Source organism: Paenibacillus sp. J31R34, from assembly GCF_059383715.1.
Genome location: NZ_JBXENU010000003.1, coordinates 461,374 through 518,340 on the forward strand (window position 1 = coordinate 461,374; position 56,967 = coordinate 518,340).

Here is a 56,967-nt window from a genome sequence, read left to right on the forward strand (position 1 = left end):
AGGACGGAGCATGAGCGCCATCCGTTGCAGACAGAAGCCATTACAAAGAAACGGCTGCACAACGGGATTGAAATTTATCAAAACAACGAAGGCGAGACCGAGTTTCTCTACAACGAGATTTTCCACAAGGAGATGTATTTCAAGCACGGTATTACGCTCCCGGATAATGGCACGGTCATGGACGTCGGGGCTAATATCGGCATGTTCAGCCTATATGTCAGCAGCAAGAGCGACTGCAGGGTATATGCCTTTGAGCCACTGCCTCCGACGTTTAAGCTCTTGAAGATGAATACGAGCTCGCTGCCTCGCGTAACGACGGTTAACATCGGGCTTTCCAATGAGATCAAGGAAGCGGAGTTTGCCTATTTTCCTACGATGTCCACGGACTCTGTCCAGATCAAATACCGGGAGAACCACGATCAAGATCTCCGATACGGGTTAATCAACCATTACGAAGATAATTTCGCTGACCCGCGAATGCTAAACCGCTTTGTCGATCATCTTATGTCGCCGAAGCTTCTGAATGAACAAATTTATCGTTGCAAGCTAACTACGATCTCCGAAATGATCCGCTATTACGATCTGAACCAAATTGATCTGCTCAAAATCGACGTGGAGAAAAGTGAGTTCGAGGTGCTGGAAGGCATCCATCCGGAAGATTGGGGCAAAATCAAGCAAATTGTAATGGAGGTACACGGACTGGACGGAGAGCAGATCAGCAGGCTCGAGAACATCTTCCGAACCAACGGCTTCCATGCCGTGATCGATTACTACGAAGATTTGAATATCCCAAATTACTACAATGTGTACGCGTTGAATCAAATGCATACGTCGGCTGGGTGATAGTCATGTTACAGCATCTGCATGCAAGGTTGGTATGCTCCAGCTGCAAGGGCGAGCTGGCCCAGTCGGATGCATTGCTGCAATGCCGCAACTGCGATGCGGCATATACGATCGATAATCGTTATGTATCGATGCTCGACCGGTGTGAGCAGTTTGTCCACCCTTCCGATTGGAATCGTAAAGAGGGCGAAATTCGAGATTATAGCGAGATTTCGAACTCCCTTGCGCTTTCCGGTATAGGCCGATTCGCAACCTTTTTAAACTATGGTTACGTCTCGTACGGGAATGAGCAACATGCGGTGATCGAGCCCGACGATGTATGGAATAAAAATTCAGTCAAGCTGCTGCTCGAGGCAGTGGGCAGGACGGCGATTCGGGAGCAGCAGGTTATCGACATCGGATGCGGCAGGGGAGGGAACATAGCAGCTTTGCATAAATATTTCAAGCCTCTGTCTATTGTCGGTCTCGACATCTGCCCGGCGAATATTGCGTATTGCAGTGCCAAATCCCGATTCGTTGAATCTTTCTATATCGTCGGCGATGCGGAGAATATACCGTTTGCAGACGAGAGTTTCGATGTTGTATTGAATATGGAATCCGCGCATGCCTATCCGAATCGATCACGCTTCTATGAAGAGGTGTACCGGATAATGAGATATGGCGGCGTATTTCTGTATACGGAGCTGATGCTGGAAGATCAGGTAGCGCAGAACGTGAGGCTGTTAGAGGAAGCAGGCCTGTCTGTAATCCGCAATCAGGATGTGACTTCGAATGTCCTTCTATCGTGTGATGAGAACGCAAAGCAACGTACTGGCACACAAGGGATTGCGAACAACGCCAACGCGAGCACGAATATTGGAGATATCAATGATTTCATCGCATTGCCCGGCTCGAAGAAATATGAAGAGATGAAGGCTGGAACGCGGCAATACCGTATGATGAATCTTGTTAAGAGGTAACATAGATTTAATACCGACAATAATTTTAGTATAGGAGAAATATTTTATGGAAGAAATTGTTTCTCTAGATACCTTTCAACCATTCGACGGAATGATAAAAATGTTTCCTCATCATAATTTTCCTTATTTTAATTGCGACTACAATTTGCTATTAACGCTTGCAAATTATTTTAAAAAAGATGAGCTGCCGATTTTGAATAATGTCATTAGTATTTATAGATTTGATAAACAAAAAATAAAAACAAGAGGATATTTCAAGTTAGAAGTGTTGGATCTCGAGGATGGAGATAAGATACTTGAGGAAATGGGTATCTCTATTCGGAGAAAATCTCCTGCATTAGATACTTTACAAGATGAGATAATAAACTCTATTTCTAGTGGTAATCCGATTTCCATTTTTATTGATTTATTTTATCAACATGGGAGAGACTTTTACTATAACAAAAAACATGGACTGCATCCTGTTTTTGTCTATGGCTTTAATCTTACTACCGAGGAAATATATACGGTTGATGATATTACAGAATACAGACAATATTCTTTACCATTTTCAGAATTTAAATTGTCGTGCATGAGTTCGGAACACGTAAAAATGCCAAACTACTTTTGGGAATATGCACTAGTGTCCCCCGCTGATCATGATATCTTGAACAATAAGAAGCTAGCACAAAAAAACATCAATAAATTTGTAGAAAATATGTGCAGGTATCAAAATGAAATAACGGAAAGTTTGAATAATATATTGATGTTGGCAGAAAATTTCGAGCTCATTATAACAAATGAAACGATTATAGAAACACTAAGCAGTACTATTTATAGAAAATGTTCTGAGAAATACAGGTTAAATACTCTCTATAAGTACAACATTGATCATATCAATGCAAAACATACGATTGACTCGTTATTGGACCAAATTATTAATGACTGGAAGACAGTAAGGATCTATTCGAATAAAGCCATCATGTCCAAAAAGTTCACTGGGGAAATAATAGACAAGTGCATTGGTTTATTGACAAAAATATATACGAATGAAGTGCATTTTAATAATCACTTTTATTTAATGTTAAAGGCTGCGAGATTGTAAAGCTGAACCAACAATATGAGTCAGGTAAAATCACATTTAATAGTGCTAGAAATGAGCCAGACATTGATCCGAGGGCACCTAACAACTATAACTAGAGACCACAATTAATAGGGGAGTCCTTGAAATTCAACAGCGATTTAAGAACTATATGAGCAGTTTTCCAAGGTATACATTGTGTATCATGATCCTACAATACCACGAAGTAAAGTTACAGGATTAATTTTAAGACATACATGAAGAAATAGGATTAAGGAAGCCGGCAAATGCCGGTTTTCTTGTTTTGGGATTAATGACTTAATAATTACCCGAATATTACAAATTAGATTTGCTATACTTTTAGTATATGATTTCGATTGAATGGTGAGAAAGGTGAATCGAATAAACGATCTAAGTAAATTTATAAAATTAACTGGCGACAGAGCCAAATTGGACGCCAAAGCAAACGGCACTTACATTGTATATAAAACACGAGAAGGTGATTTTTTAAAAGAATACAGTAGTGGTGAAAAGACGTCATCAGACATCATTGGAAAATTTAATTGAGCACTTGGAGCTTATTGATCACTTAATTGTTATAGATAATAGCAGCGCCGAAGGCGAGATTGTCCTGGAGGCTGATCGAACCACAATAAAATATTATGAAATATTACTGCCTGAGTGGATACGAAGTATCGAACTCCACTTAGAAAGAAGAGTAGCTCCAGATTAAATAAACCGATTACTGTCTCTGACAGTGAATGGTTTATTTTTTTGAACTTACATCGGATCGTGTTCAAAATGTCAAAAAATTCGACAATACCGGGGAGGATTTAGAGGATCTAATCTCCATCGGAACGATTGGATTGATTAAAGCCATCGAGAGCATCCAGACTGGAAAAGGTACGAAGCTCGCGACGTTCGTGGCTCGTTGTATTGAGAACGAAATGATATTGTGGATAAGATGCAGCTGAAGATTGAGAAGAGCAAGATTTATAAAAATCTTGATATATTGGATGACCGCGAGAAGGAAGTTGTTATTGGTCGGTTTGGTTTTTTTGTCTGTACACACACTTAACACATGTGGAGTTCCTAATATTGATGGTTCTTAATCAATTAGTGAATAAGCTGTTTATGACCTTGCAAATATCCTCCATTCCAAGCTACATCAACAAAACTTGGGTGGGAGGGTTTTACTTATAGTTACTAGGCTTCGGAAAGGGAGAAGGGGCTAACGTTTTGCAGGGTGGTTATAATAATGAAGCTTGTCCAATAAGTCAGAAGATGCGATGATAAATAAATCACATGCTTACATAAGGAGTTAGAACAAAATGAAACAGGCATCATTGCTGCAAGACAAAAAACAACGCAAATTGCTGTTCAGCGCCGGGCTCAGCTGGATGTTCGATGCGATGGATGTCGGCATGCTGTCCTTTATCGTGGCTGCCCTGAGCGTAGAATGGGGGCTTGGCACCGAGCAGATCGGACAGCTGACTGCAATTAATTCCATCGGCATGGCGGTGGGAGCGGCAGCGGCGGGGGCGCTGGCGGACCGCTACGGACGCCGGACGATTTTGCTGTGGACGCTGCTCATTTTCTCGGCGGCGAGCGGCCTGTCCGCGTTGGCGGGCACCTTTACCGTGCTGTGCCTCTTGCGTTTCGTAGGCGGCTTTGGACTCGGCGGCGAGTTGCCCGTCGCTTCGACGCTTGTGTCCGAGTCGGTTCCCGTGAAGGACAGAGGGAGAGCGATTGTGCTTTTGGAAAGCTTCTGGGCAGGCGGATGGATTGTCGCTGCGCTCGTCTCGTATTTTATTATTCCGGCCTATGGCTGGCGAGCGGCGTTTATTATTGGAGCGGTTCCAGCACTGTACGCGTTGTATCTGCGCAGAGCAATAGAGGATTCACCGCGATATGTGGCGCAAAAGGGGAAAGTTTTGCCGCTGCGCGAGCGGCTGGCGGCGATTTGGTCGCCGAAGCATCGCCGCTCCACGATCATGCTGTGGCTGCTGTGGCTAACGGTCGTTTTCTCGTATTACGGCATGTTTCTGTGGCTGCCGACCGTGATGGTGCTGAAAGGTTTCGGGCTGGTCAAAAGCTTTCAATATGTGCTGCTCATTACACTGGCACAGCTTCCGGGCTATTTTACAGCGGCCTATTTCATCGAGAAGCTGGGGCGCAAATTTGTGCTGGTCACCTATTTGCTGCTGACGGCGGTAAGTGCCATCTGGTTCGGCAGCGCGACGACAGAAGGTATGCTGCTTGCTGCCGGAGCTTGCCTGTCTTTCTTCAACCTTGGCGCTTGGGGAGCGATGTATGCTTACACGCCGGAGCAATATCCGACGGCGGTTCGCGCAACGGGAGCAGGCTTTGCCGCTTCCTTTGGCCGGATCGGGGGCATCATTGGCCCTTACATGGTGGGGATGCTCGTGGCAGGCGGCACATCGATTCAAACGGTGTTCATTATTTTCTTTGTGGCGATCGTATGCGGTGCGCTGGCGGTTGCTTTTCTAGGTAAAGAAACAAAAGGGATTGATCCTGATCTTTAAGCGAGCAAGAGCCAAGAAAAGCACCGTTCTCTAAACGAAAAAAAGCCCCTCTCCTGAGTTATAGCAGTTTCGGCAAGCCGAACGCTGCTTGATCAGGGAGAGGGGTTCTTCTTTTGGAAAATATACAGCACGCAGCAGAATTTAGCGCACGCAGCTGTTATCTAAGCGGCGCGAAATGCTTCACTTGCTCCAAAATGCCTTCAATTTCTTGGACAACATCTGCCGAAAGCACCAGCTCGACAGCTTTGACGTTTTCGACGATTTGCTGTGGACGGCTCGCGCCAATTAGCGCGGAGCTGATGCCCGGCAAGCGCAGCACCCATGCCAGCGCAAGCTGGGAAATGGAGACGCCAAGCTGGCTAGCCAGCCCGTCCAGCTGTTCTACGCAGTCAAGGACATCGTCCCGTAAATAGCTTTTCAGCACATGGTTGATCGAGTCATTGGCAGCGCGGCTATCTGTAGGCAATTGCTGGCCTTTTCTGTATTTTCCGGTCAGAATGCCTTGCGCCAGCGGCGAAAAGACGATCTGACCAAGGCCTTCCCGCTCGCTGACAGGGATGACTTCCTGCTCGATATATCGCTCAAACATATTGTAGATCGGCTGGTTGGAAATGAGCGGACGCAGGTTCAGCCGCTTTGCAATGCCGGTCGCATCAGCGATTTGAGCGGCGCTCCATTCGCTGACAGCGGAATACAAAATTTTGCCCTGTGCGGTCAAATCGTCCAGCGCCCGCAGCGTCTCTTCCAGCGGAGCATTCTGATCATAGCGATGGCAAAAATAAATATCAATATAGTCGGTGCCGAGACGTTTCAAGCTGGCGTCGCACTGCTCCATAATATGCTTGCGCGATAAGCCGCCGTCATTGGGGCCGTCACCCATATTGAAGAAGACCTTCGTCGAAAGCACGTAGCTTGCGCGCTCGAATGGACGCAGGGCGCTGCCGAGCGCCCGCTCGCCTTCGCCGCGGTTATAGGCATTGGAAGTGTCGAAGAAATTGATGCCGCTTTCAAAGGCTTGCTGAATGCAAGCATCAGCCGCTTTCTGCTCGGTAGCTGTACCGTAGGTGAGCCAGCTTCCAAGACCGATTTCGCTTACTTTAATGCCGCTTGAACCAACGCGTCTGTATTTCATACCCTGATTCCTCCGTTTTCATTGAAAAAATAAATGCTCGTCTCTGGCAGCCGCCGTTATTGCTCCAGTGATTTTTGCGTAAAGATAGCCATGTACGTCACTTCGTCTGATACGGGGCAGAGGAGATGCTCCTCCAGCGAATTGAAATAAAGCGTATCCCCCGGATGCAGCGAATATTCAGTCGAACCAACCTTATACGTCATCTCGCCGCTGATCATATAAATAAATTCCTCGCCCTCATGGGAGAAGCCGTGCGGCTTGACCTCGCCTTTGCGGGCCGTAATCAAATAAGGCTGGACCAGCTTGTCTCTGCGCTCGCTGGCAAACGCGTAGAAGGAATACCCTCTGTCTGTCCGGAGCCAGCTGTCTTTATCGCTGTACTGCAGGCTAGAATTGAATACGGTCGCATTGGCGCTCTGCTCTTCAATCAGGTCGGACACCCGAACACCTAAAGCTCCGGCAATTTTCATCAGTGTCGCCACCGGAGGAGCGGATAGATCGTTTTCAATTTTGGACAGGAGACTCTTCGTAAAGCCGCACTGTTTTGCGATTTCTTCCTGCGTCCGCTTCTGTTCCATGCGGATCAGCCGGATTCTTTTGCCGAGGCTCATCAGTCACACACCTTTATTTGTCATACTTGCCCTCTATCGTATCATAAAAGGACTGAGTTGAAAACGGTTCAATAAAGTTGTTGATAATTCAACTTGGTTGAATTAAAATAAACCTGCAATCACCTTGAGCTAAATGCTTGGAACATTGAAGCGTTGAAGTTTAGAAGACTAGAAGTTTTGAAATCTTGAAAAATTGAGAAGTTGAAGCATTGAAGGCTATATGAAACTAGGAGGGACAGTATGGTTAAAGCGGCGGATTTAAATGAGGAGCAGCACGTGCTGGATATGGGCTGGGGCAAAATAGCATGGTTATATGGACAAGAAATCGATCCTGAGGGCCAAATGACATTTGGGCAGGTTTACATTAATGCAGGCCAGGAAAATGGACGCCATCGGCATCCGAACTGTGAGGAAATTATTTTTGTGCTGTCAGGCGAATGCGATCATTCGCTAGGGGATGAAATGTATCATTTGAAGCCAGGCATGGCACTGCGTATTCCTCAAAATGTGCTGCATCATGCCAAGGTAACGAGCTGGGAGCCGTGCCGAATGATCATTGCGTATTCCGCAGTCGATCGGGAAACGGTGGGCGAGTAGAGCGGCCTTTCGAGCGTTGGGCGACCTAGTATGAGCAGAGCATAGGCATGTTCAAGCAGGTGGCACGACGTAGAACGTAGAAAGCAGAAAGCAGGGAGGATGACAAGTGGGAATCCGGTATGCTTTTTCCCGGCCAACAGCGGGGACAGCGGAAGAGGAAGCGTTAATTCATGGCTATCAGGCGGCGGGCTACGAAGGCTTGCAGCTCAAATGGAATCAATATATGCCCCACATGGAGGAGCCGGAGCGGTTTATAGAACGCTGGGGACAGCGGCCGGGCCTTGCTTCCGCGCTTATTACGGGAGGTACGCTGCTTAGCGATGACAGCAAGGAGGAGCTGCGCCGTATTTTCCGCTTTGGGAAGCAGGTGGGCACGGAGCTGATCGTCTACTGTCACAGCGTCCCAAGGACGGGACTAGACAAGGAAGCTATCTCTGGCTTTGCGAGGCTGTTCGCGGAGCTGGGCAAGGAAGCGAAAAGCAGCGGACTCAAGCTGTCGCTGCATCATCATTATGATCAGCCGGTCATGCATCGGGCGGACTTTGATACCTTTTTCAGCGAGCTGCGGCCGGAGGACGGGGTGGGACTGACGGTCGATACGGCGCATCTGGTGAAGTCTGGCATTTCCGATGTGGCGGAGGTCATTCGTAGCTTTGCGCCCTTTATCAATAATTTTCATATGAAGGATTTTGCGGCTGGCGAATATCGGATTTTAGGAGAGGGCTCGATTGATTTTCAGCCGATTATGGCGGAAGTGCAGCGCATAGGATACGCGGGTTGGATGTCGGCGGATGAGGAAAGCGGCGGTGAGATAGTGATGGGCATGCAGCAATGCTTGCCATTTATGAAATCAGGTATGGGGAGAGTGGCGGAATGAAAAAATATAAAATTGGATTTGTTGGTGCAGGGGCTGTCACGCGGCTGCATTTGAGAGGCTACGCCAATCATCAGGATCGCGTAGAGGTCGTTGCGATTTGCGACCCAAGCGAAGCGGCCGTTCAGGAGCGGGCGGATGAGTTCGGCATTGCGGGAAGATACACTGATCTTGCGGAAATGTTGGCGCATAGCGGGCTAGATGCCGCAGTGGTCTGTACGCCTTCGACGATACGTGGAAGCATCATGCGGCCGCTGTTGGAAGCGGGCATTCCGGTATTTCTGGAAAAGCCTTTCGCCGATACGTTTGCCGAGGCGCAGCAAATAGCAGAGCTTGCCAAGCAGCTGAACGTTCCAGTGTGCATTAATCAAAATTTCCGCAAGCATCATTCATTTGATTTTATTCGCGATTTGGTCAAGTCAGGCGCAATCGGCAAGCTGGAGTCGATTCAATTTGATTCCTTGTTCTATCGGCAGGATGCAGGCTGGCGAGTACATACACAGCGTCACGCCTTATCCGTCATGGCCATTCATTGGTTTGATGGTATGCGCCGAATTGCGGATGCCAAGGCGGCTTCCATTTATTGTAGCGCCTACTCCTCGGAGGCGGTCGATTGTTTAGGGGAGACGGATGCAACCGTGCTGATGACGTTTGACAACGGCGTGCGCGCCCATTTTACCCAAAGCTTCTCCAGTCCGTTTCATAAAAATGATCTCGTCGTGCTTGGCAGCGAAGGCGTGCTCAGCACTTCGTCCAATACGATCGGGCTGTATCGCCGCGACCCGAGCGGAGAGCCGAACTGGAATCCGCAGCCGGTGCAGACATGGGAGCACGCGCTGCCGATTGAGGAGGCGATATTTGACGGCCTCAATCAGCTGCTCGTCTGGCTGGAGACTGGCGTGGAAGCCGAAAATAGTGCGTTTGACAATTTGCATACGGTTTCATTGCTGGCTGGGGCGTACGAGTCGGCAAAGAATAATCAGGTCGTTGCCTTTCAGGAAGGACTGCTAGGGTAGAGCAGGTAGAGCAGGTAGAGCAGGTAGAGCATACAACTGCAAAAGTCATATGAACTGAAACCGCTGCAAAAGCAGAAAAGGCTGCAAAAAGACATCTAGAGGAACTTGGTTATAATGGTAGTCAGTTAGGATTGTGGCCAGTTGAGGGGAAATAAATAAGGCGCGGGGTTTTCGCAGCAGCGAAAACCTCGTGCCTTATTTTGCCCGATAAGCCCTTCGAGTGTTGATTTGAAGAACAACCCATTTTGGCGGACACCCAATCCGCTATTTCCTCTAGCAAACGATTGAGGGGATGCCTCGCGGACACAGAAGCCCCTAATGCTCCCCAAATCGCTGTTTTGCCGAGATATTGAGACCGATAAGGCATTTCCTGTCCGCCTACATACGTAAATCACAAAAAAAGCTAAAATAGCGGAACCCCAGTCCTCCAAAAAGGAGAGGTTCTACAAGGGGGCCAATCCGTGCTGACAAAATACGGAGGCTAAACGCATTTTCGCGGGCGAACCGTTACTGCTGAAAATGCTGCTGGCGGTAATGGAGCGGGCTCATGCCGGTCCAGCGTTTGAATTGCCTGCTGAAATGCGACAGCTGGGAATAGCCCAGCCGCAAACCAATTTCCTTCAGCGACAGCTCAGGCTGGCGAATGAGCACCTTAGCCTCCTGAAGCTTGAGCTCAGATAAAAACTGTCGTGGCGACAGGCCGTACACTTTGCGAAACACTTCAAGCCCATAGCCGGGGCTGATGCCCAGCGAGCCCATAATCTCTTCAATGCGAAAAGCGCTCTCCGCCACCGGCTCGCCAGGAAGCTTATGCGGGTCAAAGTTCCCCTTGATCGCCTCGGCAATCGCTTTGGCATATTGAACGGATGCTGGTGGCATAGCTGCCAGCTCCTCCTCCGGCAAACAGATCGTACTGACTAATAGTCCGAACAGCTCAAACAAATCCGCTTGCAGCCGAAAGCGATCCGCCGTCGTATAGCCGCCTCCCCGCCTAAGCATCGCAATCCATTGATTCAAAATAGGCAGCAGACGCTCAGAATCAGCGCTTCCCGCGGGAAACAGCAGGCGGCCATTACGAATCATTTCTTGGCGAAAAGCCGGATCGTCCACATTAAAGTGGGCGCAAAAATAAGCCATGCCCTCCTCCGAAACGCAGCGGCTCTTATGCTTAAAGCCGGGGGGAATAAGCAGAAAGTCGCCGGCGCCCAGCTGATATTTGCTTTCGCCAATGATCGTTTCCTGCGCACCCTCCTGAATAAAAATCATTTCAAAGCCAATATGGGATTCCAGCGGCATCTGCCAATGCTTGTCTACACGCTGTTCATGTGCGCCGAAAAACTTAATGTTCCAGTCGATGGCAGGCAGAAAGCGCACATTTTGAATCCACGGCGAGAGTGTCACTTCATCATCCATTAGGCAGACCACCTTTGATTTGGGTAAATTTCACGTTGTTTGGACAATCGGCGATTTATTCTATTTAATTTATACTAAGAGGGTAAGCTAAAGCAAGAAGCAAAAGTGATGAAACGATAGGGGTTGTCGATATGGGACAAACGGCAAAATGGTTTTCAAGCACACAAACAGCGAGCTGGACGGAGAAAAGCACGGAATCACGCGCCTTTTCACCTGCTCTATCTAACTTGGCGATAACTGAAAGCGTATACCAAACGGTGGAGGGCTTTGGCGGCTGCTTCAATGAGCTGGGCTTCACTGCACTGAGCCACTTAACGGAGGAAGAACGTGCTGCGGTCATGCACGAGCTGTTCCATCCAGAAGGCGAGCAGCGCTTCAGCATTTGCCGCATGCCTATTGGAGCCAGCGACTACGCGCTGGAGTGGTACAGCTTGAACGAAACGGACGGGGACGTGGCGATGGAGCATTTTTCTATTGAACGCGACCGCAAGTATTTGATTCCTTATATAAAAGAAGCGCTGGCGCTCAATCCGGAGCTGAAGCTGTTCGCTTCGCCATGGAGTCCGCCGACGTGGATGAAGACGCCGAAGGCTTATAATTACGGAACGCTGCGCTGGGAGAAGGAAATTCTCGAAGCCTATGCGCTGTATTTCGTCAAGTTCGTTCAGGCTTACCAAGAGGAAGGCATTACGATCCATCAGGTTCATGTGCAAAATGAAGTCGTTGCCGATCAGAAGTTTCCTTCCTGCGTATGGACGGGCGAGCAGCTTAGGGAGTTCATCCGCGATTATTTAGGACCTGCCTTCAAGCAGCATGGGCTGGATACGGAAATTTGGCTCGGAACGATTAATGCCCCCGACCCATGGCTGGAGCTGATGAAAGGGACAACGAACGATTATGACGCTTATGCAGGTCTCGTACTGAGCGACCCTGAAGCTTATAAATATATTAAAGGCGTCGGCTATCAATGGGCTGGCAAATATGCAATTGCCCGGACCTCGCAGAGCTACCCGGAGCTGCGTTATATGCAGACAGAAAATGAATGCGGAGATGGCAAAAACACATGGGCGTATGCCAAATATGTGTTCCATCTATACCAGCATTATTTCAGCAACGGCGTGAACAGCTACATTTACTGGAATATGGCGCTGGAGCCGAAAGGACGCAGCACATGGGGCTGGGAGCAAAATGCCATGATCACAGTAGAACCGGATACGAAGCGGGCGATAAACAATCCGGAATATTACGTGATGAAGCATTTCAGCCATTTTGTGGCACCAGGCTCGCAGCGTATTGGGCTGCAAGGTCCGTGGAGCGGCCATGCCATAGCCTTCAAACGTGAAGACGGCTCGAGGGTCATCGTGATCACGAATCCTTACACGGATACAAGAGAGCTAAGGCTGTCCGATGGCGAAGCAGAGCATGCTTTTGAGCTGGAGCCGGAATCCTTTCACACGATTGTACTTGCTTAAAATATAATTTCAATGAACAAACGCCTTTGCGCTCAAGCATGGCGTTTGTTTTGTCGTTATAAAAGTAAAGAGCAGGGAGGGAAAGGGAATGAGGCTGCTGTCTAAAATATATCGTGCCATTTTACACCCGTTTCGGCGCAGCATACGCAATAAGCTGATTTTAATTATGGTTGTTGTGTCGGCGCTGCCAATTGTAGCCGTAACTGCGCTTGCTGTGGATAATAACCGAAAGTCGATGGAGGCCGAGCTTATTGGGACGAATGTGTCCAATATGAAATGGACGAGCATTTATCTCGGGGAACAATTTTCACAAATGAACAGTCTGTTATATTCTGTTCTCATTAACCCGAACCTGAGTGATTATATTGCCAGCGAGGAGGATTCTGGGTTGTCGAGCCAGTTTTCAGCGCAGCGCAACATTGAGGATGCAATGGCCTCGCTGTTTTATTCGGGCAATCATTATATTTCGGGCATTGAGCTCTATTTGAAAAGAAGCGGCAAGCTGTTTACGATGAATGCGTCCCAGAACCAAATTAAAACGCTGGAAAGCATACCTGATCCTTACAATGAGCTGTTTAACCAGCAAAAGGATTTTATGATTAAAAACAGCCCGGAAGGCGATCGTTTTCAGCTGATACGCAGCATCAATCGGTTCGAAAACCGCGAAATTCTCGGCGGCATTACGCTGGAGGTGCGCTGGGCGATTCTCGACCAGACGCTCTCACTGCTTAATCCGGCCAAAGACCAGACCGTGCTTATTGCTGGCCCAGACGGAGAAATTTTGTACCGAATGGGCAGCGAAGCCCTTTCGCCCGAGCAGGTTGCGGAAATCGTGAAGGGCGGTACAGAGCCCGGCTATGAGCGCAAGGCGGATGAATATGTATTTTACAATACGATTGATCCGATGAAGCTGAAGCTAATCAAAATTATTCCAATGAGCGCTATTAACCAAAGCGCGCAAGCAACGATGCATTATGGAATATTGGTTGGAGCGATAACGGTTGCGGCGGCTATTATCATTGCCGTGCTGCTTGCTTGGCGCACAGCAAGGCCGATTGTGCTGCTTGCTCGCTCTATGCAAGGGCTGAGCCTTATTAAACAGGGAGATAAGCCGTTGAGTGGACGCATGGATGAAATTGGCTTGCTGGAGACCAAGTTTTATAATATGTCGCATCGCATTAGAGAGCATATTAAGAGCGAATACAGCATGAATTTGGAAAAAAAGACAGCGGAGCTCAAGGCGCTGCAGGCGCAAATCAATCCGCATTTTTTACAAAACACGCTGCAAATGATCGGCAGCATGCTGTTTTCCAAAAAGCCCACTGAAAGCTACGAAACGATTCGCTCGCTCAGCGAAATGTTCCGTTATGTCATTCGCGAGCCGGATGCCCTGGCTACGCTGAGGCAGGAGCTGGAGCATATGAACAATTACATGGTCATTCAGCAGCAGCGTTTTCAATCACGGCTGCAGTACAGCCTAGAGGTGGACGAGCAGCTGCTGCAAAGCCGCATTCCGAAGCTGACGCTGCAGCCCATCGTGGAAAATGCGTTTATGCACGGGCTTGATTCGCAGGCCGGAGGCTGGGAACTGGGCGTGAAGGTAGCACAGTCCGTATCCTCTGACGTCATTATTACAATTAGGGATAACGGCGTAGGGATGAGCGCTGAGCGGCTGAGGGAAGTTCGCCAAAGGCTCAGCTATGCGGATGGAGAGGTTTGGACTCACGGAGAGCGGATTGGGCTGGGCAATGTGGCCTCAAGGCTGCAAATGCATTTTGGCAAGGCGTATGGATTGACGATAGATAGTGAAGCTGGGGTTGGCACGCGTATAACCATTCATATTCCTGGTGACATGCAAGGGGGAGAAATACATGATTAAGGTCATGTTGGTTGATGATGAAAGCTGGGGACGGGATATTGTAAGAACATTCGGCCGTTGGGAGGAGCATGGCATGGAGATCGTGGCCGAGGCGGAGGATGGGGAAGAGGCGCTGCGGCTTGCGGAGAAGCAAATGCCGCAGGTCATTATTACCGATATGAGAATGCCCGGCATGGATGGCGTCAAGCTGCTCAATGAGCTGCATGAACGTTTGCCTCATATCCAAATTGTCGTCATTAGCGGCTATGATGACTTCAAATACATGCAGCATGCGATTCGCTGCCAAGCGGTAGATTATTTGCTCAAGCCGATTGATCCGAAGGAGCTGAACGCGGTACTTTCAAAATGTGCGTCGGGGCTCGCGGCTGCGAAGGAGAGCCGGCGCTTACTAACGCTGGATCTCGAATGGCTGTTGTCGCTGACATCGCTGAAGCAGCGGCTGCGCGCTAGGTTCAATGAACTGGACCGCGAAGGACTGCTGGAGCTTTTCGGAGAGCTGGCGAGTGATATGGAGAGCAGTGTCGCTGGCAAGCCGCAGCTGCTGGAGCGCGTCGTCCAAGAGCTGCTGCTCATGCTTAAGGAGCTTCTGCTAACTAATTCATTGGAGGCAAATGCGATAGATGGTGCCAGAGACGGGGCGGAGCTCGCCTCGAGCGCGAATGCAGCCGCTTTTCTGGCTGCCCGTTATGAGGATGCGCTGGAGCAGCTGATTCAGCAGCGAAAATTCAAAAAACGGCTTAATTTGGACGAGGTTAGGCAGTACATGGAAGCGCGGTTTGCCGAACCGATTTCACTGGAGCAGGTAGCTCGCGCTTTTTTCGTTAGCAAGGAGTACTTGAGTAAAACATTTAAACAGGAATACGGCTGCAATATGACCGATTATATGCTGCAGCTTCGCATGGAGAAGGCGCGGGAGTGGCTGCTTGATGAGAAATTGCCGATTAAAACAGTCGCAGAAATGGCAGGCTATGAAGATGTCACGTATTTTTATCGCGTATTTAAAAAGCATTTCGGCATTGCCCCAGGAGAAATGCGGCGCGGCAGCGAGAATTGATGCGGGCACATTGGACAGATTGGACAAGCCGGGCAGGTTGGACAAATCGGACCACATTCAAATTGGTTTAAAAATGTCCAAGCGAACAGTCTAATTCTGTCCAATTAAACGCTTTCATAAATCAGATACAATGAAAGCGTAAACAAACAAGCTTACGGGAGGTCATTACAGATGAAAAAGAAGCTTTGGAAATCAGCGCTAAGCGCAGCATTAATTACAACACTGCTAGCGGGCTGCGGCTCGAACAGCGGTACGGCAACCGATAATGGCGGAGAAACGACAGGCGAAGGCGGCGCGAAAACGGTTAAGCTCAAAATGTTTATCGCTCAGCCAAGGCTCAAAGAAAGCTACGATAAATACATTGCGCAATTTGTAGCGAAGGAAAAAGCCGAGAAAAACATTGATGTCCAAATACAGCTTGAAATGCCGACAGCTGACACGGCTCCGCAAATTTTGAAAACAAGACTGGCATCCAATGATGCCCCGGACATTTTCGCCGTGCATGCGATTAATGAAATTCCTTCCTTTTACAAAGCAGGCTACTTAGAAGACTTGTCTGGACAGCCTTTTGTAGACAAGCTGCTCGATAGCGTGAAGCCTTCCGTTACGACAACAGACGGTAAAATCGTTGCCGTTCCTATGGAAACGCTATCATGGGGATACATTTATAACAAAAAGATTTTTAAAGACCTTAGCTTGACGCCGCCAACCACTTTGACAGAAATGAAAGCGGTTATCGCGAAGCTGAAGGAAAATAATATAGCGCCATTCCTGCTGTCCTACAAGGAATCATGGATTCCGCAGCTGTTCCTGCCACTGGCAGTAGGTGCTATCTCGAATACAACAAATAAAGATTTCGTGGAAAAAATGAACAAGGATGAAGGCTCCTTCAGCGACATGAAATCGATGTTCGAGGTTATCGATCTGGTTAACCAGAATGGTACGGATAAAGCGATGGAGCTGGGCGGCGATGATGGTTCTGCAGCTTTCGCATCAGGCAAAGCGGCCATGTGGGTTCAAGGGCCATGGTTTGCAGAATCGATTCTTAAAGCGAATCCAGATATGGAATTTGGCGTAGCTCCAATGCCGATTAATGATGATCCGAATGCAACGATGATCAACCTGAGTACATCTACTTCGCTCGTTGTATCGAAAAACAGTGCGAACAAGGAAGTGGCGCTGGACTTCGTCAACTACGTGCTCGATGACAAAGACTCTAATGCCTTTTTCGAAGAGCTTAAATTTAATCCGGTTGCCAAAAATCATTCGTTCACCACTTATCCTTGGGTAGAGGATGCAATGACTTACGTTAAAGAAGGCAAATCGTATTTGGATCCTGCCGTTCCACAAGCAGTTAAGGACGAGTCAGGCAAAGCGCTGCAATCGTATTACGCTGGACAGCTGTCGCAGGACGGTGTTATAGCGGCACTCGACAAGGCATGGAAATCGTTTAACAAAGTAAATAAATAATTAAATAAAGAAAGAAGGAATGGCGGCAGGGCGGATAAGGCGCGAGGCGCGTCTCCCACCCTGCCATGCCTTCCCATCATCATCTTAGGAGAGGTGAGCAACCGTGCCAATGAAGGGTGTTTTAAAAAGATATGTATCGCTGCTGGCCTTCGTCGCGCCTGCATTTATTTTGTACGCCATTTTTCTGCTAATTCCGACTCTTGGCGGTATGTATTACAGTTTTACAGACTGGAATGGACTGAATACCAACTATCAATTTATCGGTCTCGAAAATTTTGTGGAGGCGCTGAAGGACGACCCGGATTTTGTCCACTCGCTGCTGTTCACATTAAAATATGTGCTGTATATGCTTGTGCTGCAAAATGTAATCGCGCTGCTGCTTGCTGTTCTCATTGAATCGCGGAGCAAAAGCAAAGGATTTTTCCGCACGATATTTTTCATGCCGAACATGATCAGTATTATTATTAGCGCCTTTATGTGGACATTCGTGTTCACTCAAGTACTGCCGCAGCTGGCGGAAAAAACAATGTTTACCTTCTTGGATCAATCCTGGGTTGGCGATCCTAAGTTTTCCTTCTATGCCATTTTGATTATCTCGCTCTGGAATGGCGTCGGCTACATGATGATTATTTATTTGGCGGGTCTGCAAGGAGTGCCGCAAAGCTTGATGGAGGCGGCCATTATTGATGGAGCGAATCCGCTGCAGCGCTTTATGAAGGTTACGCTGCCGATGATTACACATGCGATCACGATTTGCTTCTTCTTGACGCTGAACGGGGCTTTTAAGGTGTTCGAGGTCGTATATGGCTTTACGGGCGGAGGTCCGGGCCGGTCGACGCAGGTTATTACGATGAATATTTATGAAGAGGCCTTTTCGAATAATTTCCGCTATGGCTATGCCAGTGCGAAATCGGTCATTTTATTCATTATCGTCTTGATTTTCACACTCATCCAAATTGCAGTCATGAAAAGAAAAGAGGTGGAGGCATGAGAAACAGAAGCGCGAGCTCGTTATTTATTACGCTGTTTCTTACGATCGGAGCCGCCATTTCCTTCTTCCCGATTTATATGGCCATTGCCAATTCATTTAAATCGCAGGGAGAAATGTTTCAATCCTTCGTAGCTTTGCCGTCTGCGCCGACCTTTGACAACTACGTGCAGGCCTTTCACAAAATCAATATGCTTAGCAGCACGCTGAATTCGGTCATTGTATCGGTGCTGGGCATCGGCGGCATCGTGTTCTGCGCGGCGCTAGCGGGCTATAAGCTGTCAAGGACACCAGGCAAGGCGAGCGCAGCGATCTTTTTCCTATTCGTCGCTTCGATGCTCGTGCCGTTTCACTCGATTATGATTCCGCTTACCCGCATGGCGAACAGCTTGTCTGTGCAGGGCACTACTTATGGCTTGGCACTCATTTACATTGGACTAGGCGTCAATATGGCCGTTTTTCTATACCACGGCTTCGTAAAATCGATTCCGCGCGAGCTGGAGGAAGCGGCTCATATGGACGGCTGCGGCGAGTTCCAGACGTTTTTCCGGATTATTTTTCCGCTGCTGCTGCCGATTACGGTGACGATTGCCATTCTCGATTTCCTCTGGATTTGGAATGACTTCCTGCTGCCGATGCTGATGCTGACGGATTCGGATCATTATACACTCATCTTGTCCACGAACACATTGTTTGGCGAATACAACAAGGAATGGACACTCATCCTCGCATCGCTTGTACTGACGGCGATTCCTGTTATTATTATATATGCATTCTTCCAGCGCTTTATTATGGAGGGCATTACAGAAGGAGCAGTGAAGGGCTAATGGATAAATTATTATACGGGGTTGCTTATTACGATGAATATATGCCTTACGACAGACTGAATGAAGATATTCGCATGATGAAGGAAGCGGGCATTAACGTAGTCCGCATTGCCGAATCGACTTGGAGCACGCATGAGCCGCAAAATGGCGTATTCGATTTTAGCTCGGTAGACCGCGTGCTGGATGCGATGCATGAGGCGGGTATCCATGTTATCGTTGGAACGCCGACGTATGCGATTCCGACGTGGATGGTCAAGGAGCATCCAGATGTGCTTGCGGTAACGGCGGCGGGGCCAGGCAAATACGGCGCGCGTCAAATTATGGACATTACGCATCCGGTATACTTGTTCCATGCTGAGCGGATCATTCGCAAGCTAATTGAGCGCGTCAGCAAGCATCCGGCGGTTATCGGCTATCAGACAGATAATGAGACGAAGCATTACGGCACGGCTGGACCGAATGTACAGCTGCGCTTCGTCAAATATATGCGTGATACTTACGAGACGCTGGACCAGGTTAATGAGTTGTTCGGTCTCGATTATTGGAGCAACCGCATTAACAGCTGGGAGGACTTTCCGTCCGTTGTCGGCACGATTAACGGCAGCCTGGGTGCGGAATTCGCCAAGTTTCAACGCGGGCTGGTCAATGAGTTTCTCGCATGGCAGGTAGGCCTTGTCAATGAATACAAGCAGCCAGGGCAGTTCGTGACGCAAAACTTCGATTTTGAATGGCGCGGATATTCCTTTGGCGTACAGCCTTCGGTTAATCATTTTGAAGCAGCGGTGCCATTCGATATTGCTGGCGTGGACATCTATCATCCGTCACAGGATGAGCTGACGGGCATTGAAATTTCCTTCGGCGGGGACATGACGCGTTCACTGAAGGGCAGCAACTATTTGGTGCTGGAAACGCAGGCGCAGGCATTCCCGCATTGGACGCCATATCCAGGGCAACTGCGGCTGCAGGCGTTCAGCCATGTGGCATCCGGAGCAGATATGGTCGCCTATTGGCACTGGCACTCGATCCATAACTCGTTCGAGACGTATTGGAAAGGACTGCTCAGCCACGATTTTCTGCCTAATCCGGTTTATAACGAAGCCGGAACGATCGGACGGGATTTTGCCCGTCTAAGCGATGAACTGGTGCATTTGCGCAAGCAAAACAACGTTGCCGTTATGGTGAGCAATGAAGCGCTGACGGCGATGGAATGGTTCAAGCTGCCGGACGGCAAATTGTACAATGATGTTGTGCGCTGGCTGTATGACGAGCTGTACAAAATGAACATCGGCTGCGATTTCATTACGCCAGCTTGCGAGCGGCTGGATGATTACAAAGTGGTTGTTGTTCCGGCTTTGTATGCGGTACCGGATGCGACCCTTGAGCGGCTAAATGCTTTTGTGGAGCAGGGTGGACATGCCGTTTATTCGTTCAAAAGCGGCTTTGCGGACGAGCGGATTAAAGTACGGACCTCGCAGCAGCCAGGTATTATTGGTAAAGCTTGCGGTGTTGGCTACAGCCTGTTTATCGATCCGAAAAATGTAGGACTGAAGGGTGCAGCGCTTTCGGCAGCGCCAGGAAGCGTTACAAGCTGGATGGAGCTGCTGACGCCGCTCACAGGCGACGTCGAAGTGCTGGCGCATTACGACCATCCGCAGTGGGGCGAATATGCGGCGATTACCCGCAACCGTTACGGCAAAGGTACGGCGACGTACATCGGCTGCCTGACGGATGGAGCTTCTGCCCATGAGGTGCTGAAGGGCACCGTTCAAGAGGCGGGACTATGGGATGAAGATCAGCAGGTCAGCTTCCCGATTATCGTGAAGCATGGGATTAATCAGCAAGGAGCACAGCTGCGCTACTATTTCAACTACTCGGCTGAGCCGGTATCCTTCGTTTATCCACATGCTGCGGGGCAAGAATTGCTGGAGGGCCGTGCGGTTAGCAGCGGCGAGCAGCTTACGCTTGCGCCGTGGGGCGTGCAAATTATTAAAGCAGGTTAGGTAGAGAAAAGAAGTAAAACTGGCGTGACGTCTTGGCATTTGCGAAGGCGTCACGCCTTTTATGGTTCGGGTTCTTTTTATGAAAAATGGTGTTTTGCCCGATGCCGACATTCCTCTTGTATTCATAAGATAGTGGAATAGGATAGCCATTATCCAAATATGAGAGAATGCGGAGGGAGCCATGAATAAGGTCGCCTTCATTACAGGTGTGACAGGACAAGACGGCATGTATTTAACCGAACTGCTGCTGGCGAAAGGATACATCGTTCACGGTTTGAGACGGCGCAGCTCGCTGGCGAATACGGGGCGAATCGACCGGATTGTGGAGGAAGCGAATCGCGCACGGCAGCGGCTCCATCTACATTATGGGGATTTGACAGATTCAACGAACTTGGTGAGGCTGGTGCAGGACATTCAGCCGGATGAAATTTATAATTTGGCGGCGATGAGCCATGTGCATGTCAGCTTTGATATGCCGGAATATACGGCGAATGCCGATGGTATCGGTACTTTGCGCCTGCTCGAAGCCATAAGGCTGCTTGGTCTGACCGATAAAACGAAAATTTATCAGGCATCCACGTCAGAGCTGTACGGACTTGTGCAGGCGGTTCCGCAAAGCGAGACGACACCGTTTTATCCACGCAGCCCTTACGCGGTCGCCAAGCTGTATGGCTATTGGATTACGGTCAATTACCGGGAGGCCTACGGCATGTATGCCTGTAACGGCATCTTGTTCAACCACGAAAGCCCGGTACGTGGAGAAACGTTCGTCACACGAAAAATAACCCGTGCCGTCGCCCGCATTGCCTCTGGCCTTCAGCAGACGCTTGCGCTGGGCAACTTGTCGGCCCAGCGCGACTGGGGGCATGCGCGAGATTATGTAGAAGCGATGTGGCGCATTCTCCAGCAAAACGAGCCGGAGGATTATGTCATAGCCACTGGGCAGACAACAGAAGTGCGTGAGTTTGTGCGGCTCGCTTTTGCCGAGGCAGGCATCGAGGTTGCTTTTACCGGCGAAGGAGCGGAGGAGCTGGGCCATGTGGTCAGCTGCAAGCGTCCGGAATACCAGCTTCCAGTTGGCCAATTGGTCGTCCAGGTTAATCCGCGATATTACCGCCCGACCGAGGTGGAGCTATTGCTTGGCGACCCGGGAAAAGCGCAGGCGAAGCTTGGCTGGACCCCAGCCAGCAGCCTTGCTGATCTCGTCAAGGATATGGTCGCAGCCGATTTGGAGGAGACGCAGCGCGTAGCGGATTTGCGCAAGCTAGGCTATGATGTGAGTTTGGATTTGGAATAAATATAACAATAGCCCGCCGGAACACTGCAGCAAGTCAGCAGCTTCCGGCGGGCTATTGATTTTGAGGAGTCGATTAGAGGAGACTGTGATTTTTTTCAATTGGGTGATAAACAAGATGGCGTGTAATATCGCCAGGATGCTGCACCAGAAGCGGCCCCCAAGAAGGATTTGTATCATGCATCAGTTTGAGCAGTGAAAGCATGCGATCAAATACTAACTGGACATCCGCTTCGCTAGACAAGCCTTCAGTTAAGGCTGCCGCTACGATATGCGCAGCGTAATAACCAGAGCGGAATTCGTCGGAAAGCGAGCCTGTAGTGCGCATCAAGATGCGCAATGAAGAGGCAATGCGTTCATCCTTGTTTCTCCAATTTTGAATTTCATCGAGCGAGTGATTTTCAAGACTTCTAAGTTTGGTTTTCATAATTGTCCAAGCGACTATTCGGGCAGAGCGCTTAGCTGTATCAGCATCAATTCGGCTGCCGCCTAATTGAATATCGGAAAGATCCTTGTCAGATTCTGCTTCAATGATTTTCTCCCAATCACCTGCTTGATCGAATTCAAGCAGACCAGAAGCATAAGCACCTAAATATCCACGTAAAATGTCAGCTGTATGAGGATCACTAGAAGGCCCTTCATTTCGCAGCTGGGCTTGTCCGGTAAAAGCGGCGTTCATGCCGCGAAAATAACCGACAAGACCAATGGCCGCAGCAGGTCCCAAATTTAGAATGCCTAGAACATCCGAAGCGGTTTCGTCCATGCGGGATGCCCAGTAATCGGGAAGGCCTTGGCCGATATTTTCTTGGGTCAGGCTGGTGCGAACAGCATCTGCCAGTTCCTCCAACAGCCCAACATCTGCGTGCAGAATATCGTGGCCACATACCTCATGAGGGATGCTGGACCATGCCAGCAAGCCAGCAGCCGCATGGGCAGGAGGAAGACTGACAATCGCAGCTTCCAAACCAAACACAGATGTAGCGTCGATAGGCCAAGTATAAGGGCCGGATTCGGGTTCTCCCCACTTTACCAAGGCCGGAATAACACTGAGATCCGGTGGCTTGATGCCTATCCGGTCACCTGCACTTAGATAACCGTCATAAAGATCGCTGACCATCTCCTGAAAGCTATCGCTTGCCAGTGCATGAAAGCCTTCGCCATTCTGGAGAATGCTATGGGCGATATCCAGCATGAGTCTGGCTGTATTATTTCTATTTGGGTCCCGTAGTAAAATTTCCATGAAGCCCTGCTGGCCCAGATTATCCAAGGTGCGAATAAACGGAACGGCAACCGCCTGTTGATACAGCATCGGGAGCTTGCTCTTTGCTGCCTCAAGTCTCCCTCTCAATTGATGATAATCCGTCGGATCAGGCGGCCCCTGGATGTTAGAAAGCACAGCTTTCTTCACATCCTGAATGCATGCAGGCAAATTGGTGATATCCGGTATTACATGGGTAGCCGTGCGGCTTCTTTCAAGTGTTGTTTGCATAGTTAGGTTACCTCCTGAAAGTTATAAGAGCCAAAAGTTCTTGATCCGGCCTTGAACAAGACGTGCATCAAAAGTATAGGTTTAAGTTTCATAAACAGAAATCTTCTATTGACCTAAGTGTTAATCAAATGATGACCCTCAGGGCTCCATAGTCGTTTTTGAAAGGCTGTTCCGTTTTTAAAGCGGAGTTCATAAAGATCAGGGTTTGTCATTTGTTCTCCCTGTTGATCGGTGAAATCGGGCACGTAATGCTGAAGCAGCAGTGTTAAGGTCAACCGATGGCTGACTAGGAGAAACGTTTGACCGTCACTTTTCAATAGTTCGTTTGTGAATGCAACAACACGTGTGGACACTACTTGTGCGCTTTCCTCTTTGTCGATACCGGATACTCCTTGCTCTCGAAGACGGATTTCCGCTGGCTCTAGCGGGAGGTTCAGCCGTTTTTCAATAATTTGCGCTGTTTGCCAAGCACGCAGATAAGGACTGGAGATTAATTTCTCCATATGCAGGCTGTCCATGCCTGCAAGAGCATCTGCCAGTTGTTCAGACTGAGTTACTCCGGCTGGACTAAGGGGAGCATCTGGCTGGTTTCCAGTAGCGAGTCCATGTCGAACCAAATACAAGGTTACTTCATCATGCATCAGCTAATGTCACCTTCTGAGTAAGATTTTAAGCTTCTGTTCCAGGCAGGAGAATTTCTGCCTCGACTATAATGTGTAATATGTCAAAACTTAATCCATTCCATAATTTGTGAGATGGTAACGATAAGCAATGTACTTCTGATACTTTAGCTTTTGGGCAGGGTATCGTTGTTATGAATGCTAGATAAGAAAAAGATATTCCCTACCTGCTAGGGAATTGAACGAACATTTCTGAACAAATAAGCTTCCGACCCCACCCGAAGTGTGGAGCCGGAAGCTTATTGTCTTGGAGCAGAATGGATGGGGGGGTGGAGAGGGGCCAGCAATCAGCCGCTTTATAACAGGCTTTCCCGCAGGCAATCGCAAATGTAGGCGATATCCTGCTCGGTTAAGCCGCCGTAGGTCGGCACATTCAGTCCTTGCGCTGCAATGCGGTTTGCGACAGGAAATTCCTCGCTGCGCTGCATGCCTTGATACGGCGGGAGCACATGCATCGGATAAAAGAACGGACGCGTTTCAATTCCGCGTTCTTTCAGGCGCTCCATGAAAGCGCCGCGCTGCTCTTCGTTATAGCCGTTTAGCAGGATGCTGAACATCCAGTAAACGTTTTTCGCCCATGGCTGCTCGGCAGGCAGCGTGAAGGCGCTGTTTCCTTCGAGCTGCTTGCGGTAAAGCGAGGCGACGCGTATCCGTTCGCCGACATGCCAGTCGATGTTTTCCATTTGTGCGCAGCCAACCGCCGCTTGCAAGTTAGTCAGGCGATAGTTGTAGCCAATGACGGGAAACCAATATTTGCGGGCGGGATCGATGCCCTGTCCGCGCAGAAGCTGCATTTTGCGGGCAAGCTGCTCGTCATTGGTCGTAATCATGCCGCCTTCGCCGGTCGTTATAATTTTGTTGCCGAATAGGCTGAACGTTCCCGTATGGCCCAGCGAGCCGGTCCGCTTGCCCTTGTATTTTGCACCGGGTGCTTCCGCAGCGTCCTCCAGTACAAATAATCCATGCCGCTCCGCAACTTCTGATATAGCGTCCATATTGGCAGGATGCCCGTACAGATGGACGGGAATGATCCCCTTCGTGCGTGGCGTAATCAGCCCCTCCAGCAGCTCAGGGTCCATGTTCCACGTATCCGGCTCGCTGTCAACGAAGACGGGAGTGGCTCCGCAATACGTGACGGCATTTGCCGTGGCGATAAAAGTCAGCGTCGGGACGATGACCTCATCTCCTGGGCCTACCCCGTGAGCCAGCAGCGCCAAATGCAGAGCAGTTGTTCCATTGCTGCACGACACGGCAAATTTCGTCCCGCAAAAGTCAGCGAAAGCTTCCTCAAACGTATGAATATATTTGCCTGTTGAGGAAATCCACGTGGAATCCAGGCAATCCATGACGTATTTTTTCTCATTTCCATTAAAAATAGGAACGGCAACCGGATAAAATTTGTCGCCCAACATTATGCCTCCTCCGTGTTACGTTCGCTCTTGGTTCAAAAGACGCTTCACTGTGGCGGGAACGCCAGCAGCAAGCGTTTGGTCCGGAATATTCCGAATGACGGCCGCACCAGCGCCAATCATGCAGCCTGCTCCTATGCGAATGCCGTCGATGACGACAGTGCCTGTTCCGAGAAAAGAACCGTCGCCGACTGTTACACCGCCGGACAGCGTGGAGCCAGGCGCCAGATGGCAGGCCTCGCCAATGATGCAATCATGGTCAACCGATGCAGCTGTGTTAATGATGGTGAGGGAGCCAATTCGAGCATCCGGCTGGATGATGCCTCCCGGCATAACAGCAATGCCACACCCAAGCGTGGCGCTGGGAGCAATATAAGCTAACGGGCTTATGGCATTAATCAGCTCGAAGCCAAGGCTTTGCACATGGCGGGCGACCCGCAGCCGCGTCGCATTATCGCCGATAGCGATAAAAGCATGGCGTACCCCCTGCTCCAGCAGCAGAGGAAGCATGGCATCGTCGCCAAGCACGGGGATATTCAAAACCTGCCCGCCTGGCTCGCGGCCGATGCAGCCAATGACCTTGTATGTCTGGCTGGTACGAAGAATATCAACGATAACTTTGGCATGTCCGCCGGCCCCAACAACAACGGTACGATAAGGATTCGCAGAAACAGCATTCATGCCGTATAGGCTCCTTCAACAATAAAATGAGGGGGTGATGCAGCTACTCCCATCATATTCAAATGGCAGAAAATTGCTTCACTTGCAGCCGGGCAGTCGTCCATTTATTCAAATATAGTTGAAATCCCTAGCAGGCGGGGGCATGTGCCGTTGCTTTTTGTGAGCGGGACAATACGCTATGGAGAAGGCAGAGCGATTGGAGGCGTGATATGAAACGCAAAAGAGCTCGTAAACAAGGAACAGCGAAGCGCGGCTCGCATAGCCGCATATCGCGAAGAAAACGCGGCAATAGAGCGCGAGTCGGAAAAGTAACAAGAACAAGAAGACGCAAAGGCAGACGGGGCGGCAGGAAACTGCGCGGCTCGAAAAGAAGCAGGAACAGGCAGAAGGCAGCCGAGCAGGCTCAGCTTGTAATTGAGCCTCCAGCAACGGTCGAGCCGCCTCCAGCACCAATAGATACGGAGCAGTTAAAAGCAAATAATGCGGCGTTCCGTCAGGGGCTGCCTGCAGGAGCTCCAATTGTAGAGCTGCTGCGCCGGGTATTCCGGCTGGGAGATGAGGATTTTTTATGGGAGCTGTATCGTCAGGTGCTCCAGCGCGAGCCGGATCACGAAGGCTTTAACGGCCATCGCAGTCATCTGGCCCATGGCACGCCACGGGCGGTTATTGCTGCGGCTCTTATCCAGAGTCCAGAGGCGGATGCTATTTTCTCCAGAGTGCCATCTGGAGAAGCGAATACGACAGCCCATCTGATTCAGCATTTGTTCCCCGCTGCGGATTTGGATTTTATTCACGGCATCCATGTACAAATAATGAATCGTGCGCCGGATAGCAATAAGGTAGGACGATACACGACGGCCTTGAAGCAAGGACTGCTGCGGCGCGCATGGATAGCGAGCCTTGTCATGTCGGAGGAGTTTGGACTGCTCATTGGGGCGCCGTATTTACCTCCGCTTGCGGCGAGTGCGGCCCGTATAAACAGCCGGCAAATCGGCATGTTCCTTTGCTTTGGGGTGCAAATTGCGATGGATGGCGAAGGCATCGGTCGTTTCATCGTCCGCTTGTCGGAAGGCTTGCTTGCGCTGGAGAATGATTTTACCCTTCATGTGGCGACAACGGAAGCGAATTTTGCCGAGGCTGCGGCTGTGTATGCCCCGCTGCGCGCGGCTTATGGCGATCGTTTGAAGCTGCACCGCACGGACAGCATGGATACGGTGAACCGCAGCGTGCCTGCGGACATATGGATTGTGCCATATGTTGGGATGGCGCTCGCGCAATATTTGGAAAAACCTTATATGGTTTGTCTGCATGATCTCGTATATTTGCATTTGCCTGAGCTGTACAGCGCGTATACCCAGCATTACCAATATATCCATTCTGTAGCGCAAAAGGTGACGGAAAAAGCGGCGAAGGTAGTCTTCGCTTCGGAGTTTACCCGCAATCATGAGGGGTTGGAGTTTCTCGAGCTGGCTGTCCACAAAACGGCTGTCGTGCGCTTTGCAGCGCCGCATGAGGAATATGCGGTGTTTCAAACGCATAGCGAGGAGAAGTTCCGCAGCGCCTACAAGCTGGATGGTCCATATTTGACCTTCCCGTCGGTTGTAAGGCTGCATAAAAATCATGAAGGCCTCATCAAAGCTTTTGCGCTGTTCAAGCAGACGGAAGCAGGAAGAGCATCTGGCATGAAGCTTGTTTTTACAGATGATCTTGGGAACCGCCCGCGGCAGCAGGAAATTTTGGCAGCGCTGAGCGAAATTGCTGATCCTGTTATTCGCAGTTCAATCGTGTTTATGGGGCGCATAGCTTCAGTAGATTTGCCTTCCCTATACCGCTATGCCGCAGGCACAATCGTTCCAACGCTCTTCGAGGGCAGCTGCCCATTCCCTATATTGGAGTCGCTGCTGATGAATACGCCGGTCGCCTTCGGAAGGCTGGAGGTGGTGAAGGAGGTTATTAGCGACATGAGCTGCTTCGCAACCTTCCATCCGCATAATATCCAGGAGATGGCGGACGCTATTGCACGGCTGTCACGGGAGGGGGAAGAGGTTGTCCCACGTCAGCAGGCCGCACTTAGCGGCGCGTTGAGCAGGAGATGGCTGGATGTCGCAGGAGATTATGCAAACGTCATTGAAGAGGTGCAAGCAGCTGCCGACTAGGGCAGCTGCTTGCCGTAATACCGCCAATACGTATCGCGAAAAACGTTCAAATAACGCTTTGCCACATCATCCCAGCTTTCCGCTGGATCATGAATGCCCGCCATGGCGGAGCTTTTGTATTCATCATAATTGGCAGTCAAATCTTCAAGCGCTTGAACGATGGAATCGGGGCTGTGGGGGTTGAACCAGGCGATTTTGGCACTATGCCGCGCCAGATGCTCTCGCATCACCGGAATGTCCGAGCAGAGCACCGGAGTACCGAGGCGAAGCGCTTCTTCGACCGGGTAGCTTCCGCCACCTTCCGAAAGGCTGGGCATAATGAGCGCCCAGGCATTTTTAATGAGTGCGGGAATATCCTCATCTCCTACAAAGCCGAGCGGGTAAAGATCACGATTGACGACAAGCCCTGTTCGGCGAATGGTGGAGATGAGCGTTGGAATCCAACTGTGCTGCGGCGTGCAATCCGGAAAAGGCTGCCGCAGCGTATCGGTTAAATAACCAGTGAGCACTAGCGGGCATTTGGTGCGCCCCTTCCAATGGGACAAGGCCTCGAGCAGATTGTTGTGGTTTTTATGCGGCGATGTATTGGATGGATAAATGATGTATTTGGACGGAATGCGGGCAGCGGTGGCAGGAGAGACCTGGCTTGCATATTGTGCGGCAATCGGTGTAATGGCATGGGGCACGACAGTAGCCGATTGATGGCGAGGGCCGAAATGAGCAATGAGGCGATTTTTCACATGCTCCGAAGAAACGACGACGGACGTGACGTGGTCCAGCCATTTTTTCGATAAAATCCAGTGGCCCTTAAGCTGCTCGCCATTTGTGAAAGGCGGGACATAATCGAACATCGTCGTATCGTGAAAGGTGCAGACGGTGGGACGGTCAAGGGCGTGATAAGGGTGGGTATGCGGCCAGTAGTAATAGACGACGTCGATACCGGCGAGCAAATAGGAATTTTGGTCGGAATCGATGCTGTGCTGGGTGGATACCATCTCAACCTTGCCTAATGCTTTTAGTTCCGCCACGTTGCGAATAAGGGAATCGGGCGAGAGGACGAGCCTGATCTGCTCGACGTCCGGCTGCCTGGCCATAGCTGAAATTAAATTATGGAGCAGCCTCATCCCACCGCCGATGGAAAAATGGACAGACCATACAAGAATCCGCATTGTTACAAACCTCCTGCCAAGGGCGAAGCTGTCTCCTGCCTAACAGGAAGGATGCCAGCCGTTGCTCCGTGAAATATGAAAAATGTTGCGCTTGCGAATTCAATATATGTGGGCGCGAGGGCAGTTATTCGCAGCATCGGCGCAGGATTTGTGGGCAGCGGGCTAAAGGCCCGCTAGCTTAAGCACATGTTCAAGCTTATTTATATTAACGACAATATTGTCCGTTCCGACGAAAGGCTTGGGAGGCTGCTCCACTTCGCATACGATTTCATAATAGTCTACGCCAGCATGTGCGCATAGCTTCCAGAAGTAGGGGTCCACGAAGGTGGAAGGAGCAAGCTCCAAAAGAGCTGCGCCCGGCTCGCAGAAGGCAATGTTGATGCTGCCGCTCCCGAAGGGGGCGACAATATGCTGCGCTGACGAGAAAATCGCGATTTTCTCTGCGGTAGAGAGCGGAGTGAGCACGATTTCCCTGAAGCCCTTGCCTTTCAGAAAACGGAGAACCTCTTCCTCGTTGGCGACAAAGCGGGCCTGGGCATCCTTGCGGGTAATATAGAGGCGCTCGAAGCCTTTTTTGGCTTTTACGCGCCGGTCAGCTTTAAGCCGCTTGGCCATGAAATGCGACGCCCACGGCGGACATTTGCCGACCATCAGCGGCACCGCCGGCACGATCAGGCGGTCGGCGAGAAGATGGAAGTCCGCATCCTCGACCTGAATGCACTTATGGAGCGGAATGCCTAGCATGGCAAGCGATTCATAGTGAAAAGGGTGAAACAGCTTGCCGATGACATATTTGTCAATCGGAATGCCGCTCTTCTCCAGCAAATGGAGCCTCGGTAGCAGATCGAAAAACCAATGTCCGAAAATGTTTTGCGTACATGCCTTGATATGCGGCATGTTCCAGCCCCAAATGAGCGTGGCGACCGTTCCCTTGAAATGCTGCGGCTCCGGCAGCTGCGTGAAATCAATGAGGGGGCAGTCGAGCTCAACATCGCGCAGCCGCTTATTGTCCGGCGTAACAACATATGCGTTGCTCGTCACCAGCCGCCCGCCAGGAATGGCCGCTACAAAAGCTTCATCAAAGGCAGAAGCCGTCACCCAGCGTGGCTGATCGATGCCTTTGCCGGCGGGGAGCGTTAACGTTTCAGCCGGGTAAATGACATGATAATAATAGGAAAGCAGATCGGGAGGGACAGCCGCTTGCTGCGCCCAATCTCTCGTTTTCTCATAAAATTGCTGAGGGATAGTGTAGATAGGGATCGCCTCCTTCAATCCGGATCATGCAGCGCACCTGGTGCGGCGTATCGTTTTGCGCGCTGCATAATGCTTGAAATTGCTAAATATGCTTCCATCGCTAAGCGTAATGATCAGCAAGCTCCTGCTGCCGCCTAATGATCGGCTGGAAGCTGGCTGGGCAGCCTTTAGGGAATAGAACGCCCAAACCGTTGGAATGCTCGAAATGCAGGTGAGGCATCGCCGAAAGCTCCGCCCAGAGCCGGTAAACGCCAAAATCCGCGAGCCGAACAACGGTGTCATGAAATAAAATAATGCCACCCTCCGCAAGCTTGGGAAGCCAAGTCGTATAGTCATGCAGAACAGCTTCATACACATGGTAGCCGTCAATATGCAGCAGCTGAATCGAACCGTCGGGAAAGGCGGCCAGCGCCTGGTCAAAGGTGCCGCGCAGTGGTGTTCCAATACCAGGAAATTCACGGGCGCTTACTGCATTGACTGCAGCGTACATCGAATCATCCAGCGTGCCATAAGCTCCGGTATGGGCATCGCCCATCCAAGTATCCACCGCATAACATGCGCTTTTCAACTGAGCATCCTTAATCGCTTGGCAAAAGCTAAAATAGGATGTGCCGTACAGCGTTCCCAGCTCTACAATCAGGCTCGGGCGGGCAAAACGGACAAGATCATAAGCAAATTTTCGATGCCCGGACCAGGCTCCGCCTGCCATAAAGCTTGCGGGCAGCTCAGGTGCCGCATCTGCAATAAATTTCGGGTTGTGAAATGTCCAGTCCATAACATCCTCCTGCCTTGCAAAATAGAAGCATAACTACACTATCCTATGTGGAGCTTGCCAGATAGGATAGGGCAGTTGCGCCAAGTAAAAGCGCACATTTCTCCTTCTCATAGACGTACAGCCGCCGTTGCGTCCGCCTTATCCCTACATACAATGACAACATAAACGAATATATCCGAATGGATGCGAGGTGGAATAGGTTGAGGAGCCGCAGTAGAAAAAGCGGCCGTGCGGGGAAAAGAGGCCCGCGCAGCTCACAAGGCGGCATTCGCCGCCGCACAGCCAGACGCCTTGCGGCCCGCGGGCGCAGACATCGCAGGAGCCAGGCGAGGCGCGGAGGGGCGCTGCAGCCTGCCATTATCCGAGGGCAGTGTGCAAAAGCGCGAAATGGCGGGCTCGCAGCGGGTTTAACGGCGAGGCAGGAGCCTGAGCCAGCCGATGAGCTGCAGCAGTTGCAGCGGCTATGGCATAGCTACTGTCTGGCGACGGGCGGGGCAGCTTCCAAATCAGCATATTTGGCCTGTATGAAGGCCTTCATAGAAGGATATTTTGCCGCTACGGGAACCCCGGCGCCGAATTGGGTGCTGCTGCCGACGAACCAGGCAGTTGCGGCAGTGGTGATGGCGATGAATGAAGAGGAATCCATGGCCTCCATGATTCAGCAATTGGAGAGGCTTCCTCTACATGAAATCGTCGTCGTGGTGAACGGCTCAACCGACACGACGGCCAGCAAAGTGCGGGAGAGCGGCAAAGCCGTGCTCATTCATTACGCTGGGGCACTCGGTCATGATGTGGGACGGGCGGTAGGCGCAAGAACCACGGTTTCGGATATTGTACTGTTCGTCGATGCGGATATTCCGGTTGCTTCGGAGCAATTGCTGCCTTTTATTGAGGCAGTCGCTGGAGGGACGGATATGGTGCTCAATAATTTATCTTCCTATATGGGGAATTTTTCAGGAAGAGATGAAGTCATGATGATGAAGGAGTTCGTGAACCGCTCGGTGAATCGGCCCGATCTTACCGTTAATTCCTTGACTGCCGTTCCGCATGCTCTCTCGCGTAAAGCGATTGAGGCTATTGGAGCAGCCCAACTGGCCGTTCCGCCAAAGGCGCAGGTGATTGCGCTCCGATATGGTCTTAAGGTAGGTACAGCGAGCATGGTAGATGTCATTCGACATAATCGGCTGCGTCCGGGAAATGTAGGCATGGGCAATCATGTGGCGAGGCTCATCGTAGGCGACCATCTGGAAGCGCTGGAGTGGATGATGCAGGCGGGAAATGCCCGCCTGCAATATGCGGACGGAGTAAGGGATCGCAAAAATGCTGGCCGAGGAGGGGAATAGATGCTGACCAGTATTATTATTCCGACCTACAACCGTTTGCCGCTGCTGCAGGAAGCGATTTATTCCATTCGCAGTAGTACACCGGAAGAGCATGAACTAATCATCGTTGATAATGGCTCAACAGACGGAACGATTGAATATTTGCGCGAGCAGCAAATCACATTCATCGGCCTGCCGCGCAATCAAGGCTTTCCCGCCGCCTGCAATTGGGGGCTGCGTCTGGCCCGCGGTGATCAATTGCTGCTGCTGAACAATGACGTGCTGGTGGCACCTGGTTGGCTGGGCAAGCTGCGGCAGGCTTTAGGCAGCAGCAAGCAGATTGGCATCGCGGGGCCGATGTCCAACTTTGTAAGCGGCAAGCAGCAAATCGAAATGCGCGGCAATTATAAGGAGATGGCGGAGCAGCTTGCCGCAGAGTCCGCAGGCGATTATGAGGAGGCCAGCCGATTGGTTGGCTTTTGCCTGTTATTTTCGCGGGAGCTGATGGATCAAATTGGTCTGCTGGATGAGCGCTTCTCGCCAGGACATTATGAGGATGATGACTATTGCTACCGTGCGCGGCTAGCAGGGTACCGTCTGCTGATGGTTAAGGATACATTCGTCTTTCATCATGGCAGCGCAAGCTTCAAGCAGGAGGGCCAGGATGCTGTAGAGCGTCTGCTCGCCCGCAACCGGAAGCTGTTTACAGACAAATGGGGCGTGGACCCGCAGCAGTTTATTTAAAATATAGGAAAGGATGACCTAACGCTGTCCTTTCTCTCTATTTCTCGGAATGAAACGCGCTGCGCCGCCAAAGGATGGCGCGAGCCGTTTCACCTTGAAATATAGGAAAGGATAACTTAACGGTATCCTTTCTCTATATTTCTACGCGAAACGGAAGCTCTGCCACCAGAGGATGGCAAAGCCGTTTACGCTTGGCCCACACGCAAATTTTGCACCAATACAGGAGGTGTTCAGCATGAAAATGGGGAGAAGGCGCAAAACGGCCAGCCTTCCGATTAAGCGGCGGAAGAGACGTGCCGTTTCAAAAAGGAAAAATCGCTCTGCAAAGCCTGCCAAGCCGCAGGCGGCTAAGGGACCGTATGAGGATGGTTATCAAATCGGTCATGAAGAAGGATACAGCAGAGGCTACGAAGATGGTACCAAGCAGGCAGAGGGACAAAGGGCAGACCACTCGCACAGCTGGGAGTCGGCGGAGAAGGCAGGCTACGAGAAAGGGCTGAAAATCGGACGCTACGAAGGCGGCGACGCCATCATCGATGAGCAGCTGCCGGAAGCTCATGTCCTCCCAGATACATCCGTAGCGCAGGTTATTGCATCAGGCATCGCTGCGCTAGGAGAACGCATCGTTCACCTTTTGACTGCACAGCAGGTGGCTGAGCGATTGATGGAAGCGCTGGAGCAGAGCAAGCCGCTATCTGTCGTGCGACTTGGAGATGGCGAGCTGTTGACGCTGGCACAGGAAGCTGTGCTGCCAACTGAACAGGTTCGCCACGAGGGCGGTTTTTTAGAGTATGCCGGAGTGAAGGTGCCGGACATTGCCGCCCGCGACCGCTTGCTGGCAGCGGTAAAGCGGGCCGACATTGTCGGCATTCCAAAGCTGCGGCAGCCGAACTACCAACGGCTGGCTACGGCCGTTTTTCAAACGTATGGCATTGATTTTCGCAGTAAGGTGCTGACAGATTCGCTCGTCAATTACCGTTTGTATCAAGACGGACATTTGTCCCGCCTGATGAGTGGACGGAGAGTGCTTGTCATTGGGAATTTGGCGCAGCCGCTCGCCAAAGTGCTTACTGAGAGCGGCGTAACGGTTGTGGGCGCTGTAGCACAGGTTCAGGGAATCCATGATGTGGACCGGGCGATGGGGGAAATCAGACAGCATGATTTTGAACTGGCGTTAGTATCAGCAGGCATTGCGGCTGTCATCCTTGCGGATGCGATCGCAGCAGAAATGGGCAGGGCTGCGCTTGATTTTGGCCATATGGCTAATTCAATCGTCAAAGGGGAAGCACCAATTCAGGCTTAAAGCAAAGGCAGCCGTTTTTATGTAGCCGTCCCGTGAGGGACGGTTGTTTGCTGTGGTGGGCGCAGCAGCTTAGGAAGGGATAGTGCCAATTGTAGCAGTAAGCGACGAGTAAACAATTTCAGCTGTAGTGCCAAGAGCGATGACGACACCCGATACTGTAACTTGCAGATCGTACGTGTGGCTGCCAGCAGCCAGACCGCCGTTGAAGTAAGTGATTGGAATCACTCTGTCCAAAGAGAACAATCCAAGCAGTGTGATCGCAAGCAAGTCGGAGCTTAATACTGTAGCAACAACGACGCCATCTTGCAGCAGGTCTACCGTAATGGTCGGATTGAGAGCTACAACCAGCAGGGCAGTCCAGCTAATGGATACATTAACAGTACCTTCAATAATCACCTGGTTGGAAGTGGCCGTTACCGGAACAATCAGAGTTGCGGCAGTGACAGCAGTAGCAGCAGTTGGGATAGCAGTCGGAACAGCACCTTGGATACCTACAACAGCAGAACCAGGGCCAGCAGGGCCAGTTAATCCCGTTAGACCAGTAGCACCCGTAGGTCCTGTTGGTCCGGTGGGACCAGTAGCACCAGTAAGTCCTGTAAGACCAGTTAGTCCAGTTAAACCAGTTAATCCAGTTTCACCCATAATTGATTCATCTCCTTTCAATCGTATACCACATCATATGTTGGTAGATAGAGATAGCAACGGTATTTGTCCAAGGGTAATCGTATATTTTCTAAATTGATAGATTATACCGCGAAAAAAAAGCACACACCTCCTCACTCCTCCTTCAATTGCAATACAGGCGGCGATAAATGCCCGATTTGCAGCAAGGGCAGGCAATTCGTCCACTATGAAAGCTCTAGCAAAGCATACGATGTTGAAGAGACGATACTATACTTTCGGAGCCGGCTATGGTAGGAAGGAGCTGCATATTGGCTACACGCACATGTATAATAGAAAGCTATTTATTTTGGGGTGAACCGGTATGAAGGCAGTCATTATGGCAGGAGGAAAAGGAACGCGCTTTTGGCCGAGAAGCACGACGGCAAAGCCGAAGCAGTTCCTTTCCTTAACATCTGGCGAGGCTACGATGCTGCAGGAAACGTACAACCGTTTTCGCAGCTGCATGCCGGAGGAGGATATATATGTAGCAGTAAGCCGCAACTATTTGCCGCTTGTTCGGGAGCAGCTGCCACAGCTTAGCGAGGAACAGCTCATTATTGAGCCGGAGCAGCGGGATACGGCGCCTTGCATTGCGCTGACGGCGAGCTTTTTTCAGAAACGGGGCTTAAATGAAGTGATTGTAACGGCTCCCTCGGATCAATATATTCCAGATGCTGCCGAGCTGATGGAGGCGCTGCGGGCAGCAGAGCAAGCGGCGCGCGATGAAGGCGTTGTTGTAACGATGGGAATTGTGCCGACAAGGGCAGAGACGGGATACGGCTATATTGAAGCGGGTGAGCATGAAGATGGCAAATATGGGCCAGGCATTAAGACGGTAAAAGCTTTTATTGAGAAACCGACGCTCTCGCGGGCGGAGGAACTGATTACGATACCGAATATGTACTGGAACAGCGGTATTTTTATATGGAAGCCGTCAACTATTGCAGGCTACATGCAGCTGTACCAGCCGGATATGTGGCGTGTTTTTGAGCTTGAAGGGGAGCAACTGGCACATGCGTATGTGCAGCTGCCAAAGCTTTCTATTGATTATGCACTGATTGAAAAGCTGGAACGCCTGTACACGCTGCCGATTGCTTTTACTTGGGACGATGTCGGCGTGTGGACCTCGCTTGAACGAATATTCGGGCAGGACAACGAGGGCAATATTTTGCTGGGCAGCGTCTATCCTACGGCAACGACCAACAGTATTGTTTATACGGAGCGGCAGCGGGTGCTGGTCATTGGCATTGATAATCTAATCGTCGTATCGACAGACGAGGGACTGTTGATTTGTCATAAAACACAGGAGCAGGCGGTAAAGCAAGCAATAGCCGCAATGGATGCTGATCGGGAAGGAGGCATGCCGTGAAAGCATTGATTACAGGCATAACCGGCTTTGCCGGAAGCCATTTGGCAGAGCATTTGCTGGCGCATCAAATGGAAGTGTCAGGCACCGTTAGGAAGACCAGCAGTATTAAGCATATCGCTCATTTGCTGCCGTCTGTTAAGTTATACGAATGCGAGCTGACTAATGAAGCCGATGTGGAAAAAATGATAGCGGACGTTAAGCCGGACATGATTTTTCATCTAGCAGCGCAAAGCTTCGTGCCAAAGTCTTGGGAATCGCCGCTGGCGACGATATACAACAATATTGCCGGGCAAATTCATTTGCTGGAAGCTGTACGAAAAGCAGGCCTTAACTGCAAGCTGCTGCTCGCCTGCTCCAGCGAGGAATATGGCCAGGTAGAAACGCAGGATATTCCGATTAAGGAAACGACGCCGCTGCGGCCGCTCAGTCCCTACGCCGTCAGCAAAATTACGCAAAATTATTTAGGCTACCAATATTATCGCAGCTATGGCATGCATATTGTATGCATGCGTACTTTCAACCATACAGGACCGCGGCGCGGCGAGCAGTTTGTAACCTCCAATTTTGCAAAGCAGATCGTTGAAATCGAGCGGGGACTGAAGCCGCCCGTTCTATATGTAGGCAATTTGGAGGCGAAGCGTGACTTTACCGATGTGCGCGATGTGGTGCGAGCGTACCGCTTGGCCATTGAAAAATGCGAGCCTGGAGAAGTGTATAATATTGCGTCGGGAAGCTCCCGGGCGATTAGGGAGATGCTGCAGACGCTCGTTGGTCTTAGCAGCAGCACCATTTCGATTCAGGAGGACCCGGCACGGCTGCGGCCTGCGGATGTACCGGAGCTGATTGGCGATTATTCTAAATTTCATCATCGTACAGGCTGGCGTCCGGAAATTCCCTTTGAGCAGACGATGCAGGATTTGCTGAGCTATTGGCGGGCGGAATTAGGTTAGGCTGCGCGCAGGATGACCCAAGCTTGCTGCATACCGCACGCGCTAGAAGAGCTTTTTAGTTCATACCCTCTAGACTGAAAATCGGACGATGGCTTAATCGTTGTCTGATAGAGGTTCAGAGGGTATTTTACGCTGCTGCTATGTTTTTGCTAAGGAGGCCTGAGAGAGAACGGCTGGAAAAAGCAAACTGCCCCAGCTTTCACGCCAGAGGCAGTCCGTGTTTCGTTTGATTTTCCAGTTATTATAGAAGCGCAAGCTCGGTCAGGCGTCCCCGGATCATGCTGCCAACCGCCTGCGGTGAATAGGAAGTGTGAATCGTATGCTGCCCCTTCGCTGCAATGGCTGCGCGCCACTCTGGCTCTTGCAGAAGCCTTTGCATATACAAGGCGGCATGATGCACATCGGGTTCGGCCCAAATTTGATACCCCTGATACGGTCCCCAATCGGTACCGACCTGAACCAGCTCATAATTGACGGGACAGGAGTTGGTCTCGTTCATAAAGTCGGTATTGCCGGACCAGTTCGTGCCGATGACCGGCTTACCCAAATACATTGCTTCTGCGAGGCCCAGTCCAAAGCCTTCGGCGCGATGCAGCGAGACAAAACAATCCGTGACACCCAGCAGCGAGTTGACTTCCACGCGGGAGAAAATACGATCAATAATATAAATATTGTTATGCTCGGCAGCGAGCTGACGTAGCGCCTCCATATCTTCTGGCCGGAAGTTCGTATTGTTGACCTTGAGTACGAGCCCGACCGTTGGATCATTTTTCGGAAAAGCGAGCCGGAAGGCTTCTACGACGGCTTGAGGATTTTTACGATTCGTATAGCTCTGTACATCATACATCATCGTGAACAGGAACTGGCCCTCTGGCAGGCCAAGCGATTCTCTCGTAACCTCTGGAGAAGTCTCCACCTCTACGCCATGAGGAATGATGACGACAGGTACGGGAGATTTCTGCACAACCGAATCAAGCACGAAGCGGCTGGATACCCATACCTCCTGCACCAGCTTGAACGCTGGAACAAACTCTTCGGGAAAATCAGGCAGCTCCCAGTGCCAATAGCCAATATTGTAGCGGTTGTGGAATAGGCTGTGTCCAAAATGGTCCTTAGCCGGAGCCATATAATCCGCATTCATATGAAACAGGTTGGTGTTATAGGAGCGTTCCTCCGTTTTCTTATGCTCCCAGCTCATATCCGACATCCGGGTGGCGACCTGAAGCGGGAAGTTTAAAATGCCGAAAGGAATTTCGGCTCGTTCAATCGCTCGCGCTGCGAGTCTGGCCGATTCGCCAATGCCCATTTCCGCATGAATAAAACCGACAAGATTGATGCCCTGTGCGGTCCAAGGCTGCGGATCATGTACCTCTTTGGCAGCAGAATGCTCTTCTGATTGGCGGGTCTGTTTGGCGTGTTGCGATAGGCTAGAGGAGGCGCGATTTTTTGTTTTTCGAAGGCTGCCGTTGCTTTTTCGTCTGCGTTCAACCCGCCGTTTAGCGCGCGGTTTGACCGCTTTGCGTTTACGGCGTTTGGCCAGCAGCGTTTTATTGGAAGAGCTGTGCTTCTTGCGTTTGGCGGACGTTTGATGTCGCTTGCGCTTAAGTGATTTGGCCACTTGTTTCCTTCCTTTCTCGTCATTTGCATGTGGAGAAATCGTTAGCGGATACGCGCTTGACTATATTGTATTCACGATGTATCTCAGATTCATGGACAATGACCTAATGGATAGTAAAAAGCGGCGTATGACTAGAAGCAGGGGCGGCAATAGAGGAGAGATGCCGATCGAGGGCGCGTTGCTTTCCGCAAAGAGCGCGGGACAGTGTGCGTAGGCCGTGCCGCAATAGAGGCTTGCTGCATAAGAAAGAATAGATGGACAACTTGCGAAAAAGAAGGGGGAGGGAGCGATGGTGGCTATGACAAGACAGCAATTTATTGCGGCATTGGCGCCTGCCGTCCTACAAGTACGGCGCGAGGGCTCGCCGATGCTGCCATCTGTACGGCTGGCGCAATATATTTTGGAAACCGGAGGTGTCATTCATTCCTGGTACAATTTAGGGGGCATTAAAGTAGGAGGAGCTTCGCCGAATGCCTACTGGCAGGGGCAAGCCGTCGTTAAAGGAACATGGGAGCATATCGATGGCCGAAATATAAATACGAGCGCGGCCTTTCGCGCATACAGCAGCGTGTATCATTTTATGAAGGATCAGGATCTGCTGTTTATGAAAACGCGATATGATCGGGTGAGGCTTGCGAAGACGCCAGAGGAACAGGCGCAAATGCTGCTGGCCTGCGGCTATGCAACCGATCCGGCTTATGCGGCCAAGCTGATTGCCATCATTAACAGCAATGGGCTGCGGCAATATGATGATCAGGCTGCGGCAGCTGTCAAGACGACGGTATTTCAGGGAGCGAAGACGGTTCCAATTTTACAAAATGGGATGGTGGAGATAATTGGCTACGAGCGTAGCGGCACCGTATGGGTGCCGGCGAGAGCGCTTGGCAGCCGCCTCGGCGGGAAAATTGGCTGGACGGGTTCAAAAGTAACGGTGAATGGCCAGGAGCTGGAGTCGCTGCTGGATGAAGGAACGGGGTATGTAACGATACGTGCGCTGGCTGCTTCCATGAATAAAAAAATCGAATGGGAGCAAAGCACACGCACCGTGACGATTATATAAGGGCGAGGCAGCTATTTTTTGCGCTGGGAGGCTGCCCAGAAAGCAAGCACAATCAGCGGAATCGTTATAAACCACGGAATGTGAATGGCTCTGCCAGCAACAAAAGCGAAAATAAACAACAGCACGAAGCCGATTATAATATACAGACAGCCTCTTCCGAAAGTATTCATAAAACTGCGCACCTCCTACCATAAGGAACTCATCCCTTATCATACGAAGCAGTCTTTAGCTGGTTGCATGAAAAATAGGAGCTGCGCGAAATTATGCGTTACAGCCAGGTCGTTTTCTCGGAATAAGGCTTGCGCGCAGTAGCAGGCGCTTCTCCTTGCGGATAGCCGATGAAGACGGTGCCAATAATTTTTTTGCCCACTGGGGCTCCGATAAACTCAAACATCCGCTCGTCGTGAACGAGGCCGATGCCGCGTGTACGCCATACAAGCCCAAGTCCTAGCGTTTCGGCGGTCAGCCACATGGAGTGAATGGCGCAGGCTGCAGCATATTCATTGTCCTTGGAGGAGGCTTCGTCACCTTCAACGATATCGGCCGTTACGACGATGGCAAGCGGCGTCGTTTCCAGCACTTTAATAGATTCTTTTACTAAATGCGGCTTGGTAGGGAAACGCTCCTCCAGATAGGTGCGCGCCAATTGCTCATAACGCTGCTTCGCTTCGCCGCGAACGACATAAAAATGCCAAGGCTCCCGCAGGCGGTCGTTAGGAGCGAGCGTTGCAGCTTCCAGCAAAGCGGCAATTTTCTCTTCCTCTACCTCCTGCGGCAAATAATTGCGAACTGCGCGTCTTTGTTTCAAAGCATCAAGCAAGGTAAGGGTAGTCATTATTATCTCTCTCCTTCTATATGGTGCTACAGCATCTTCTTCGTATAGCAGGCTGATCCGTTCTCTATAACTATACAGCGGAATAAGCGATGTGGAAAGGCTGAAACGGTTCTCGCTGCAAGATCCGCCCTCGGCATCATTCATTTTTCCATCTGTTGGAGTTGGGATATAATAGGGATAGAGTTACATAAGAAGGGGTTGAGCATAATGGGGAAAGCATTTGAAAAATTATTGCCGGAGCACGAGGAGTTTATCGGGCGACAGCATATGTTTTTTGTAGGATCGGCTCCGCTGACGTCAGAGGGCCATGTGAATATATCTCCGAAAGGCTACGATACTTTTCGCATATTGTCGAACCAGGAGGTCGCTTATCTCGATTTGACGGGGAGCGGCAATGAAACGAGTGCGCATGTGCTGGAAAATGGCAGGATGACGATTATGTTTGTAGCCATGGAGGGAAAGCCCGTTATTATGCGGCTATTCGGCACAGGAAACGTTATATTGCCAGGAACCGAGCGCTGGAATGAGCTGATTGGGCGGTTTGAGCTGCTGCCAGGCGCTAGGCAAATGATTGTGCTAGATATTCATAAGGTGACGACAGCGTGCGGTTTCAGCATCCCGTTTTATGACTATCAGGGCGAGCGGGAACAACTGAAGGATTGGGCGGAGAATATAGGTGATCAGAAGCTTGCAGCCTATCAAAATGAAAAAAACAGCTACAGCCTCGATCGGCTGCCTACCCCGCTTGGCATTCAGAGGCAGACAACCGAATCGTAAGCGGCAAGCTGCCTGCTTGTTCATTCGTTATTGATTCATTCATTCGTATAAAGATTGTAACGGGAAAAAAGCTTCCAAATCAGCTCTCTGCGGCTGGACACTTCTGTTTTGGCAAAAATAGATTTGAGATGATCCTGCACCGTATATGAGGAAATATGCAGGGAGCTGGCCAGTTCCTTCGTGGATAGGCCTCGCCATAACCGTTCGACCAGCTGTTTCTCGCGCGAAGTCAGCGCATAAGCTTCGGCAATGATTGGCAAAATATCGCCGGGCTTCGCAAGCTCGAACCAAACGGCAAGCTGAACCGAGCGATCAGCAGCCTGGAGCTTGCTTGCCCGCAGCGATAAGTAGGGGCCATCAGGAATCCGGATACATACTTTTGCAGCGTTCTGTAGCTGCTTGTCCGCGGCATTGGCAGCCAAAGCTCGCGAGCATACAGCGCGGACCGGTCTAGGCAGAGTCTGCTCATCGATATACTCCCACCCCCTAAGCTCCGACAGCCAGCTGTTTGCAGCGTCATTGCTTGATAGTGGCAGCAACTGCTCGGACAATATCAGAATGCCAGGATCGTCATGAAAGGCGGCTCCCTCGCTACCTGGCAGCAGCAAGCTGGCTTTTTTCAAGGTGCGGGCCATGCTTGGCACTAAGGAAGCGATATATAAGCGCTCCTCTTCTTGAAAAAACGGCTCATTGAGCAGCCGAAATAACGTCAAATACCCCCAGCAAGCTCCATCCACCGTAAGTGCTGCACGCAGCTCATCTCCAAAGCCGGCAGGCTGCAGCACCTTCATATATTTGAGGCTTCGGCTTAAATCGCCCTCGGTTGCACCGCTTAATGTTGCAACAGGCTCCGCAAGCTTGGCAAGCTCCTCATACGAGTTGAAATCTTCCTTTAAATATTCATATTCAAACAATAGATGATGAATGGCCTCTACGCCTTCCTCTGTAACTGCGCCAGTAGACAGCATCGTATGCGGATCGACAAGCGTACAGCATGCGGCCGCAAAAGGCATCGTCGTGCGCAGCTCTGCAAGCAGTCTCTCTCTGTATTCGCTAGAGCGGAGGTTAGCCTCTTCTAATTTGGCGAGCTGTTTCCGTACACTTTCTCTTTGCTTGTTCATTCCAGCTCTCCTGATTACCCACATTTATGGGATAGTGATTTTGAGGCGACCCGATATAATTAACATTAATTACAGCTTACATTTTACAGAATACCCGCCGAAATGAAAAGAGCGGACCATATACAGGTTGAAGGGAGAGCTGTACCGATGAATGAGAAGCAGCAGCAACAGAAGGCGATGAGTTGGAATGATCCCCAAGTGGAGGGATATGGACGAACGATTTCTTTGAAAATACCAGGCTATTTTATGCTGTATGATATGACGGACCGTTTAATGAACGCGATGCTTGGCCCTGAAAGGGAACAGGACATATTAGTCGTTGGCGCAGGCGGCGGACAGGAGATTGTTACGCTCGGTGGTGCGCATCCAGCGTGGAGCTTTACCGGGGTTGACCCGTCTGCGCGTATGCTGGCGATAGCAGAGCAGCGCATCCGGATGGAGCGCTTGGAAGCGGGAGTAACGCTGCATGAGGGAACGGCAGACGAGCTGCCGAAGGACAAGCTGTACGATGCAGCGACTTCCCTGCTGGTATTGCATTTTATAAAGGGGCTGGCTCAGAAAAGGGAGCTGCTGCGTAGTATAGCCGAGCGTCTGAAGCCGGAAGCACCGTTATTTATTGCTGCAATAAGCTGTGATCGCCAGGAAGAAGCTTTTGCCGTCCAAATGGGCGCTTGGCAAAGCCACATGCTGGATAATGGCATTCCGCTTGAGGATTGGGAGCGATTTGCCGCCTCCCTTGGCGCCGAATCAGACCCCGTTCCGCCAGAGCAGGTGGAAGAGCTGCTTCGGGAAGCCGGCTTTAGCCATATTTCAAAATTTTTCGGTTCCTACCTTATTACAGGATGGTTTGCTGTCAAAGCAGATGAGGAGCACAACATAGAAGAGAAGAGGCAGGACAAATGAAACAAGACATCGTTGTTATAGGCGGCTACGGCCATGTGGGCGGAGATATAAGCAAGCAGCTCGGAGCAAAGTTTCCAGGAAAAGTGTATGCGGCGGGCAGAAGCCTAGAGCGAGCGAAGCAATTCGCGGACCCGACGGGCGGCCAGGTGAAACCAATGGCATTTAATTTAACCAACTGGAAGCAAGAGATGGATTTCGGACGAGTGAAGCTCGTTGTCATGTGCATGGATCAGACGGATGATGCCTTTGTACAGGCTTGCTTGAGGAGCGGCACGCATTATGTGGATATTTCGGCGTATGGTCCTTTTCTGACCAGCTTAGAGAAGCATACAGAGGAAGCAGCACAGGCACAGGCGACAGCGGTGCTGAGTGTCGGGCTAGCGCCAGGTGTAACGAATTTGCTTGCTCGCAAGGCGCAGCAGGAGCTGGATAAGCTGGATAGCGTAGATATCGCGATTATGCTTGGACTCGGCGATCAGCATGGCAAGGCGGCGATAGAGTGGACGGTAGACAGCATTGGCCGTGCATTTTCCATTATTGAAAATGGCGGTGTCGCGCAGACGGTCAGCTTTAGCGGCGGCAAACGCACCGACTTTGGCAAGGAGCTCGGCAGCCGCATGGCTTACCGTTTCCCGTTCTCCGATCAGCAGTCGCTGCCAAGAACGCTGAAAGTGCCGACCGTATCGACAAGGCTCTGCTTCGATTCAGGTGCGGTAACCCGCTTGGTCGCATGGATACGCGCAACGGGATTATTCCGGCTGCTGAAGGTTAAATGGATTCGCTCTGCCGCTGTGAGCAGCTTTGGGATGATGCGATTTGGCTCAGACGGCTATGCGGTTAAAGTAGATGGCTGGGGAATGAAAAATGGTGCGAAGAAGCATGTTCAATATTTGGTGGATGGTTCCCATGAGGCGGCAGCGACCGCTAAAGTGGCGACCGCTGTTGCCACCGCTGTGTATGAAGGCGGACTGCCGGGCGGTGTATTCCATACGGAGCAGCTATTTGAGCTGGTGAAGAGCGGCAAAGGCAAAATTGCCCTGCAAGCCGCTGCGGGCATTACGAAACGACCGCAGATCATTGAAGGCTTGAGATATGACAGCTGGGAGTAAGGCTGGCCCGATATCACGGTCGTTATAATGAATGTGCCTCAGTTGAAGGTTGACTAACTTCCAGGCCGAAATTTTCGCATAATGCTTGCAAACCGCCCCAAAAGCCTTTGCCGACGGCGTCAAATTTCCAATTGCCGTTGTACAAATATAAATCGCCAATGACGATGGCTGTTTCTTTAAGTAGATCTTCGCCAAAATTGAACTGAGCTATCAATTGTTCCGTTTGCGGATGCAGCAGACAAATGCTGATTTCGGCTACTTGGCTGAAATCATGCTGCTGTGCCTCGCCTTCGTAGATCGAAAGCGTGAAGGCCAATCGCTGGATCTGCAACGGCAGCTTGCTGAAATCGATTTTAAACTGTGCTTCATGGGGTCCTATCTTGGAGTAGCAGACAGAGTTATGAGGTGAATCGGGATTACCGTAAAAAATGCAATCCTCATCATGCTTACATTGCCTTGCAGCAGTTAGCAGGAAGGCCGTGGCGTCGATTTCAATCGCCGGATTTAACAATTTCCATGAAACGCGAGCAAGCAGCTGATTCAAGCCAAAATGGCGAGTAATGTCAGCTTTTTGACCGCTGATGAGCTGCAGTCCAGATTTTTCTGCTGCTGTTTCTGCTGCGCTAGCTGTAGCACGTTTCCCACTGGCAGAGGCGGCTGGCTTTGCTTGTTTCTTGCTTTTAGCAGCCGTTGTTGAGAAGGGCGTGTATCCGCGAGCATGCATTTTGCCGATTTTATAGCCTTTGGCGAGCGCAAGCTCGGTAGGGCTTAGCTGCTGCTCCTGCTCAAGCAATCTTGCTAAAATTAACGCTGCCGCTCTCGCATCATCAAGCGCATCATGGTGATTTAACGGAATTTGATAATGGCTAGCTAACACGTTCAAACGATAGGAAAGCATGTTCGGCAGCAGTTTTTTGCTAAGCTGATAGGTGCAGTAATAATGAAAGGCCGGATAAGTCAGGGCCGCATCATCTAGGCAATAACGCAGGACGCTCATATCAAAGGAAGCATTATGCGCGACTACCTGCTTATTTTTTAATAATGGCGCAAGTATAGGCCATAACTCGGAAAAAGTAGGGCTGTCCGCTACCATAGCCGGAGTGATGCCGTGAATTTCGATGTTCATCCGGTCAAAATGCTGCTGCGGATTAATGAGCCAAACCTGCTCGAAAACGATTTTGCCGCCCTGCACCTCAACGATGCCGACCGCGCAGGCGCTGGAGCGATTGGAGTTGGCGGTTTCAAAGTCTATTGCCACAAAGTCCATGGTGCATCCCCTTTAAATTGGTGTAAGTTTTTTAATTCTTACTTTGAATTATACAGGATGTCCGAAGCTTTTTGGCCGTCTTCCAACCTTTTTCTTGTGGTGAAGGTATAAACATCCGCAAAACGGACAAAATAAAATTATCGGCGTCGCAAGATGTCGTAGACAACCGCGGAGAAGACTTACGTTCCCCATAAGCTCTTCGTCCGGTTTCTCCTCTCCCATGAATAGAGCGTCCCGAAAGGGGCGCTCGATTTTTTTGTGTAATCCCTTATGTATCAAGGGATTTCGGGTTTCCCTATTTTTGGTAGTTGAGATTTGTCCACCGATTGTCCACCAAATTATCTTTTTTCTCCTCATAATACCTAAAAGCTCAGTCCTTTATATCATCGAATACGGCTGCGGCTGCTCTGTCCACGGAATCAAAAATGTGTCCGTAAATCTCCAGCATTTTAATATTGGCGTGTCCCACAACTTTGGCAATGGCCTCTGAATGTACTTTCTTGTAAATCATCCACGATACGGATGTGTGTCTTAAATCATGCAATCGAATTTGTTTTAAATTATGGCGCCGATGAAAGTCTATCCAATTTTTTGTAAACCATTGCGGGTTGTAAGGCATGCCATCAGGATGGCAAAAAATAAAAGATGATTTACCGTCGTTCCATTGATCTTCTATTTCTAAACGCTCGGATTGCTGGAGATCAAACAAATTCTGAAGTTCAACCATTAGGGGCTCCGACAATCCTACTCGTCGCGGCTTTTTGTTTTTAGGGAGTTTCAGGTATGGGACCCCAGCTTTCATTTTAGGCATGCTCTGAACCACATATAGGAAGCGGGCTTCGAAATCTACGCGACTCCATTCTAGGCCAGCCATTTCACTGCGCCTAAGCCCTGTTGTAAGGGCTAGAGTAATCATTGCCCTTAGCTGAGGGCTCTCCATTTCTAATGCTGTAAAAAGCAGCCTAATTTCCTTCTCGTCATACACTTCCATTTCCTTTACATCATCTTCTTTAGGCTTCTTCACTCCAACCATAGGATTTTCCGTAATTACTCCCCATTCTAAAGCCTTTGTAAAAATGCTTCTCAAAACTCGGAAATTGTAAACTAATGTAGCTGATTTCAATGGTCCTTTGCCATCTATACGAGCGTTAGGCGCGCGTAGAGTTTTCATGAAATCGAGTATATGCATAGTAGTAATGTTCTCCATATACATCAATTCAAAATAGGGCAGTATTCTTTTTCTTGTATGGAATAGGTAATTCTCTACAGACGTTTTTTCTAATTCTATTTCTACAAAATGTTGAATCCAGTATTCTACGAATTCGACGAAGCTTTTCTTGCCGGGGGTTATATTGACACGAGATTCAACTTCCATTTTAAATTTTGCAAGCTCTGTATCAAGGTGAATTTGAAGTCGCTTCGGCGCGCGTAAAATAGATGGATCGGTGACATGGATGGTTTTAGTAGGCTGCTTACGCTTTCCTTTGGCATCATAACCCAACTCTACAACTAGCAGCCATGAGTTTGGACCACGCTTCTTAATGCTTCCTTTTGCCATATTGACCTCCCAGTTTGTAAATTATTGTTCGATGCGCCACGCACCACCTCGCTGGTAAAATTAAACCTGACATCATGGATAGGCAGGTGAGGGATATATGCATGAGAAAATACTATTTGTGAAAATCGAAGATAGAAAAATAATTATCAAGACAAAAGATGCTGAAATACACGGAACCATAATGGAGCAATTAACAAGGCTCATGACTCCAAATGGATTTGTTAAAGTAGACCAGAGTAAACTTGTCAATAGTTTGCATGTAGAATCCATAGAGAACAATGTCATGACACTCAAGGACACGGATGCAATATGCTACATACCGCGCCGAAATGTGCAGCGTGTTTGTGATGATATTCGACAATATAAGACAATAAAATCGTCTTTGTGGGACGAAAAACCAAATGTGTAACAAATTTGGTTAGAGTATCATTCCAAAAATCGACAACATAACGTGACAAAAGATGATATATTAAATTTATGAGAAGCGGGGTGCAGAGAGAACTACAATATAAGTTGTAGTTTTTACCGGGCCGGGAGTTACTAGCTCCCTCGCTTGCTTACTACAGCCTTCCATTCGTACAAATCTTCCGCATGTATATTCAAAGTCTTTGATATAGCTACAGCGGTAGGATATCCCATAGTAGTGCGGTTATTGATATAATCAGATATTTGCGTTTCGGGCATATCGACTTTATCAGCTAACCACCTTTGAGAGATTTTTTTGTCACGAAGAATCTGACGAAGCAAGCAACGACCCGGTTCGTACCGCATCGCGCTTCTCCTTCAAAAGAATGGTAATTAAAATACTTTGATTAAGTATTGAAAATACCTCTTGTATAGGAACACATGTTTGCATTATACTTGGAGCAATATTATGAATGAAAAAGATGGAGTGAAGAAATGAAAAAAGAAATAGATGTGATTGAGTTGCTGATAAGAATTAATCTGCTTCCTTTATGGACTGAGACTGAGTTAGGGCGCGATTTGCTCGAACAAAAGAAAGAAGACCTCTTACCTCCTCCTCGGTAAGCTCTTTACCATCAAGCTTAAAAGCATAGTTATGGAGTATTTTCTCTACTGATGAGATATCTATTTCTTGCAGCAAATCTGTTAATGCGTCTTCTGGACTTATGTGTCCTGCTTTTTCCATTAAATCCTCGTAAGTAACTCCAAGGTGTTTATAAAGCTTCTTCAAAATTTCTGGAGACGGCATGCCGCGTTTTCCATTTTCGATATGTGACAAATACGCATTCGAAACGCTAGAATACAACTCTAGTTGGCGTATTGTCATTTTTCTTCCTTTCCTGAGTCCTCTAATATACTGACCAAACTCTTTCGGGTCCATAATAAACTCCACCTCTGATAAACAGTATAAATGAATATTATCCTTTGTGAGTACATTTGATAACAAAAGTTAAAAAAAGTGCTTGCAATAGTTATCAATTGCTTGTATTATGATCACATAAGTTATTTAACAAATGTTATCAAAGTGGGTGAGACAGTGGAAAAGATTAAGGTTAAAAGTGTGAACGATTTGAAATTTAGAATGATCACTAAAGGGTATTCGCGTCGCGCTCTTGCAAAGGCTGTCGGTGTTTCCAGCACCACAATTATTCAAATAATCACAGAAGAAAGAAATCCTGGTCCGGGTACAGCAAAAGGTATCTGTACGGCTTTAGAAGCTAACTTTGAAGAGCTATTCTCATACGAAATTAGATAACAAAAGTTATCATAGGAGGTGCTTATTTTGAAGAATACAACAAACAATGTTGAGCGCCAGACACTCGATGTTAAAGCAACGGCAGAAATGCTCGGCGTGTCTACTTGGCTAATCTATGACATGGTAAGACGGAAAGAACTCCCGGCTGTGCGCATTCGCAGCAGAATCTTCTTCCGAAAAAATGTTCTAATCGCATGGATGGATCAGCAAGAAGCTGCTGGCATGATGTAGGCAGTCTATTAACTAGATAAGGAGTTGATTACATGGAAACAACGATTCCAGCGCATTTGATGCAGGATCGTTACTGGCGCGGTACGCTGCATTTGTTCGCAAATCACAACAAGTTGAGTAGCTGCTTCAACACAAAGTTTTTTGATTTTAAAACAGAATCAATCAAGGCCACAGCATTGAAGAAGGAAGCAAGCCCTTGGTCAACGTCCGAAAAAGTCATGCTTTCTCTTGCGCTTCACCTCTACAACGAGCGTCACAAATTCAATTTATCTGATATGGATCGGTTGGACGATAATAACAAGCGTCTCGCGCTCGAAGCCCTACGCATGCGCTTCGGCTGCTAAAAAATTGCCCGACACCGTTGTCGATGTCGGGCAGGGGATGAGAGGCATGCAGGCAATACGGTATAACTACATGTTACAACAGCATTGTTCGCCGTGTCTGTTCCAACTTGGAACGTGAGGAGGGTAGAGGGATGCTAGGATTTGGAGCAGTGTTACATGCATGCCGCGAACGTGCTGGACTAAGCCAAGAGAAATTAGCAGATTTATTAAATCGTTCGCGAAGCTGCATATCCAAGTTTGAGAAGGGGCATAAGTTGCCAGATACAGTGACGTTTTTGTCTTGGTTAGATAAGACAGGCGCAAGGGATGTGGGGCATGCATTGGTTAGTGGTACAGACCCAATGACAATCTTGCAAACGATGCTGCAGGTAACGGGGGCAGCTTAATTTAGAAGGGAGAGAGGAATTTGATTAATTCATGGTGGTGGCAGGCCATAGGGGCCATAGCTTTTATTGGTGTAGTTGTTACATCGTTTTACGAGGTGAAGATTGTAAGGCCAGAAACGAAGAAAATGCCCAGCGGTCACTGGACATTTTCAGGTAAATATGAAATTGGATACATGCAGTATAGCACACCTAAGCCTAAACGGCAACGGAGGGCTTCATAATGGCGGCTTATATAACGGCAAACAACGGCTTTAAAAGCCATGACATGGATTGGGCGCGGGCGCTTGCCTACGCCTACCAGCTCAAGCAGCTGGGCAATGTTGACGTGCAAGTACATTCTTCGGAAAAAGGTGAGAAGCATGCCTGATGTGGTTTTTAAAATTTTGTGTCTCATGCGTTGTGAGGTCTGTTGCGAGCTGTACGCATCAGACCCAGAAGTGACAGAGGAGCCGACATGCCCCTATTGTCAGAAGCCGTATTTTACCCATGTACAGGATATAAGTGTTGCGACATAGGCGTTTGCCTTTGTCGTCGGGCGTCCAGATCGGCATGATCGGGGCGTCGGACGATGCGGGGCAAGCATCAAAGGGAGGTAATCCAGTTGATTTATGTTTTAAAAGGCGATATTGTGCGCACGGTCTGCGGATCGACGGGCGAGGTGGTCGAGGTGACAGGCAAGGCGCGGACATTTTGCCGTATTCAATTGGTCGCACGCAACCTTTATGTGTTTGAAACTGACGTTGTAGAGATAATACGTCGCCCGCAACCCAAAAAAGGACGGAGGTGAGGCACCAGCATGGCACGCCCAACAAAAGAGGGCCTAGACTACTTTCCGCTGGACATTGGTTTTGATGGCGACGACAAGCTAGTTGTAGTTGTCAGCGATTTTGGAATGGAAGGTTTGGGTGTAGTCGTTAAGCTCATGTGTGAGATTTATAAAAATAGCTACTACTATTCGTGGGGCGAACGTGAGCAAAAGGTATTCAGTAACCGAGTTAATGTTAACAGAAACTTGGTAATGGAGATAGTTAATGAATGCATTAAGTGGGGTTTCTTCGATCAAAATGCATACCAAAACTATAACATACTCACTTCTCGCGGCTTCCAGCTCCGATACATAGGAGCATCCAAAAGGAGAAAAAGCATTACCTTTATCCGTGAATACACATTAATTGATTTGCAGAAAGCTGCGGAAAAGGTGAGCTACCCAATAATTGAAGTTGATGTTAACGGAAACGAAGTTAATGTTTACATTAACGAAGATAAAGTAAGCAATATGTCTGCAAAAAGTACACAAATAGAGAAGGAGAAAGAGAAGGAGATAGAGAGGGAGAAAAAGATTGTAAAGACTTCTTCTCGTCATTCAAATTCGTATGCCGAGGATAACGAATATTATCAAATGGCGATTTTCTTTCACCAAAAACTATTAACCTTCGTGGAAAGCATCGGCAAAGCTCACTTGGTAGAAAATGCAAAAATGCAGAAATGGGCCGATGACTTTAGGAAGATCGTTGAACTTGATAAACGACCTAAAGAGGAATTAGGCGAAGTGATCAAGTGGGCATTAGCCGACCCTTTTTGGCAACAAAATATTTTAAGCCCTGATAAGCTTCGGAAGAAGTATGCAGAATTATGCTTGAAGGCTGCTGCTGGGAAAACAAGTCAGGGAAAACAGAACTCAAACGATAAACATTTTGAGAAAAACAAAAGTGCATCGGAAAAAATCAGGGAGGCGGAGGAACGTGAAAGAATCAGAGATCAGGAAGCTCTTCTTGCGAATTAGTAATTTTTATAGCGCATTTGCTTACGATGATTACAAGGTCGAAGAATGGCGCTTGCTGCTCGAACATGTTCCTTTCGACAGGGCCGTCGAGAATTTGACGAATTATACCCTGAATCCAGCAAATGGCTTCCCGCCGCATCCCGGCATACTCGCTGCATCGACTTTGCAACAATCTTCCGGCCCAGCTGTCCTTAATGCTGCTGAGACGCGCCAAATGCTTCAGCTACGGGCGCAGGATGAACAAACGCTTGTACGCCTGCCGGATGCTGTAAAGGAGGCCGTGAAGCGTATTGGAGAATCTTCAACAGCATCCATTGCCCCAGAATCTTGAAGCCGAGCAGGCTGTTTTAGGAGCTGCGCTTATTGACTCCAAGGCAGCTGACGAGGCCGTAAGTGGATTACGCGGGGTTGAGTTTTACAAGATGGAGCATCGGCGTATTTTTAAGGCCATGCTTGAGGTTTGTGAAGCAAATCAGCCAGTCGATATTGTGACCGTAACTGAACGCCTACGGGTGAAGGGTTGGTTGGAAAATGGCGCTGTCGTTAGTTACATGGCTGATATGGCAAGGTCAACGCCATCGGCTACTAGCGTAGGTCATTACATCGGCATTATGAAAAGCGTATACGCTCAACGCCAGATCATTTCAGAGCTAAACGAAGGCATAGAACAAGCTTGGCGGCTCACCGATCCAGCTGAGATCATTAGATCCACTCAGGCGAAAATGGAAGCCTTGGCAGATCATACGATTACGAAAAAGAGCTATCGGACGGTAAGGGAAATCCTTCCGGAAGTGTTCGACGATTTGGAAGCCAAATATGCTCGTCAAGGTGACGACGATGTAAACGGTGTTCCATCCGGTTTCCGCGACTTGGACAAAATGACGGCTGGCTTCCAGCGTAGCGATTTTATTGTAATTGGTGCGCGACCGTCAGTAGGCAAAACGGCGTTGGGGCTGAATATCACCACTCACGCAGCCGAAGCTTTGAAGCTGACGAAAGAAACAGTGGCAGTCTTTAGCCTTGAAATGTCCGAGAAGCAGCTAGTTAGCCGAATGATTTGCTCAGAGGGGAATATAGAGTCAGCGCGATTCCGAACAGGCAGATTAATTGATGGCGATTGGGAACGGGTGACGATGGCAATTGGCCGTATAGCTGATATGCCGATTGTGATTGACGATACTCCAGCAATCAGCGTTGGGGAAATTCGCGCTAAATGCCGGAAAATTAAGCGTGAGCAGGGCTTAGGCTTAATCCTCATCGACTATCTCCAACTTGTATCAGGCAGGGGTAGGTCGGGCGAAAGCAGGCAGGAAGAGGTGTCTTATATTTCCCGTATGCTCAAGCAAATTGCCCGTGAACTTGACGTGCCAGTCATTGCATTGTCACAGCTCAGCCGGGGCGTGGAGCAGAGACAGGACAAGCGTCCGATGATGTCTGACCTTCGGGAATCCGGCTCCATTGAGCAAGACGCTGACATTATAGCCTTCCTTTATCGGGATGATTACTACGATAAGGAGTCTGAGAAAAAGAACATCATCGAAATTATCATTGCCAAGCAGCGTAACGGCCCTGTTGGAACCGTCGAGCTGGTATTTTTGAAACAGTTTAATAAATTCGTCAATTTGGACCGTTCGCACGAAAGCCATAGCGACGAGCCTAAGCAGAGAGCAGAAGCTAAACAAAAGGAATGGTGGAAAATACTCGGTGTATCCAAGAACGCGACGTCTCAGGATATTGAAACGGCGTACAGGAGCCTGAGCAAAAAATACCATCCAGACACGGGCGGTACAAATGAGTTAATGGCTATGCTTAATCGGGCAATCGAAGAAGCAAGGCAGCATGTAGGGAGGTAAAGAATCGTGATTGTCCCAGATGAAATTCAGGCTCTAATTGATGCAGAAGCTATATTCTTTGTTTCCCATTCTGGCGGGAAGGATAGCCAAGCCATGTATGCCTATTTATCTAAAATCGTACCGTCATGGCAGATTGTAGTGGTGCACGCAGATTTGGGCGAAGTTGAGTGGCAAGGCGTGCAGGAACACATATGGAATACCGTCAAGCACGGTGTCAACGTAGTGCGAGCCAGTAAGACGTTTCTTGGTATGGTGGAAAAACGCGGTATGTGGCCGTCTGCTAAGCATAGGCAATGTACCAGTGACCTAAAGCGCGGGCCGATATTCAAATTTATCAGGCAGTACCTTAAAGACCGCGGGTTGAAAATCGCAGTCAACTGCATGGGCATTCGTTCTGATGAATCAGCAGCACGGGCTAAAAAAGAGCCTTTTCGGTATAACGCTGCTGAGAGCTGCGGGCATAGGGATGTGTGGGATTGGATGCCGATTTTTGACTGGTCAACGGAAAAGGTGTTTCAAGCTATCACGGATGCAGGACAGGAACCATTCTGGGCTTACGCTTCTGGCAACCAGCGTTTAAGTTGTGTATTTTGCATCATGGGTAGCGCAAATGACCTCCAGCATGGAGCACGCTGCAATCCTGAGCTTTACCGTAAATATGTAGAGCTTGAGCGTAAAATTGGGCACACAATGTTCATGCGGGGAAAAGAGCCGATTAGCTTGGAAGATTATGTGGGGATTAAGACAACTGATCCTGTTTTAATTTATTAACAGAATAATACTCTATTAATAAATTCGAAAGAAATCGACGAATTATTACTCTGTTATTACTCCATTATTAATAGAAGGGAAAATTCAAATGATCTTAGGAATTGACGCTGGGAACTACGATGTGAAGATCGTTAATAGAAATGGAGCCTTTAGGTTTAGTTCTGCAATCGGGGAGTTTCGCGAACGCAAGTTGAAAAATGCTTACGGTTCGGACGATATGGAATGGGAGCATGAAGGTCGGAAAGGATTTGCTGGAACTATTGCGCAATTTGAAAGCGAATTTGCAGGGAGTACAAAAGGAGATACGAAGGCAAATGCCGATGCAAGACTTAGAACGCTACTGGCCGTGCATCAGTATTCCGACGATGTTGATAATGCCATAATTGTAGGCCAAACCATCACCAAGCACACGGAAGAAGAAAAATCAGCAATTAAAAAAATGCTCATTGGTCAACATGTGTTGAAGGTTAACGGAATCGAGAAGAAATTCAACATCAATAAAATCGAAGTAGCAGCTGAATGTGCAACGGTGGGCATGCTGGAGCCGATCAAGGGGTACACACATATTGTTGACCTTGGTGGAGGAACGCTCAATTGGGGGACTTGCTATTTTCATCGGGGCTGTGTCATGAAGGTAGATAAAGCATCTGACACGGAACTGTTCGGAATGGACACGGTAAAGCAAGCAGATATACCTGCGATAGCGCGTCTGTTGATTTCCAAAACCCAAAATATATGGGGCGAGGAAAACCCTGTACGTGTAATTGGGGGAGTAGCAGAAGAAATGGCCGAGGCGCTTCAAGGTCACTATATCCACGCTGCTCCATATCAACCCTTGGTAAACGGCGAACGCGTTTCACCTACATTCGCCAGTGCAGCAGCATTCTTTATGCTTGCTAAGGAGGTATACGGTGAGCAAAAAGGGTGAAGCAAAGGAAAGCGGCAAGATTATCAAGACAATGAGCTTTAATTTGGACGACCCTGACGAATTGGCATGTTATAAGCACGCTATGCTGCGTCCCAACTTTAGTGGTTATGTTCGCAGGCTCATCGAGCGCGACCGTTTAGGCACACCGCAGCCAATTGTGCAGGCAGCTCCAGCACCAATTCAATCAGTCGAAACGGATAAAGAGGTCATTAGTAAAAGTATAGGGGGGTTCATTTAAATGACAAAAGCTGAATTGATTGAAGCCATGAAGGATATGGCAGATGAATGCCAAGTGGTTTGGCATAACGGCATGACTTTCAATCAAGTTGATTCTGACGCTGTGTTTATTTATCTGGAAGAGCCTGAAAAGGCAGAGATTTAGTATCTCAATGAATATTGAAGAACATGAGGTGATCCATTGATTAAAATTCTTGAGCTTTTTGGAGGCATTGGTGCCCCAAGGAAAGCTCTAATTAATCTCGGAGTAGACCACAAGTCAATTGATTACGTGGAAATTATGCCTAATCGGGTCAAGGCATATAACGCCTTATATGACCATTTACAACGTCCGCAGGATATAAAAGGTTGGAATTTACGTCCAGACATTTTGGTGCATGGATCTCCTTGCCAGGACAACAGCCGTGGCAACAAGAGGAGAAAAGGAACCTCTAAAGCTTCACGATCCCAGTTAATGCTTGAGACAC

The 56,967-nt window shown here is 49.3% G+C and carries 60 protein-coding genes and 1 pseudogene (2 of these 61 cut by a window edge); 42 read left to right on the forward strand and 19 right to left on the reverse strand.

Going from position 1 to position 56,967, the window contains the following annotated elements; all coding sequences use genetic code 11:
• The 5 genes and pseudogenes from AC50YG_RS11450 to AC50YG_RS11470 all read left to right on the forward strand — a co-directional run.
• On the forward strand, nt 1–843 hold the 3' portion of the coding sequence (locus AC50YG_RS11450) for an FkbM family methyltransferase (RefSeq protein ID WP_494826885.1). Its footprint begins 6 nt before the window's first position; the window shows 843 of its 849 coding nt (coding positions 7–849); the start codon falls outside the window, past its left edge; its stop codon occupies nt 841–843.
• Nucleotides 844–848: 5 nt separating this feature from the next.
• Nucleotides 849–1,802 carry a methyltransferase domain-containing protein gene (locus AC50YG_RS11455; RefSeq protein ID WP_494826886.1) on the forward strand — a complete coding sequence of 318 codons (954 nt, stop codon included), beginning with the start codon at nt 849–851 and terminating at the stop codon, nt 1,800–1,802.
• A 46-nt stretch (nt 1,803–1,848) separates the two neighbouring features.
• Nucleotides 1,849–2,886 (forward strand): hypothetical protein, encoded by a 1,038-nt coding sequence (locus tag AC50YG_RS11460; RefSeq protein WP_494826887.1) that lies wholly within the window; start codon nt 1,849–1,851, stop codon nt 2,884–2,886.
• Between the two features lie 779 nt (nt 2,887–3,665).
• Nucleotides 3,666–3,916: pseudogene (locus AC50YG_RS11465) on the forward strand (sigma factor); the annotation flags it as partial.
• 277 nt (nt 3,917–4,193) lie between these two features.
• A complete protein-coding gene (locus AC50YG_RS11470; RefSeq protein ID WP_473759422.1) occupies nt 4,194–5,408 on the forward strand; it encodes an MFS transporter in 1,215 nt (404 codons plus the stop codon).
• Nucleotides 5,409–5,565: 157 nt separating this feature from the next.
• On the opposite strand, the gene AC50YG_RS11475 is transcribed toward AC50YG_RS11470, so the two are convergent.
• Together AC50YG_RS11475 and AC50YG_RS11480 are read right to left on the reverse strand one after the other, a co-directional pair.
• The gene (locus AC50YG_RS11475) at nt 5,566–6,540 is read right to left on the reverse strand and encodes an aldo/keto reductase family protein (protein ID WP_494826888.1); all 975 of its coding nucleotides are present in this window, start codon (nt 6,538–6,540) and stop codon (nt 5,566–5,568) included.
• Between the two features lie 56 nt (nt 6,541–6,596).
• Nucleotides 6,597–7,151 carry a helix-turn-helix domain-containing protein gene (locus AC50YG_RS11480; RefSeq protein WP_494826889.1) on the reverse strand — a complete coding sequence of 185 codons (555 nt, stop codon included), beginning with the start codon at nt 7,149–7,151 and terminating at the stop codon, nt 6,597–6,599.
• A gap of 240 nt (nt 7,152–7,391) precedes the next feature.
• On the opposite strand from AC50YG_RS11480, the gene AC50YG_RS11485 reads away from it, so the two are divergent.
• From AC50YG_RS11485 to AC50YG_RS11495, 3 genes are all read left to right on the forward strand, one after another.
• Nucleotides 7,392–7,748, forward strand: coding sequence for a cupin domain-containing protein (locus AC50YG_RS11485; protein WP_341282400.1), 357 nt, complete (start codon nt 7,392–7,394; stop codon nt 7,746–7,748).
• 106 nt (nt 7,749–7,854) lie between these two features.
• Nucleotides 7,855–8,625, forward strand: coding sequence for a sugar phosphate isomerase/epimerase family protein (locus AC50YG_RS11490; RefSeq protein WP_494826890.1), 771 nt, complete (start codon nt 7,855–7,857; stop codon nt 8,623–8,625).
• Nucleotides 8,622–9,638: a Gfo/Idh/MocA family protein gene (locus AC50YG_RS11495; RefSeq protein WP_494826891.1), complete on the forward strand. Its 1,017-nt coding sequence runs from the start codon at nt 8,622–8,624 to the stop codon at nt 9,636–9,638. The genes AC50YG_RS11490 and AC50YG_RS11495 overlap by 4 nt, the downstream gene beginning before the upstream one ends.
• 507 nt (nt 9,639–10,145) lie before the next feature.
• Here the strand turns inward: AC50YG_RS11495 and AC50YG_RS11500 are convergent.
• A complete protein-coding gene (locus AC50YG_RS11500; RefSeq protein WP_494826892.1) occupies nt 10,146–11,051 on the reverse strand; it encodes a helix-turn-helix domain-containing protein in 906 nt (301 codons plus the stop codon).
• Between the two features lie 131 nt (nt 11,052–11,182).
• Here AC50YG_RS11500 and AC50YG_RS11505 point away from each other — a divergent pair, with 131 nt between their 5' ends.
• From AC50YG_RS11505 to gmd, 8 genes are all read left to right on the forward strand, one after another.
• Nucleotides 11,183–12,523 carry a glycoside hydrolase family 30 protein gene (locus AC50YG_RS11505; RefSeq protein WP_494826893.1) on the forward strand — a complete coding sequence of 447 codons (1,341 nt, stop codon included), beginning with the start codon at nt 11,183–11,185 and terminating at the stop codon, nt 12,521–12,523.
• 88 nt (nt 12,524–12,611) lie between these two features.
• Nucleotides 12,612–14,402, forward strand: a complete 1,791-nt coding sequence (locus AC50YG_RS11510) for a sensor histidine kinase (protein ID WP_494826894.1) — start codon at nt 12,612–12,614, stop codon at nt 14,400–14,402.
• The gene (locus tag AC50YG_RS11515) at nt 14,395–15,456 is read left to right on the forward strand and encodes a response regulator transcription factor (RefSeq protein WP_494826895.1); all 1,062 of its coding nucleotides are present in this window, start codon (nt 14,395–14,397) and stop codon (nt 15,454–15,456) included. The genes AC50YG_RS11510 and AC50YG_RS11515 overlap by 8 nt, the downstream gene beginning before the upstream one ends.
• Nucleotides 15,457–15,627: 171 nt before the next feature.
• Complete coding sequence (locus tag AC50YG_RS11520) at nt 15,628–16,926, forward strand: ABC transporter substrate-binding protein (protein ID WP_494826897.1); 1,299 nt, start codon at nt 15,628–15,630, stop codon at nt 16,924–16,926.
• A gap of 109 nt (nt 16,927–17,035) precedes the next feature.
• A complete protein-coding gene (locus tag AC50YG_RS11525; protein ID WP_445933815.1) occupies nt 17,036–17,917 on the forward strand; it encodes a carbohydrate ABC transporter permease in 882 nt (293 codons plus the stop codon).
• The gene (locus tag AC50YG_RS11530) at nt 17,914–18,741 is read left to right on the forward strand and encodes a carbohydrate ABC transporter permease (protein ID WP_473759412.1); all 828 of its coding nucleotides are present in this window, start codon (nt 17,914–17,916) and stop codon (nt 18,739–18,741) included. Before AC50YG_RS11525 ends, AC50YG_RS11530 begins: the two co-directional genes overlap by 4 nt.
• A complete protein-coding gene (locus AC50YG_RS11535; protein ID WP_494826900.1) occupies nt 18,741–20,741 on the forward strand; it encodes a beta-galactosidase in 2,001 nt (666 codons plus the stop codon). The genes AC50YG_RS11530 and AC50YG_RS11535 overlap by 1 nt, the downstream gene beginning before the upstream one ends.
• Before the next feature lie 181 nt (nt 20,742–20,922).
• A complete protein-coding gene (gene gmd / locus AC50YG_RS11540) occupies nt 20,923–22,038 on the forward strand; it encodes a GDP-mannose 4,6-dehydratase (protein WP_494826902.1) in 1,116 nt (371 codons plus the stop codon).
• Nucleotides 22,039–22,111: 73 nt separating this feature from the next.
• Here the strand turns inward: gmd and AC50YG_RS11545 are convergent, their stop codons facing one another.
• From AC50YG_RS11545 to AC50YG_RS11560, 4 genes are all read right to left on the reverse strand, one after another.
• A complete protein-coding gene (locus tag AC50YG_RS11545; protein ID WP_494826904.1) occupies nt 22,112–23,524 on the reverse strand; it encodes a hypothetical protein in 1,413 nt (470 codons plus the stop codon).
• Between the two features lie 113 nt (nt 23,525–23,637).
• Complete coding sequence (locus AC50YG_RS11550; RefSeq protein ID WP_494826905.1) at nt 23,638–24,165, reverse strand: histidine phosphatase family protein; 528 nt, start codon at nt 24,163–24,165, stop codon at nt 23,638–23,640.
• A gap of 335 nt (nt 24,166–24,500) precedes the next feature.
• Nucleotides 24,501–25,616 (reverse strand): DegT/DnrJ/EryC1/StrS family aminotransferase, encoded by a 1,116-nt coding sequence (locus tag AC50YG_RS11555; RefSeq protein WP_473759407.1) that lies wholly within the window; start codon nt 25,614–25,616, stop codon nt 24,501–24,503.
• A 15-nt stretch (nt 25,617–25,631) separates the two neighbouring features.
• On the reverse strand, nt 25,632–26,294 hold the full coding sequence (locus tag AC50YG_RS11560) for an acetyltransferase (protein WP_494826906.1): 663 nt from the start codon (nt 26,292–26,294) through the stop codon (nt 25,632–25,634).
• Nucleotides 26,295–26,503: 209 nt separating this feature from the next.
• Between AC50YG_RS11560 and AC50YG_RS11565 the strand changes: the two genes are divergently transcribed.
• Entirely contained in the window at nt 26,504–28,450 is a 1,947-nt protein-coding gene (locus tag AC50YG_RS11565; RefSeq protein WP_494826907.1) for a DUF4214 domain-containing protein, read from the forward strand.
• Here the strand turns inward: AC50YG_RS11565 and AC50YG_RS11570 are convergent.
• From AC50YG_RS11570 to AC50YG_RS11580, 3 genes are all read right to left on the reverse strand, one after another.
• Complete coding sequence (locus AC50YG_RS11570; RefSeq protein WP_494826909.1) at nt 28,447–29,619, reverse strand: glycosyltransferase family 4 protein; 1,173 nt, start codon at nt 29,617–29,619, stop codon at nt 28,447–28,449. The two genes, AC50YG_RS11565 and AC50YG_RS11570, sit on opposite strands and share 4 nt — an antisense overlap.
• Before the next feature lie 162 nt (nt 29,620–29,781).
• Nucleotides 29,782–30,891, reverse strand: a complete 1,110-nt coding sequence (locus tag AC50YG_RS11575; protein WP_494826911.1) for a glycosyltransferase family 61 protein — start codon at nt 30,889–30,891, stop codon at nt 29,782–29,784.
• Between the two features lie 82 nt (nt 30,892–30,973).
• Nucleotides 30,974–31,648: a class I SAM-dependent methyltransferase gene (locus tag AC50YG_RS11580; RefSeq protein WP_494826913.1), complete on the reverse strand. Its 675-nt coding sequence runs from the start codon at nt 31,646–31,648 to the stop codon at nt 30,974–30,976.
• Nucleotides 31,649–31,848: 200 nt separating this feature from the next.
• On the opposite strand from AC50YG_RS11580, the gene AC50YG_RS11585 reads away from it, so the two are divergent.
• The 3 genes from AC50YG_RS11585 to AC50YG_RS11595 all read left to right on the forward strand — a co-directional run bounded on the left by AC50YG_RS11585 (nt 31,849) and on the right by AC50YG_RS11595 (nt 35,017).
• A complete protein-coding gene (locus AC50YG_RS11585) occupies nt 31,849–32,991 on the forward strand; it encodes a glycosyltransferase (RefSeq protein WP_494826915.1) in 1,143 nt (380 codons plus the stop codon).
• Complete coding sequence (locus tag AC50YG_RS11590) at nt 32,992–33,714, forward strand: glycosyltransferase family 2 protein (protein WP_494826917.1); 723 nt, start codon at nt 32,992–32,994, stop codon at nt 33,712–33,714. It begins immediately after the preceding gene.
• Between the two features lie 235 nt (nt 33,715–33,949).
• Nucleotides 33,950–35,017, forward strand: coding sequence for a GT-D fold domain-containing protein (locus tag AC50YG_RS11595; RefSeq protein WP_494826919.1), 1,068 nt, complete (start codon nt 33,950–33,952; stop codon nt 35,015–35,017).
• A 69-nt stretch (nt 35,018–35,086) separates the two neighbouring features.
• Here AC50YG_RS11595 and AC50YG_RS11600 read toward each other — a convergent pair whose 3' ends face one another.
• A complete protein-coding gene (locus AC50YG_RS11600; protein WP_494826921.1) occupies nt 35,087–35,659 on the reverse strand; it encodes a hypothetical protein in 573 nt (190 codons plus the stop codon).
• 343 nt (nt 35,660–36,002) lie between these two features.
• Here AC50YG_RS11600 and AC50YG_RS11605 point away from each other — a divergent pair, with 343 nt between their 5' ends.
• Together AC50YG_RS11605 and AC50YG_RS11610 are read left to right on the forward strand one after the other, a co-directional pair.
• Nucleotides 36,003–37,049 carry a mannose-1-phosphate guanylyltransferase gene (locus tag AC50YG_RS11605; RefSeq protein WP_494826923.1) on the forward strand — a complete coding sequence of 349 codons (1,047 nt, stop codon included), beginning with the start codon at nt 36,003–36,005 and terminating at the stop codon, nt 37,047–37,049.
• Nucleotides 37,046–37,999, forward strand: coding sequence for a GDP-mannose 4,6-dehydratase (locus tag AC50YG_RS11610; protein ID WP_473759397.1), 954 nt, complete (start codon nt 37,046–37,048; stop codon nt 37,997–37,999). The genes AC50YG_RS11605 and AC50YG_RS11610 overlap by 4 nt, the downstream gene beginning before the upstream one ends.
• Nucleotides 38,000–38,240: 241 nt before the next feature.
• On the opposite strand, the gene AC50YG_RS11615 is transcribed toward AC50YG_RS11610, so the two are convergent.
• Nucleotides 38,241–39,617: a glycosyltransferase family 4 protein gene (locus AC50YG_RS11615; protein ID WP_494826924.1), complete on the reverse strand. Its 1,377-nt coding sequence runs from the start codon at nt 39,615–39,617 to the stop codon at nt 38,241–38,243.
• Between the two features lie 289 nt (nt 39,618–39,906).
• Between AC50YG_RS11615 and AC50YG_RS11620 the strand changes: the two genes are divergently transcribed.
• A complete protein-coding gene (locus AC50YG_RS11620) occupies nt 39,907–40,677 on the forward strand; it encodes a glucosaminidase domain-containing protein (protein ID WP_494826926.1) in 771 nt (256 codons plus the stop codon).
• A gap of 11 nt (nt 40,678–40,688) precedes the next feature.
• Here the strand turns inward: AC50YG_RS11620 and AC50YG_RS11625 are convergent, their stop codons facing one another.
• Both AC50YG_RS11625 and AC50YG_RS11630 read right to left on the reverse strand, forming a co-directional pair.
• Nucleotides 40,689–40,847 carry a hypothetical protein gene (locus tag AC50YG_RS11625; RefSeq protein ID WP_341282427.1) on the reverse strand — a complete coding sequence of 53 codons (159 nt, stop codon included), beginning with the start codon at nt 40,845–40,847 and terminating at the stop codon, nt 40,689–40,691.
• Between the two features lie 98 nt (nt 40,848–40,945).
• A complete protein-coding gene (locus AC50YG_RS11630) occupies nt 40,946–41,512 on the reverse strand; it encodes a nitroreductase family protein (protein ID WP_341282428.1) in 567 nt (188 codons plus the stop codon).
• 207 nt (nt 41,513–41,719) lie between these two features.
• On the opposite strand from AC50YG_RS11630, the gene AC50YG_RS11635 reads away from it, so the two are divergent.
• Nucleotides 41,720–42,289: a pyridoxamine 5'-phosphate oxidase family protein gene (locus AC50YG_RS11635; protein ID WP_494826928.1), complete on the forward strand. Its 570-nt coding sequence runs from the start codon at nt 41,720–41,722 to the stop codon at nt 42,287–42,289.
• A gap of 35 nt (nt 42,290–42,324) precedes the next feature.
• Here the strand turns inward: AC50YG_RS11635 and AC50YG_RS11640 are convergent, their stop codons facing one another.
• Complete coding sequence (locus AC50YG_RS11640; protein WP_494826929.1) at nt 42,325–43,410, reverse strand: helix-turn-helix transcriptional regulator; 1,086 nt, start codon at nt 43,408–43,410, stop codon at nt 42,325–42,327.
• A 147-nt stretch (nt 43,411–43,557) separates the two neighbouring features.
• On the opposite strand from AC50YG_RS11640, the gene AC50YG_RS11645 reads away from it, so the two are divergent.
• Both AC50YG_RS11645 and AC50YG_RS11650 read left to right on the forward strand, forming a co-directional pair.
• The gene (locus AC50YG_RS11645; RefSeq protein WP_494826931.1) at nt 43,558–44,313 is read left to right on the forward strand and encodes a class I SAM-dependent methyltransferase; all 756 of its coding nucleotides are present in this window, start codon (nt 43,558–43,560) and stop codon (nt 44,311–44,313) included.
• Complete coding sequence (locus tag AC50YG_RS11650) at nt 44,310–45,422, forward strand: saccharopine dehydrogenase family protein (protein WP_494826932.1); 1,113 nt, start codon at nt 44,310–44,312, stop codon at nt 45,420–45,422. Before AC50YG_RS11645 ends, AC50YG_RS11650 begins: the two co-directional genes overlap by 4 nt.
• Nucleotides 45,423–45,444: 22 nt before the next feature.
• On the opposite strand, the gene AC50YG_RS11655 is transcribed toward AC50YG_RS11650, so the two are convergent.
• The gene (locus tag AC50YG_RS11655; protein ID WP_494826934.1) at nt 45,445–46,689 is read right to left on the reverse strand and encodes a TerD family protein; all 1,245 of its coding nucleotides are present in this window, start codon (nt 46,687–46,689) and stop codon (nt 45,445–45,447) included.
• 370 nt (nt 46,690–47,059) lie between these two features.
• Nucleotides 47,060–48,247: a tyrosine-type recombinase/integrase gene (locus AC50YG_RS11660; RefSeq protein WP_494826936.1), complete on the reverse strand. Its 1,188-nt coding sequence runs from the start codon at nt 48,245–48,247 to the stop codon at nt 47,060–47,062.
• 97 nt (nt 48,248–48,344) lie between these two features.
• Between AC50YG_RS11660 and AC50YG_RS11665 the strand changes: the two genes are divergently transcribed.
• Nucleotides 48,345–48,656, forward strand: a complete 312-nt coding sequence (locus AC50YG_RS11665; RefSeq protein ID WP_494826937.1) for a LytTR family DNA-binding domain-containing protein — start codon at nt 48,345–48,347, stop codon at nt 48,654–48,656.
• Between the two features lie 131 nt (nt 48,657–48,787).
• Here AC50YG_RS11665 and AC50YG_RS11670 read toward each other — a convergent pair whose 3' ends face one another.
• A complete protein-coding gene (locus AC50YG_RS11670) occupies nt 48,788–49,018 on the reverse strand; it encodes a helix-turn-helix domain-containing protein (protein WP_494826939.1) in 231 nt (76 codons plus the stop codon).
• A gap of 169 nt (nt 49,019–49,187) precedes the next feature.
• Nucleotides 49,188–49,592 carry a helix-turn-helix domain-containing protein gene (locus AC50YG_RS11675; RefSeq protein ID WP_494826941.1) on the reverse strand — a complete coding sequence of 135 codons (405 nt, stop codon included), beginning with the start codon at nt 49,590–49,592 and terminating at the stop codon, nt 49,188–49,190.
• Between the two features lie 156 nt (nt 49,593–49,748).
• Here AC50YG_RS11675 and AC50YG_RS11680 point away from each other — a divergent pair, with 156 nt between their 5' ends.
• The 15 genes from AC50YG_RS11680 to AC50YG_RS11750 all read left to right on the forward strand — a co-directional run.
• On the forward strand, nt 49,749–49,967 hold the full coding sequence (locus tag AC50YG_RS11680; RefSeq protein ID WP_494826943.1) for a helix-turn-helix transcriptional regulator: 219 nt from the start codon (nt 49,749–49,751) through the stop codon (nt 49,965–49,967).
• 27 nt (nt 49,968–49,994) lie between these two features.
• On the forward strand, nt 49,995–50,198 hold the full coding sequence (locus AC50YG_RS11685; RefSeq protein WP_494826944.1) for a helix-turn-helix domain-containing protein: 204 nt from the start codon (nt 49,995–49,997) through the stop codon (nt 50,196–50,198).
• Nucleotides 50,199–50,230: 32 nt separating this feature from the next.
• A complete protein-coding gene (locus AC50YG_RS11690) occupies nt 50,231–50,542 on the forward strand; it encodes a hypothetical protein (protein ID WP_494826945.1) in 312 nt (103 codons plus the stop codon).
• 131 nt (nt 50,543–50,673) lie between these two features.
• On the forward strand, nt 50,674–50,928 hold the full coding sequence (locus AC50YG_RS11695; protein WP_494826946.1) for a helix-turn-helix domain-containing protein: 255 nt from the start codon (nt 50,674–50,676) through the stop codon (nt 50,926–50,928).
• Between the two features lie 20 nt (nt 50,929–50,948).
• Nucleotides 50,949–51,149: a hypothetical protein gene (locus AC50YG_RS11700; protein WP_494826947.1), complete on the forward strand. Its 201-nt coding sequence runs from the start codon at nt 50,949–50,951 to the stop codon at nt 51,147–51,149.
• Entirely contained in the window at nt 51,149–51,295 is a 147-nt protein-coding gene (locus AC50YG_RS11705) for a hypothetical protein (RefSeq protein ID WP_494826949.1), read from the forward strand. The genes AC50YG_RS11700 and AC50YG_RS11705 overlap by 1 nt, the downstream gene beginning before the upstream one ends.
• Before the next feature lie 234 nt (nt 51,296–51,529).
• Nucleotides 51,530–51,715: a hypothetical protein gene (locus tag AC50YG_RS11710; RefSeq protein ID WP_494826951.1), complete on the forward strand. Its 186-nt coding sequence runs from the start codon at nt 51,530–51,532 to the stop codon at nt 51,713–51,715.
• Between the two features lie 9 nt (nt 51,716–51,724).
• Nucleotides 51,725–52,711, forward strand: coding sequence for a DUF4373 domain-containing protein (locus AC50YG_RS11715; RefSeq protein WP_494826952.1), 987 nt, complete (start codon nt 51,725–51,727; stop codon nt 52,709–52,711).
• The gene (locus AC50YG_RS11720) at nt 52,671–53,042 is read left to right on the forward strand and encodes a replicative helicase loader/inhibitor (RefSeq protein ID WP_494826954.1); all 372 of its coding nucleotides are present in this window, start codon (nt 52,671–52,673) and stop codon (nt 53,040–53,042) included. The genes AC50YG_RS11715 and AC50YG_RS11720 overlap by 41 nt, the downstream gene beginning before the upstream one ends.
• The gene (gene dnaB, locus AC50YG_RS11725) at nt 53,002–54,564 is read left to right on the forward strand and encodes a replicative DNA helicase (protein WP_494826956.1); all 1,563 of its coding nucleotides are present in this window, start codon (nt 53,002–53,004) and stop codon (nt 54,562–54,564) included. The genes AC50YG_RS11720 and dnaB overlap by 41 nt, the downstream gene beginning before the upstream one ends.
• A 6-nt stretch (nt 54,565–54,570) precedes the next feature.
• Nucleotides 54,571–55,335: a phosphoadenosine phosphosulfate reductase domain-containing protein gene (locus AC50YG_RS11730; protein WP_494826958.1), complete on the forward strand. Its 765-nt coding sequence runs from the start codon at nt 54,571–54,573 to the stop codon at nt 55,333–55,335.
• An 88-nt stretch (nt 55,336–55,423) separates the two neighbouring features.
• Entirely contained in the window at nt 55,424–56,263 is an 840-nt protein-coding gene (locus tag AC50YG_RS11735) for a ParM/StbA family protein (RefSeq protein ID WP_494826959.1), read from the forward strand.
• A complete protein-coding gene (locus AC50YG_RS11740; protein WP_494826960.1) occupies nt 56,247–56,501 on the forward strand; it encodes a hypothetical protein in 255 nt (84 codons plus the stop codon). Before AC50YG_RS11735 ends, AC50YG_RS11740 begins: the two co-directional genes overlap by 17 nt.
• On the forward strand, nt 56,502–56,645 hold the full coding sequence (locus AC50YG_RS11745; protein ID WP_494826961.1) for a hypothetical protein: 144 nt from the start codon (nt 56,502–56,504) through the stop codon (nt 56,643–56,645).
• Between the two features lie 36 nt (nt 56,646–56,681).
• Nucleotides 56,682–56,967: the start of a DNA cytosine methyltransferase gene (locus tag AC50YG_RS11750; RefSeq protein WP_494826962.1), read on the forward strand. 725 nt of this gene lie beyond the right edge of the window; 286 of the gene's 1,011 nt are visible here — the first part of the coding sequence; it begins with the start codon at nt 56,682–56,684; the stop codon falls past the right edge of the window.

Coding starts and splice junctions, on each gene's coding strand:
- AC50YG_RS11455 (WP_494826886.1), top strand. CDS start 849: ATGTTACAGCATCTGCATGCAAGGTTGGTATGCTCCAGCTGCAAGGGC.
- AC50YG_RS11460 (WP_494826887.1), top strand. CDS start 1,849: ATGGAAGAAATTGTTTCTCTAGATACCTTTCAACCATTCGACGGAATG.
- AC50YG_RS11470 (WP_473759422.1), top strand. CDS start 4,194: ATGAAACAGGCATCATTGCTGCAAGACAAAAAACAACGCAAATTGCTG.
- AC50YG_RS11475 (WP_494826888.1), bottom strand. CDS start 6,540: ATGAAATACAGACGCGTTGGTTCAAGCGGCATTAAAGTAAGCGAAATC.
- AC50YG_RS11480 (WP_494826889.1), bottom strand. CDS start 7,151: ATGAGCCTCGGCAAAAGAATCCGGCTGATCCGCATGGAACAGAAGCGG.
- AC50YG_RS11485 (WP_341282400.1), top strand. CDS start 7,392: ATGGTTAAAGCGGCGGATTTAAATGAGGAGCAGCACGTGCTGGATATG.
- AC50YG_RS11495 (WP_494826891.1), top strand. CDS start 8,622: ATGAAAAAATATAAAATTGGATTTGTTGGTGCAGGGGCTGTCACGCGG.
- AC50YG_RS11500 (WP_494826892.1), bottom strand. CDS start 11,051: ATGGATGATGAAGTGACACTCTCGCCGTGGATTCAAAATGTGCGCTTT.
- AC50YG_RS11505 (WP_494826893.1), top strand. CDS start 11,183: ATGGGACAAACGGCAAAATGGTTTTCAAGCACACAAACAGCGAGCTGG.
- AC50YG_RS11510 (WP_494826894.1), top strand. CDS start 12,612: ATGAGGCTGCTGTCTAAAATATATCGTGCCATTTTACACCCGTTTCGG.
- AC50YG_RS11515 (WP_494826895.1), top strand. CDS start 14,395: ATGATTAAGGTCATGTTGGTTGATGATGAAAGCTGGGGACGGGATATT.
- AC50YG_RS11520 (WP_494826897.1), top strand. CDS start 15,628: ATGAAAAAGAAGCTTTGGAAATCAGCGCTAAGCGCAGCATTAATTACA.
- AC50YG_RS11525 (WP_445933815.1), top strand. CDS start 17,036: ATGAAGGGTGTTTTAAAAAGATATGTATCGCTGCTGGCCTTCGTCGCG.
- AC50YG_RS11530 (WP_473759412.1), top strand. CDS start 17,914: ATGAGAAACAGAAGCGCGAGCTCGTTATTTATTACGCTGTTTCTTACG.
- AC50YG_RS11535 (WP_494826900.1), top strand. CDS start 18,741: ATGGATAAATTATTATACGGGGTTGCTTATTACGATGAATATATGCCT.
- gmd (WP_494826902.1), top strand. CDS start 20,923: ATGAATAAGGTCGCCTTCATTACAGGTGTGACAGGACAAGACGGCATG.
- AC50YG_RS11545 (WP_494826904.1), bottom strand. CDS start 23,524: ATGCAAACAACACTTGAAAGAAGCCGCACGGCTACCCATGTAATACCG.
- AC50YG_RS11550 (WP_494826905.1), bottom strand. CDS start 24,165: ATGCATGATGAAGTAACCTTGTATTTGGTTCGACATGGACTCGCTACT.
- AC50YG_RS11555 (WP_473759407.1), bottom strand. CDS start 25,616: ATGTTGGGCGACAAATTTTATCCGGTTGCCGTTCCTATTTTTAATGGA.
- AC50YG_RS11560 (WP_494826906.1), bottom strand. CDS start 26,294: ATGAATGCTGTTTCTGCGAATCCTTATCGTACCGTTGTTGTTGGGGCC.
- AC50YG_RS11565 (WP_494826907.1), top strand. CDS start 26,504: ATGAAACGCAAAAGAGCTCGTAAACAAGGAACAGCGAAGCGCGGCTCG.
- AC50YG_RS11570 (WP_494826909.1), bottom strand. CDS start 29,619: ATGCGGATTCTTGTATGGTCTGTCCATTTTTCCATCGGCGGTGGGATG.
- AC50YG_RS11580 (WP_494826913.1), bottom strand. CDS start 31,648: ATGGACTGGACATTTCACAACCCGAAATTTATTGCAGATGCGGCACCT.
- AC50YG_RS11590 (WP_494826917.1), top strand. CDS start 32,992: ATGCTGACCAGTATTATTATTCCGACCTACAACCGTTTGCCGCTGCTG.
- AC50YG_RS11595 (WP_494826919.1), top strand. CDS start 33,950: ATGAAAATGGGGAGAAGGCGCAAAACGGCCAGCCTTCCGATTAAGCGG.
- AC50YG_RS11600 (WP_494826921.1), bottom strand. CDS start 35,659: ATGGGTGAAACTGGATTAACTGGTTTAACTGGACTAACTGGTCTTACA.
- AC50YG_RS11605 (WP_494826923.1), top strand. CDS start 36,003: ATGAAGGCAGTCATTATGGCAGGAGGAAAAGGAACGCGCTTTTGGCCG.
- AC50YG_RS11620 (WP_494826926.1), top strand. CDS start 39,907: ATGGTGGCTATGACAAGACAGCAATTTATTGCGGCATTGGCGCCTGCC.
- AC50YG_RS11625 (WP_341282427.1), bottom strand. CDS start 40,847: ATGAATACTTTCGGAAGAGGCTGTCTGTATATTATAATCGGCTTCGTG.
- AC50YG_RS11630 (WP_341282428.1), bottom strand. CDS start 41,512: ATGACTACCCTTACCTTGCTTGATGCTTTGAAACAAAGACGCGCAGTT.
- AC50YG_RS11635 (WP_494826928.1), top strand. CDS start 41,720: ATGGGGAAAGCATTTGAAAAATTATTGCCGGAGCACGAGGAGTTTATC.
- AC50YG_RS11640 (WP_494826929.1), bottom strand. CDS start 43,410: ATGAACAAGCAAAGAGAAAGTGTACGGAAACAGCTCGCCAAATTAGAA.
- AC50YG_RS11645 (WP_494826931.1), top strand. CDS start 43,558: ATGAATGAGAAGCAGCAGCAACAGAAGGCGATGAGTTGGAATGATCCC.
- AC50YG_RS11650 (WP_494826932.1), top strand. CDS start 44,310: ATGAAACAAGACATCGTTGTTATAGGCGGCTACGGCCATGTGGGCGGA.
- AC50YG_RS11655 (WP_494826934.1), bottom strand. CDS start 46,689: ATGGACTTTGTGGCAATAGACTTTGAAACCGCCAACTCCAATCGCTCC.
- AC50YG_RS11660 (WP_494826936.1), bottom strand. CDS start 48,247: ATGGCAAAAGGAAGCATTAAGAAGCGTGGTCCAAACTCATGGCTGCTA.
- AC50YG_RS11665 (WP_494826937.1), top strand. CDS start 48,345: ATGCATGAGAAAATACTATTTGTGAAAATCGAAGATAGAAAAATAATT.
- AC50YG_RS11670 (WP_494826939.1), bottom strand. CDS start 49,018: ATGCGGTACGAACCGGGTCGTTGCTTGCTTCGTCAGATTCTTCGTGAC.
- AC50YG_RS11675 (WP_494826941.1), bottom strand. CDS start 49,592: ATGGACCCGAAAGAGTTTGGTCAGTATATTAGAGGACTCAGGAAAGGA.
- AC50YG_RS11690 (WP_494826945.1), top strand. CDS start 50,231: ATGGAAACAACGATTCCAGCGCATTTGATGCAGGATCGTTACTGGCGC.
- AC50YG_RS11695 (WP_494826946.1), top strand. CDS start 50,674: ATGCTAGGATTTGGAGCAGTGTTACATGCATGCCGCGAACGTGCTGGA.
- AC50YG_RS11705 (WP_494826949.1), top strand. CDS start 51,149: ATGGCGGCTTATATAACGGCAAACAACGGCTTTAAAAGCCATGACATG.
- AC50YG_RS11715 (WP_494826952.1), top strand. CDS start 51,725: ATGGCACGCCCAACAAAAGAGGGCCTAGACTACTTTCCGCTGGACATT.
- AC50YG_RS11735 (WP_494826959.1), top strand. CDS start 55,424: ATGATCTTAGGAATTGACGCTGGGAACTACGATGTGAAGATCGTTAAT.
- AC50YG_RS11745 (WP_494826961.1), top strand. CDS start 56,502: ATGACAAAAGCTGAATTGATTGAAGCCATGAAGGATATGGCAGATGAA.